This is a genomic window from Providencia sp. SP181 (assembly GCF_050446505.1).
Classification (GTDB): domain Bacteria; phylum Pseudomonadota; class Gammaproteobacteria; order Enterobacterales; family Enterobacteriaceae; genus Providencia; species Providencia vermicola.
Genome location: NZ_JBBPXM010000009.1, coordinates 1 through 57671 on the forward strand (window position 1 = coordinate 1; position 57671 = coordinate 57671).

Consider the following 57671-nt stretch of genomic DNA (forward strand, 5'->3'; position numbering starts at 1 on the left):
TACAACGGCTAAAGGGCAGTTGGACAAAGCTAATGCAGACTTGCTAAAACTGCAAAAAGACGTTGAAAAACAAACTGCATTAATGGAGCAAGCGAACGATAAACAAATCAAAGCATTAACGCTTGATCTTAATAAGCAAGTTGCGCGACTTCAAGAGAAAGAAGCCGATTTGAAAAAAGCCCAAGTAGAAAGCCAATCAACCCGTGATGCGCTCGCCAAACAGCAAGCTGCAGCCAAAGAGCTTGAGCAAAAAAACCAACAATTAGCCGCACAATTGAGTGAAAAAGCTCAGCAAGCAGATAAAATTCAAGCATTATTGTCTGCTCAAACAGTTAAAGCGGAAGGCAAAGTTAGCTTGGCAAGTGAGTTAGCATTGGCGCAAAAACAATTGGTTGAACACCAAAATGCACAGAATGCGTTAGCTAAACAAGTGGCTGATAGTGAAAAACAGCAGGCTGAGTTGCAAGCCAAATTAAGCCAAAATGAACAAAATTATGTTGCTGCGCAAGAGCAATTAAACAAAGCTAACTTAGAGCTTAAAACGTTAAAAGCGAATATAGAAACCAAAACTGCATTAATGAACCAAGCTACGGATCAGCAAATTAAAGCATTAACTGTCGATTTAAATAAACAAATTGCATTGTTAAAGCAAAAAGAAGATGGCTTGAAGAAAGCGGAGACAGATAGCCGTTTAGCGAAAGAGGCATTGACGAAGCAACAAGTAACATCGAAAGAATTAGAGCAAAAAAATCAGCAACTTTCGGCTCAATTGAAAGACAAAACACAGCAGGCAGATAAAATCCAAGCGTCACTCGTTGAGCAATCGGCTAAAGTTGCTCAAAAAATTACGCTAGAATCTGAGCTTACACTGGCTAAACAGCAATTAGAAGAGCATCAAGCAGCTCAAAATACGCTTTCTAAACAATATACAGAAAGCCAGAAACAGCTGCAGAAACTTCAGGCCACATTGACTGAAAATGAGCAAAATTATGCGTCGGCTCAGAAGCAGCTGGTTCAGGCTAATGATAACTTGCAAAAACTGCAAAAAGACGTTGAAAAACAAACGGCATTAATTGGTCAAGCAAGTGACCAGCAAGTAAAAGAATTAACGGCAGATTTGAATAAGCAGTTAGCGTTGTTGAAGCAAAAAGAAGATGCTTTGGGTAAACTTGATTCAGAGAAAAAAGCGATTCAAGATGCACTTATGGCACAAGAAAGTGAAAGAAAAAAACTCGAATTACAAAATTCACAATTTGCAAAACAAACAAAAGAACAAGAATCGCAAATTAGCAAGCTTGAAAATGAAATAGCGGCTAAGGCTAAAAAACAAGCAGAGGTTGAGTCACAACTGGCTGATGCAAATAAACAAATTAGTGCTTTGAAATTAGATACTCAAAAATTGGATTCTGCAACCAAAGCACAAAAAGAATTAGCTTCTGCGCAAGAGCAATTGAAAAAACTACAGGCTGAGTTAGAGAAGCAAAAATCATTCTCAAGTGATGAGGTACTTAAATCACAAATTATGGATTTAAATCGTCGTATAACTTTGTTGCAAGACGAAAATAATGCATTAAAAGCGAAAGGTAACACTGGCTCGAACGCAGGTCTAGCAGGACGCGTGCCACCAAGTAAAGATATCAAGGTCGTTGCCGCAGAAAATGCTAAGAAAAATCAGAAGATAATTCAAGATATTACGGCACAAAAATACAGTAAGCTGGATAATAATACATACTATAAAATTATTCAGCGTGGTACCCCGATTAACGATGTTAAAAAGAAAGACATCACATTTATTATGAGAGAGCAGTTAACGGATGGAACGGTTACTGTCATGTATACGGATAAAAACCCTGTGACGCTGCCTTATAATGAATTACCGACGCCATTAAATTCGTTTGTTGAACGTGCAGGGGAAGGCGGGATGGTGAAAGTTTATATTAAGCCAGAAGGTGGTTATGGGGTAGAGGGAGTTCCAGGTGAAATACCACCAAACTCTATGTCTATCATTGACTTGAAGATCATGAAAGTCAAATAACCAAAGAATTCGTTTAGGTTTTTGAAAGGGTGATTTGTCATTCAGGCAAATTGCCTTTTTTTATGGTGAGTAATTGGAGATGAAAAATAGTTAAAAGTGAAATAAAGGAAGGGACTTTGGGTTGCCTTTCTGCCAGATTATAGTTAAATCATAAATTTCTATAACTGACAGGGCATGTGTCTATGTTCGGTTTTATTGAGTAATTAAGCAGTTATTCTTGATTTACTCGGGGTGTAACCAAATCGCTTTCGATAACTCTGTGTGAAATAAGATTGGCTAGAGAAGCCTGCTTCCATTGAAATTTCAACAATGCTCATTGATGTATTTACCAATAATTGGTGTGCATACATAATTCGTTTTTCACTGATCCATGAACGGGGCGATGTTGCATAAACGGTATTAAATAGTTCCTTAAATGTTGTTAAACCCATTCCAAATGTACGAGCGAATTCACTTAACTTCCATTCCTTCAAATAATTATTTTCCATGAATAATTGCAATCGTTGGGCTTGACGGTTACTTAATTGCTTAAAGTTAGAAAGTAAAATAGCACCTTGCTCACTGTAGGATAATAACAGCAATAATTCGCTTATTCGTAATGATACGATAGCTTCAGGATAATCGTGGTCAATGATTGCATTTAAGCTATTTTTAATGTCTTTAATTAATGGAAATGAGGTAAACTTGATGACATCAGATGATGTATCTTCAAATCGCTCGATCTCACTCAGTTGTGAACCGTGTAGAGTAATAAACTCACGTAGAAAGTCATCGTTTAAACCTACCCAGAGTAACTGACAATCTGTTGTTAAATCAGCAGACTGAAATGAGTAAGAGCCTTGTTTATGGTATAAAATATCACCTTCATTTAAAGTTTGTACATTGGCAGGGGTTTCCAGTAATAGTGTTCCTTTTTCTACAATAATGACGCCTTTGGATGTTAAATCGATAATGGTATGTGCTACCTCGTTATCAATAGTCATTTTTTTTATAAGGGTCTGATTTAAATTGCTTTTAACTTGCATTATAGCCACCTAAGTAATCGTATTCATACTATTTAAATATCACTATCAAAATTAAATATCAAAAAAATAAATCACTTTAATATAAAAAATCGACATTACCTGTATGGTTGAAATTATATAAATCGATTATTTATGTGTCATTTTGTTATTTTAAATATAAATAAATGTTTCAAAATATAGTTTTTCCGAATTAATTGGCATTATAGATCGGATTTACAAATGCTATTAAGATTGTTGTTTTATAATATTTTACTGTTACAGGTAACATGCAGTTTATTATTCCGCTCTTGACATTCTGTCTGGTTGTAAATTTTTTGTTGTTTTTTACCCTTTAATCGTGTTTTTTTTCTATTTTTGTATAGGATCATCATTTTTCGTGTAGTAATCGGTTTTATTGCCATGACAATAATTGATTAAACACTCGTAAAAAATATAAGTTATAAATAATTTTTATGTATTTATTAATTATTTACTTGAGTTATTTATTTAATTTATCGTCATGATTGGCGTTTTTTATTAAACTGACATTTAATTGCATGATAGTGAGACATATGTCTCTATTTTCAATTGATAGGTAGTGTTAATTGTTTTAATAGGTAATATAAATATAGATTTTATTAATTAGTTATTTTGGGTTACTATTTTTTATAAGGGCATATTTCAGTCATAAATAGTCAGTGTTAAGGTGATGGATTCCAGTGTTTCTCATTTTTATGTTTACGCATAAAAGGTGTTTTATGGAAAAACATAAATATATCAGTTGGATATTGATAATTTCTTAATGGTGAGAGTATATTGAAAGAATAAGACTACCTTATGTCAATAAGCATAAAAAATGTAGCTTACGCTTATGTGGATTATGCTGTAATGTTTCTGCCCTTAAGTTAATTCTACTTATTTATGTCTTGGTTCTGCGCTGCGCGCTTATTAACTTTAGCTGGAAGTTTGGGCACTGGCTTACGGTCATCAAGTAGGTGTCGAATTGCGAGTATTGGATGGTGTAACAGCATTTTAGGGCCAGCCCAGCGCATCACTGCCTTCATTTGTTCTCGCATTTTCGGTTGGTAGCAATGAATAGGGCATTGTTTGCAGGCAGGCTTTGCTTCCCCATAACGACATTTCTCTAAGCGATTAACGGCATAAGTGAAAAGCTTTTGATAATAATCTGGTATGTCATTGGGGGTTGAGTGCGCTTTCTCATAGATGTTGATCATTTTTTCAATCGTTTGAATTTCCCGATTTATTCGTTTACCAACCATGATTGTCTCTGCTTAAAATAAAACATGCATTTAATATACATTTTAATAGTTTCAATAGAAAGCTTATGAGAGCTTAACGATGGATTCTTTGATAGAGTTCAATAAATTTGGGGATAATGAAAAAGAGGGCTAACCAGTGGGCCACCCTCTTTTACTGAAACCACTTGGATATTCAATAAAAAGATAAACTCATCGAGCCTATCTTTAATAGGTTACAGACTAGATTGCATTATTTTTTGCATTTCATCTTTAAGATGTAATTTTTCTTTTTTTAGTTTGGCTACGTGCTCGTTATAACCAGCGCCAGATGGGCCTTCGAGTTTACTGATTTCTTTATCGAGTCGATGATGCTTTTCATATAACGTTTGAAAACGGGGATGTGTGGATACTAATTTTGAAACTAAATCTTGATCTGCTGATAACATACTACCTCCTCAGAATGTATTAAGCCTCAAATTTAGTATAATCAGTGCGCATATTTTGTGCATTAAATTAGCGGGTAATTTACATAATTTTTATCATTTTTATGATCCTTATACTAAAATTAAGTACTATTACGTCTATCTACTGTGAAAAACCTATATTTTTGTAATTAAGAATCATCTATAGTGATAATTACAGTGTAATTGACTTACTATGTAGTGGAACTTAGAGTTTTTAATTGATTTTCTCTTTTGAAATAGGAATAAATGATGAAAAAAGCGATTTTATCTGTAATGGCAGCGGCACTTGTCTCATCTTGTGCAGTAGCAACGGAGGACTTGGAAAAGATCGCACCATATCCAAAAGCAGAATCAGGTATGACTCGTCATGTGATTCAACTTGCAAACCAGCAAAATGAAAATAACTTTATGGTTGAGCTGGTCATTGGTAAAACAATTAAAGCAGATTGTAACCATCAGTGGTTTATGGGGGATCTTGATAAGAAAACCTTAGAGGGTTGGGGTTACGACTACTATAAATTGGATGAAATTAAAGGGCCTGCATCAACAATGATGGCCTGTACTAAGCCAGCTGAAGATCGTTTTATCACAACTCAATTAGGTGATGATGCGTTTGTTCGTTATAACAGCAAGCTCCCTATTGTTGTTTATGCGCCTGCAGATATGGATGTTAAATATCGTATTTGGTCAACAGACGATAAGCTAATTGATTCCACCAAAAAATAAATAAAAAATGCCGCTAATTGAAGGTGACCCCCATTAATTTGCGGCATTTTTTTATCTATTATTTTAGCGGATCACAAAGACCGATGTTTTTGCATGACGAACAATAGCTGACGCTGTTGAACCTAATAAATAAGTTGAGGTACTTGGATGGTGTGAGCCCACCATGATTAAATCCGCATCAATCTCTTGTGCGTAATCTAAGATTTCATCTTTCGCTGAGCCAATGCTGACTTTGCAATTAATCTGAGCATCTGGCACTTTTATGTCTTTAATTATTTCTTCCAGTGCACGCATCGCTAAAACAGAGCGTTCCGCAGAGTTTTTTTGACTCTCGGGCAATGCGGCGATTTCAATACCAAAAAATAATTCAACACTCGGAATGACGGATAAAAAATGAATTTCAGGTGCCCCCAATATGGCTAAGGCTTCAACGTGTTTTATGATGTCCTGATTCAGCTCATCTTCTAGTAAATCAATAGGAACTAGAATTTTTTTATACATAGCCACCTCATTCATATGTTATTTGAAATCGATTATAGCAATTCACTATTTATATACTATAAGTTAAATAAGATAGAAGAAATGCTATTAAGTGCGCATTTATCGCTATTTTAAATAATGAACGCATTTGTAATCAAAAATAAAGAATAACCATTTTCATCCAAGCTAACTGGTTACAAATTATCATGAGACATTTAACATTTAATGTGCGAGTATTGGCAGAGTATTTATTTAACTTATTGATTTAAAAAGTTTATTTAAATGATAATTATTTTGTTTTTCATTAAAGAAATGATGGTATGAATAAAAATGAAGCGGTAGGGCAGCCAAGCAAGGAATTTGTCGTTCAGCAGGCTAAATTTAAGGCGGCGAAAAAAAGCACATTGATTAGTGTGTTGGTCAATACGCTGCTATCTATTTGGCAGATCATTATTGGTATTTTTTCTCACTCGTCAGGTTTAATCGCTGATGGGATCCACACATTATCCGATTTAATCGCGGATTTTGTTGTTCTGATCGCCAATAAAAAGAGCCACAAAAAACCAGATGAAGACCACCCTTATGGACATTTTCGTTATGAAAATGGGGCATCATTGATTTTGGGGATTATTTTATTGATTGTTGGAGTGGGAATGGTGTGGTCTGCCATTGAAAAGCTACTTAATCCTGATTTGATCCCTGAAGTTCATATGATTGCATTAGTGGCAGCGTTGGTTGCATTAGTCGCAAAAGAGGGATTATTCCGTTATATGTTGTATGTAGCAAAGAAAGTGAATTCCAGCATGTTAGTTGCAAATGCATGGCACGCACGTTCTGATGCGGCATCTTCTTTGGTTGTGGCTATTGGTATTGTGGGGAATTTATGTGGACTGCGTATTTTTGATCCACTTGCTGCAATGATTGTGGGGACATTTGTTTTCAGAATGGGTTTTAAATTTACCAATCAATCTATGCAAGATTTAATGGATAAAGGCGCTGATGAGGAGACACTACAAGAAATCCGCGATGTACTAGATAGCATCGACGAATTATCGGGTTATCATGATTTAAAAACCCGCAAATCAGGGGATTTTTTATTAGTTGATGTGCATTTAGAGCTTGATGGAAATATGAGTATTACACAAGGGCATGATATTGCTGTTAATACACGTAAAAAACTCATGGAAAACCCACAAATTTTAGATGTGATGACTCACTTAGACCCTTACGACAAACACATCAAGCATTAATAAAATGGTTACCAATATGTTTTCAAAATAACCGAATTTTGTGTCTTATTCGGTTATTTTTTTGTCACATTAAAACAATATCAGCCAATAAGTTATTGCACTCAATAGGCAACCAGTGGAAAATCAACTTGTTGTTGCAGGATGGAACAATTTTTTTGTTCACGCGGAAGGGGCGGTTGAGCAAATGTTAATATTTTACCCCTTCAGCTGAATAGATTACTGTCGAATATTGAGGGAAAAATGCGGTTTACTCAAGAACAGCGTCACGCTATCCGATCGCCAAAAGTTATTGCACTGACTAATCAAAATGGAATGAAAGTTTTACTCACAAGTTTAGGCGCCAGCTGGGTTAGCTGTATATTGCCTTTACCAAGTGGGAAGCGAGATGTGGTTTTAGGGTCACCCAACATGGCGAAGCAGATGGAGCAGGGTGTTTATCTCGGTGCGACCATCGGGCGAGTTGCAAACCGCATTTGTGGCTCACGATTTACGTTAAATGGCCATCAATATACCGTTTCCAATAATCAAGATATCCACTGTTTACATGGTGGAAAAAGCAATTTTAGCTATCGAATTTGGGGGATCATTCAGCCTAGTCCATCCAAAGCGGTTTTTTCTTTAGTTTCGCCTGCGGGGGATCAAGGCTTTCCAGGGACATTATTGGTTGAGGTTAGCTATGAACTAACTGAAGATAATCAAGTGGTTATTGATTATAAATACCAATCAACAGAAGATTGTCCAGTGAACCTGACGAATCACACCTATTTTAACCTTGCGGGGGAAGATTCAGCTCGAACCGTATTTGAGCATGACTTGCAGATAGCGGCTGATACATTTTTACCGACAACCGCGGAAGGGCTGCCAACAGGGGAGTGGCGGGATGTCACAGATACGAACTTTGATTTTCGAGCGAGCAAACGCATTGGCCGAGATTTTTTACAAGATGATGTACAAGCGGCGGTTGGTGGGTATGACCATACGTTCATCTTTAATAGCGGTATGGCGGATGGGCTGCAAACGGTGGCAACATTAGGTGCGCCTGATGGTGATGTACAGATGAAAATTAGCACAACAATGCCTGCGATGCAGCTTTATAGTGGTAATCAGTTGTTTGCTATTGCAGGAAAAAGCCAAATTTATACCGCATATTCAGGGGTGGCTTTAGAAACACAGTTTCCACCTGATGCGGTCAATCACCCTGAATGGGGGGATCTATATACGGGTATTGCTGAATCACAGCGGATTTATTCCAGTCAAACCCGCTATCAATTTATTTTTTAATTTATTGATGCTAAAAAATAGCAACGCCGCAATATCGCAATATATAGCGGCGTTTTGTCATTATTAAAGGCGGAACGAGCTTAAATCACAAATAAATCCATATATTCATTTACGGACATTTTTTCTAACATGGGTTTATCGAGTGATGCTTGAAGAATACGCAGCTGCTGCGCTTCAGGAAACTGCCTTGCCAAGTTAATTCTAAATTTCTTCAATAACAACGGCATCCCTTCTTTACGGCGGCGTTTATGGCCTACAGGGTATTCAATCACCACTTCATCCAACACGTGACCATCATTTAGGGTAATGGTTAATCCATTAGAAATTGAACGTTTATCTGGGTCATGGTAGTCGGCGGTAAATTGCGTGTCTTCATGGCAATGTATTTTGGCACGAAGCGCATCAATACGGCTATCTTGCGCAATGTTATCTTCATAGTCAGCGGCGGTGAGTCGACCAAAAATTAGTGGCACAGCCACCATGTATTGTATGCAATGGTCACGGTCAGCAGGGTTATTGAGTGGGCCTTTCTTATCAATAATGCGAATACAGGCTTCATGGGTGCGAATTGTAATTGATGCAATATCATCGGCACTTTTACCCATTGCGGCTAATGTTCTATGTAATTGTAATGCAGCTTCGACGGCGGTTTGAGAGTGAAACTCAGCGGGGAAAGCGATTTTAAACAATACGTTTTCCATAACATAGGAACCATAAGGGCGTTGGAAGCGAAGCGGCTGCCCCTTAAATAAAACGTCATAAAACCCCCATGTTTTGGCAGTCAATGCCGTTGGGTAGCCCATTTCGCCTTTTTGCGCCATCAATGCGAGCCTAACTGCACGGGAGGTTGCATCTCCTGCTGCCCATGATTTTCTTGAACCTGTATTCGGCGCATGGCGGTAAGTACGTAAGCTGTGGCCATCAATCCACGCTAGGGAAATAGCATTGAGGATCTGTTCGCGGTTTAAACCTAACATTTGTGAGACAACAGCTGTTGAGGCGACTTTGACTAAAATAACATGGTCGAGCCCGACTTTGTTAAAGGCATTTTCAAGGGCGATGCACCCTTGAATTTCGTGTGCTTTAATCATAGCCGTTAATACATCTTTAATGATTAACGGTTTTTTGCCTTTAGCTAGATTTTCCCTCGATAACCAATCGGCGGTAGCAAGGATGCCACCTAAGTTATCTGAAGGGTGGCCCCATTCAGCGGCGAGCCAAGTATCATTAAAATCAAGCCAGCGGCACATTGTGCCAATATTAAAAGCACCTTGAACAGGGTCTAATTGAAATTGGGTGCCAGGAATTTTAGTACCATTGGGAACAATTGTTCCTGGTACTATTGGGCCTAACAGTTTTTTACAGGCCGGGTATTCTAACGATTCCATGCCGCAGCCTAGCGTATCGAGCAGGCAATGATAGGCGGTATCGTAAGCTAGTTCAGAAACAATTGGGTAATCCATTACATAATCAACAATGTCACTGATAACTTTATCAAATTCAATTTTTTGAGAACTCACGGTTTGTGTTGTCATTATTTTACCTTTATTAACGCTGTTCTATTGGAGTGAATAATTGATTTTCTGGCCCAATATAATTGGCCGATGGACGAATAATTTTATTGTCTTGTCTTTGTTCGAGAATATGGGCAGACCAACCTGCAGTCCGCGCCATGACAAATAGCGGGGTAAACATGGCGGTTGGTACCCCCATTAAGTGATAGGCCACTGCAGAGAACCAATCCAAATTTGGAAACATGCCTTTTTCACGTTTCATTACCGTTTCGATACGGTCAGCAACGCTGTATAAATGGCGATTCAAATTTTGTTCTGAAAGCTGCAATGCCACGGATTTAATGATGGGATGGCGTGGGTCAGCAAGGGTGTACACTGGGTGGCCAAAGCCAATAATGACTTCTTTATTATGAATACGAGCCGTGATATCTCGTTCGGCTTCATCCATTGAGGCATAGCGCTGCTGGATTTCTAATGAAACCTCATTTGCGCCGCCATGTTTTGGCCCTCGTAAGGCGGCTATTGCGCCTGTTATTGCTGAATAAAAATCGGTACCTGTGCCTGCAATGACGCGAGCGGCAAATGTTGAGGCATTAAACTCATGTTCTGCATATAAAATTGCGGCAATATGCATGAATTTTTCCCATTGAGCTGGCGGTTTTTTGCCATGCAACAAATGCAAAAAATGGGCACCTATTGAGTCGTCATCGGTTTGCGTTTCGATACGACGACCATGGTGACTAAAGTGATACCAGTACAGTAACATTGAGCCTAATGAGGCTAACAATCGGTCAGCAATGTCTCTGGCACCTGAAAATGGGTGTGAATCTTTTTCGGGGAGTACACAGCCCATCATCGAAACCCCTGTTCGTAAGACATCCATAGGGTGTGCATTTGCGGGAACAGATTCTAAAGTTTGTTTCACACTTGCAGGTAGCCCGCGATAGGTTTGTAGTTTTGCTTTATAGGCGATGAGCTCAGTTTGTGTGGGGAGCTTATCGTGTATCAGTAAGTGTGCAACCTCTTCGAATTCGCATTGAGTGGCTAAGTCATGAATATCAAAACCACGATAGTGCAGATCATTCCCGTTACGTCCTACGGTACAAAGTGCAGTATTTCCCGCTGGAACACCTGAAAGTGCCACCGATTTTTTGGGCTTAAATTGTGGTGATACGGTGTTACTAAGTTGTTCATTCATCGTAATTTCCTTGTAAGGGATAGAGGAGACTCAACTTGGTGCCGCCTGTGTGTCTATGGTTTTTTTTGCGAAAATAGGGCATCCAGTTTTTGTTCGTAATCGTAGTAATGAATGCTTTGGTAAAGTTCATCACGTGTTTGCATCAAAGGAATAACGTTTTTCTGTGTGCCTTCATGGCGTATTGCAGTGTAGACCTGTTCTGCGGCTTTATTCATCGCACGAAAAGCTGACAGTGGATAGAGTGCGATAGCGATACCGACACTACGAAGCTCATCTAACGTAAACAATGGGGTTTGGCCAAATTCTGTAAGATTAGCAAGAACAGGTGCGGGGGTGTTTTGGGTAAATTGTTGGTACATAGACAGTTCAGTAATAGCCTCAGGGAATAACATGTCTGCACCTGCATCGAGATAGGCTTGAGCTCGTTCAAGTGCAGCATCTAGGCCTTCGACGGCGAGTGCATCTGTGCGAGCCATAATCACAAAACTATCATCAGTACGGGCATCTACCGCGGCTTTGATTCTATCTACCATTTCTTGTGTTGAGACAATCTCTTTATTAGGTCGGTGACCACAGCGTTTCGCACCGACTTGGTCTTCAAGGTGTAATCCCGCCGCACCTGCTTTGCAAAATGACTTGACGGTGCGAGCGACATTAAAAGCTGAAGGGCCAAAGCCAATATCGGCATCAACCATCAGGGGTAAATCACAGACATCAGTAATGCGACGAATATCAATTAACACATCCTCTAGAGTGGAGATCCCTAAGTCAGGCATACCTAATGATCCTGCCGCGACGCCACCACCAGATAAATAAATCGCTTTATAGCCTGCTTGTTGGGCAAGAAGGGCATGATTGGCATTAATCGTCCCAACTAACTGAAGGGGGGATTCTTGAGCGACAGCATCGCGGAATTTTTGTCCAGCAGGAATAGATGTCATAGAAGCCTCTTAATTGTTAATAAATTGTTTTTATTTAAGGTCACTATAATCATATAGCAATTGGCATGCCAACTAGCCTAAAGGTGGGTTATTTGAAATAAATCTTTATAAATTAATTGGTTGGGTGTTTTTTGGGTTTGTGATAAAGAAAACAAATTTCTAATCTGTGATTAGCATGTTTCATTGAAACGCGCTATTGTTAATTGAAACATTTTTTGAAACATAACTGTGAGGGAGTGAAATAGATGGAAAAACCGATTATTTGGACAGTGTCTGTTTCACGGCTATATACACTTTTTCGCGATATAAGCCCCGAATTTAGTGAACAAGCAGACATTACACCGTTAAATCTGGGATTTGAACAGGCGGCGGAAGAGGTACGAGAGAGGCTAAAGCAAGGGCATTGTGATGCTATCATTAGTGCTGGCTCAAACGGTGCTTACCTCAAAAGTCATGTTTCTGTGCCTGTTATCATCGTTAATATCAACGGATTTGACGTAATGCAAGCACTTGCGAAGGGGCGAGAAATCAGTGATAAGATCGGTATTATTAATTATAAAAATACCATTCCATCATTAACCGATTTTCAGCAACGTTTTGCATTGCAAATTGAACAACGTAGCTATGTTACCGCCGAAGATGCACGAGAACAACTTAAAGCTTTGAAATCGATGGGGATTTCAGTGGTTGTCGGCGCTGGGTTGATTATGGACTTAGCGGATGAAATGGGAATGACAGGCATTTTTGTCTATTCAACTCAAACCATACGGCAGGCATTTTCCGATGCTATTGAGTTAAGCCGAATGTCTCACCGTAATCGCCATTCATCAGATAAATATCTACCAGTTACCCCGCCAAAAGTCCGCCATACAATCAATGATTTAATTGGTTCATCATTGTCAATGGAACGGGTAAGACAGACGATTATGTTATATGCACGCTCAGAGGCTACTGTACTGATCCAAGGCGAAAGTGGAACAGGGAAAGAAATGGTGGCACAAGCGATTCACCATGAATTTACATTATTTAATCAGCACAAACGCAGTAAGCAGCAAATGCCTTTTGTCGCGGTTAATTGTGGCGCGATCCCTGAAACATTATTAGAAGCTGAATTATTTGGTTATGAAGAGGGGGCATTTACAGGGTCACGGCGTGGGGGAAGAGCAGGGTTGTTTGAACTAGCTCATGGTGGCACGTTATTTTTAGATGAAATTGGCGAAATGCCATTAGCGTTGCAAACGCGACTTTTGCGGGTGCTGGAAGAGCGCTCTGTGGTACGGATTGGTGGTTATAAACCTTTGCAAGTCAATGTGCGTGTGATTTGTGCGACCCATTGCCATTTAGATGATTGGGTGAAAAATGGGCATTTTCGTGCTGACCTATTCTACCGTTTAGGGGTACTTCGGATGCAAGTACCTGCGCTTAATGAGCGAGGTGAAGACATTCTTTTTCTCGCACAGAGGCTTTTAAAATTGGCTTTTGCTGGTTTGGTTTTACCGCTCCCTGCGTTTCGGGTACAGCAGCTTTTAAGCTGTCGTCATTTTTTTCTAAATTATGCATGGCCAGGAAATGTGCGTGAGCTGCGAAACTTAATGGAGCGGGTTGCGCTTTATTGTAGTGCATACCCTGAAAAGGCCATTACTGAAGAGATGCTGATCAGTTTATCTCCCGAACGCCAGTGGATAGTAAATGACAATGATGTTGTTATTGATAGAGGTAAGGAATCACTTACTGACATAATGGCAAGGTTTAATGGTGATCGTAAAGCGGTAGCTCAGTACCTAGGGATTAGCAGAACAACACTTTGGCGCCGCCTTTGTGCATTAGAAAAATGCTAGTTGGTAAACTATGCGGAAAGAAATTATTAAATCGTATGTCCTATTAAGTATTTTTGACTAAAAACGAAATGAATTAAATAGGGCATTATAGAAGTATAAATTAAGTTACTTTCATTTCTCTTGCCAGCAAAAAAGGTATTTTGCATTGGGCGTGATAGCAAGATTAAATAATAAATAAATTATTTTACCATTGAGTACTTTTATGGCCTTTTCCATTTGGCTTAAGTTGTGTCAATCTGTAACAAAAAAAGAAAAGTGATTGTTTTTTTATCGGTATGAATTTAAAGGGTTTTGTTTGTTTTAATGGTCGATATTGATTTAAATTCTCTTTCGGAAAAAACGTGATTTTTCTCACATAAATTATTTTACTAGTCACCATTAGATTTTCTCATTTTAACTTACCGATTTAACGTTCTATATTGCGCTCAAATCAGTCTTATTTTTATATTTTACTCCTGCACTAATCGCCGAAATGTGTTCCTTTTTTGAGATCACAGCCTTGTCGTATTCTACGATGTAGTTGCAGCGCATATTATTTATTTTTATTTGTTGGAGAGTGGGGCGTGAATCAGTCCACTACTATCATGCGCAAACGCGATAATGCATTCGTTCCTGTTGCAGGGTTAACGATTTTTGCTATTGCATCGGGTTATTTAATGAGCTTAATCCCATTATCAATGGGGAGCTTCGGAATTGATACGCAGTACGCAGGTTGGTTAGCAAGTGCCTACTACATTGGCTTATTAATTGGTTCAATGCTAATTGAGCCCGTGATTGCCAAAATTGGTCATCGCCTCGCTTTTATTGGTTTTTTATTAATGCTAGCCGCAACGGTTGTGGTTTTGCCGTGGGCACCTTCGATTGAAGCTTGGCTTCCAAACCGTTTAATTGCAGGTATCGCGGTTGCGGGTATCTTTGTGGTGGTTGAATCCTGGCTGCTGATTGGTGACAGCCCGAAAGAGCGAGCTAAGCGATTAAGCTTTTATATGACGTCATTATATGGCGGGACAACGTTAGGGCAACTCGCGATTGGCGTTATCGGAACCCAAGGTGCTTATCCTTTTATGGTTGTATTGGGTTTATTGTTATTAGCTGTAATGCCCCCATTATTCGTTCGCCAAGGGCAGCCAGATAGCGGGTCACACCAAAAATTATCGCTGAAAAAAATTGCACGATTAAGTAAACCTGCAATTATTGGGTGTATGGTTTCGGGTATCACCATGGGTACGATTTATGGGTTGATGCCACTATCACTGAAGAAAGAACAATTCACGACTGACCAAGTTGGGGTTTTGATGGCTTCAATTATTTTGGGTGGTATGTTGATCCAGCCTGTTGTCAGTAAGTTGTCAATTTTGATGAGCAAAACCTTGTTATTAGCGATGGTTTCCTTATTAGGGGTATTCGCGATGGGGGTTATTTATATTTCTAGCGACTACTTAGTGATGATTGTTGCATTAGCGTTGTTAGGAATGTCTTCATTTGCGTTATACCCAGTTGCGATTACTTTAGCGTGTGATAACTTGGATTCATCCTATATTGTTGCTGCAACACAAGTGATGTTATTTAGTTATAGCATTGGTTCAGCAATGGGCCCAATCGCGGCGGGCGCATTATTAAGTCAGCATAATGGGTTAGTGGATTTCTTCTTTATTGTGTTGCTCGTGACGGCAATTTATATGTTAATAGCCAGCTTGCGTCGTAAAGCGAGTGTGCTGGCGAATTAACTGTTTAAGTTAATATGGTTTATAAAGGCTCTGTGAATTCACAGGGCCTTTTTTCTATTCGTTACTTTTTCTTATTCACGGAGATAGTTGATAAGGCACCTTCGAGAGGCACATAGCCCGCAGATTGGGTAATGCGTTGTTCCCAATGCTCCCCTAATTTAAAGTCCCACGACAATGGTGATATTTCTGTTCTACCTGCATTAGGGGCAAACGTGAGTTCACTAAAATACAAGGTGTTTTCATCAGACATCAAAAAGTCTGCACGGCAATAATCGAATGGTGTGACGAGAATTTCAGCCAAGCGTAGCATTTCTTTAAAGAGAGGTGGCTCAGATACTGGCTCTAACATATTTGGGTAGCCAAAAGTGACGGGTTGCAATTGCCAGTTAATATCATAGATATTGATAAACTCTTCACCTGACTCATCAGTATAATCGATTTCTGCATAGACAGGCTTACCTGAAAAACAATGTATACGGCAAGTTTCAGGAACGAGTTTTCTATTTTTATTGGCGAATAAGTCAATATATTTTTCACAAATAATTTGTGGTGAAATATTTTTATAATGACGTTCGCGAGTAATGTAATAAAGATTTTTGAATAAATGAAATGACAATTTATCTTTGGCATGTTGCCAATCAAATTTTTCTTTGTTTCGGCAAATTACACTGCTGCCGCTATCATGATTACATTTAAGAACAAATTGTTCAGGAAGTGTATCGATATTAATTTCATTTACATGACGATAGGTGGCTAAGATAGGAACTAAATACTCATCGCCAATGGTTCGACTGATGTAGCTCCTGACGGCTAGTTTATCAGCAAGCTGTGTATACAGTGGGTTTTTATCACGCAGCATTCTAAAATTCACCTTTTCATTGAAGCTTTTAGGTGTTTTAAAATCAGGGCGATAATTTAGTTTTTTTGCAAATTTATTAGTAAGATAAAGCTTATCACTAATAATAAATGTGCGTAGTTTTTTTATAATGTACTCTGCTTTTTTCATGCGAGTGTCAACCATTCTATAAAATGTAGTGTGTAAATTAGAAATATTATTTTTTATGAAGTATATTTTGGATAACTTAAATGAAGTATCAATGAATGCAATAGTGAATTTAATAATTCCTTAATAAATGAAAATTAAACAAGTGATAAATGAATGTTAAAATAATTAATATTATGGTTTTTTGATTGAATTTATATCAATAATTAAATCAATTGTTTTAATTATTCACCAAAAATAATATGGGTATAGGTTATTTAGTAGGATACCATATGGTTGGTTAATGAACCTTAAGCATTTATTTTAAGGTCTAATAAATGCTTAAATAATTAGTTTGTTGAGTAACTGTTTAAATAGAAAAATGACCTCACTGTATTAATAGAATATGCATACAGTGAGACGAAATTTAGTGTGGTTTTTCACCCATTTTTTTTAAGAAGCGAATTTGTGCTGCGACCAATTCATTATAACGAATGCAGCGGTAAGGCATGTTGTGTTGCGTCGCTAACTCACCCAAAATCTTTGCCAAGGCAGGGTAGTGGCGATGGTGCCAATTGGGGAAAAGGTGATGGGTGAGATGATAATTAAGTCCGCCAGTTAAACGCCATAGACAATGTGGTGTTGGTATCCAATCACAGGCAGTAACAAAATTATGATGGTACCAACCATGCTTAATTTGTTTGTCTTCTGGTGCAGTAAAAAATTCAGTTTCAGCCCAATGCGTCCCCAAAAGCAAATAAATGACAAAAATAGATGCAATCATTTGGCTTAAAATATAAGTGACAAAAATAGCGGTTAAACTTATTCCATGTTCATGGGCAAAAAGTAAAGGGAAGCCTAGCATCAGTAGTAAATGACCAATTTTGCTAGTAATAAAAAGTGCCCAACCTTTTTTTCCCGCTAAAACCTTTTTATCTTTCAGGCGTGTTTTCCCTGTTCTATCCGACCAGTCAAAAACCAGTGCTATCCATGTTAAAGAAAAAGACGCAATAAATGGCCAGTAGATGTGTTGATACTTCATGAAAGGTCGCCATTTTTGAAAAGGCGTTTGGCGAAAGATGCCATTTTCTTCTGTGTCTAAGTCATAATCTTCAATATTGGCAAAATGGTGGTGGTAGTGAACATGGCGGGTTCGCCAAAATTCAGGCTCTAACCCTAAAGGTAAGGTGACTAAACGTCCAAATACCCGGTTTTTCCAACTATTTTTAAATAACGTATTATGGCAAGCATCGTGTTGCCCAATGACATTGAGGAACATGATGAGCAGAACAAAAATAAAATAGGATAAACTGTAAGTTAATACGGATGAGGTAAACAGCGTAGGTAGGTAGCATAATATTGCGATACTGAATAAGATGATGACTACTGCAATATCGGTTTTACTCGCATATACGTGATCGTGTTTGCTTTGTAGATAATCTTGGCTGGCTTGTTTTAAGGCTGTATGAAAATGTTGTTCGTCAGCGCTGGCAAATGTGAGCTCGAATTTAGTTGAGTGCATGGTTACTCTCTTTAGTATTACCTTTGGCTAGAGTATATCTTTGCCCATAAAGAGACTGCAAAAAATATATGAAAATAAGGGGGGATTTAAACTTATTCCTATAGGTTTAAGTAAATACAAATTAAATGAATTTTTTTATTTTTAGATAAAAATAATTTTGTGCTATTTGTGCTTAATAAATATTTTAAAAAATTAAGCTAAAAGACAGGGTTTAATTGAATAAATTGAAGTATCTGTTTGAAAAGCAGCCTAGCGCTTATGACCGTTCGAAGTAAGAAGTGTCTACATCCGTGTAGAGAAAAGTCCATGAGAGTAAGGTAACAAGGAAAATTATGTCTGTCTGTAATAAATTATCATAAAAAGTGATCAGACCTGTTTGACGTCTTAACTATAAATATATGTTATCATTTATCCTGCTTTATAATGTGACTATTTTAGATTTAATTGTTATCTTAAGCTAAATTAGGAGCTTGCTTATATTAATAAAATATAAAAGTGATGAAATAGGTAAAATTTAATTTATTTTTTATATTTGGAGAATTAAATGAAAAAGATAATGCTAATTATTTTATCAACACTATTTATTCCATTATCTTCCCAAGCGGGTTCTAATTACTCTGGTTGTGATAATAAAATTTACCAACTTGAAAAACAGCTAAAATACGCAAAAGCACATGGGAACCGTCATCGAGTCGCTGGGTTACAACGTGCTATTTCTAATGTACAAAACCGTTGTTATGATCATTACTCTGGGGCTACAGGGCCAACAAAACTGAACAGTAAATATTATTCAGATGAAAGTCGTCAGTTAGAACGCGAAATTGATGCATTACGTGATGAAATTAAACGGTTAGAATCGTTAAAAAGCTAGTGTTTTAATTCAAGCTAAGTAGAGAACCGAATAGGCGGTTTTCTACTGTATCTCGACCTTTCTCTTATGTGCAATCTCCTTTCTTATTCAACATAACAGTATGTCAAGTTAATAAAATTAAAAATGTCGGTAATGATTGCGCTATTTTCATGTTTATTTCTTTTCGTATTGCGGTAATATGATGCATATTGCAGTATTTTGCGAGATTTTGCGGTTATGCATAAACAAGCGAGACAGAATTATATTATTGAAATAATAGCAAAAAATGGTCAGGTGAGTGTTGCAGACTTATCTAATCAGTTGCATGTTTCTGCTGATACTATCCGGCGTGATTTAACTGAACTAGAAAACCAAGGTTTGGCACAAAAAAACCATGGCGGCGCTGTGGGGTTCAATGTGCCAGTTATGAGCCGTCGCGGGCGAAATATTTTATTGCCTGAGGTTAAAAAACAATTAGGGCAACAGGTTGCTAAATTGATTCCGAAGAGCTCAACACTTTTCCTTGATTCTGGCAGTACGGTAATGGCTGTTGCTAGCTTTATCCAAGGCCCGATGAAAATCATTACCACATCCTTGGACATCGCGACCCACTTCAGTGACCGCACCGATATCCAGTTAATTTTGCTCGGTGGTGAGTGGGATCCTCAGCAAAGGTTATTTTCTGGAAGTGCCACATTATCTATGCTGGCGAGGTACAGAGCGGATATTGCCATTTTAGGCGCTTGTGCACTGCACCCCACGCTGGGGCTAAGTGCCTCAGAGGAAGCGGATTGTGATGTAAAGCGCGCCATGATTGCCAATAGTCAAATGCATTGGGTGGTTGCAGACAGCACGAAATTAAACCTATGTCAGCCTTATTTAGTTGCTAATTTAGACGAAATTGACCAATTATTTTTAGATTGTGGTTGGGATGAACTCAGTCCTAATAGCAAGGTGACTGTAAATTCTCTTAGTATTTAATGAACAGGTAAGATTATGAGCAAAGAAATTAATGTTGCACTGATTGGCTATGGGTTTGTGGGTAAAACATTCCATGCACCTTTAATTAGGTCTGTTGATGGGTTGAATCTTGCTGTCGTCGCTTCAAGTGATGAAGAAAAAGTAAAACGTGATATTCCAAACATCACGGTGATAGCATCACCCGAGGAGGCTATTCTTCGTTCTGATATTGACTTAGTGGTGATAGCAAGCCCAAATGCGACTCATGCACCATTGGCAAAGTTAGCAATTGAAGCGGGTAAAAATGTGGTGGTTGATAAGCCATTTACGTTGGATATGCAAGAAGCAAGAGAGTTGATTGAACTTGCGAAAGCCCACAATATTTTATTATCTGTATTTCATAATCGCCGCTGGGACAGCGATTACCTTGCCATTAAAAATGTGATTGAACAAAAACAGATAGGTGAAATAAAGCACTTTGAATCTCACATCGACCGCTTTCGCCCTGAAGTAAGAGTACGTTGGCGTGAACAAAACTTACCAGGTAGTGGCTTATGGTTTGATTTAGGCCCACATTTAATTGACCAAGCACTACAACTGTTTGGTCTGCCGCAGTCTGTGCAAGGTAATATTGCGACGTTAAGGAATAATGGTCAAATTAATGATTGGGCACATGTGTTATTAAACTACCCAACCCATAAAGTGATTTTACATTGCAGCATGTTAGCCGCGGGTGGATTTACGCGTTTCACTGTGCATGGTGATAAAGGCAGTGCTGTAAAATCTCAGCCAGATCAACAAGAAAAACAATTACTGCAAGGGATCACTCCTCAAGATAAAGAATGGGGATTGGATAATGATTCCATTATTTTAATCGATGAGACGTTGGTACCTAAGCAGCAGCAAACACCAAAAGGTGACCAAAGCCAGTATTATGTGGGCATCCGTAATGCATTGAATGGCCATGCATCTAATCCCGTAACACCATTGCAAGCGCTGGCGGTTATGGCAGTTCTGGAAGCTGCGGTAAAATCGGCTGAGACTGGCAGTACGCAACCCTTAATGCTAACTGAAAACGAAATAGCACAATGGAATAAATAATGTAGAAAAAATAGCTGCTCTGGAGAGTGTCCATCAGCTATTTTTTATCTTTAGATGAAATTAATAGGAAACTGTTAATCAATTATGGCCTATAGATTATCAGTTTGATAAATGAAATAATAAGTTTTATGTCGTTTTGCTAAATTATTATTGATTACATTATGGTCATTCGCCCGCATCAACACTGGTTTTTTCGGTTGTTCGATTGGCACGGTTCCGTGCTGTCAAAAATCACCTTTCGCTTATCTCTTAATATCATGATTTCGATTGTTGCCGTATTGAGTTACCAATGGTACGAACAATTAGGTATTCATTTAACTATTGCGCCTTTTAGTTTATTAGGGATAGCCATCGCTATCTTTTTAGGTTTTCGTAATAACGCGTGTTATAGCCGTTTAATTGAAGCGAGAACACTTTGGGCTAATTTGTTGATTAATCAACGCAATATATTAAGAAATATTAAAGGATTATTACCAAATGACAAAGCTGCGCAAAAAGAATTCGCTCACTTATTGATTGCATTTGGTTGGAGCTTAAAACATGAGCTAAGAAAAACCAGCCCCATTGTTGATTTATATCGACTGCTGCCGCGCGCTATTTTTGATGAAGTCATTCATAGTCCATTTCCAAGTAGCCGTATTTTAATGCAGATTGGCCTGAAGGTCGGGGAATTGCGTGATAATAAAGTGATTAGCGATGTATTATTCCAAGCAATCAATAAAGATATTAATGCGTTATCTGACGTTTTAGGTGGTTGTGAACGTATTTCGAATACCCCTATTCCTTTTGCTTATACCTTGATTTTGCAGCGCACTGTGTATTTATTTTGTACGTTATTGCCGTTTGCGTTAGTGGTTGATTTACACTATATGACCCCATTTGTTTCGGTATTTATTTCATATACCTTTTTAGCGTGGGACTCATTAGCGGAAGAATTGGAAGATCCTTTTGGGACTTCTGCGAATGACCTGCCATTAAATGCGATTTGCAATAGTATCGAGCGAAATGCAATGGACATGCTGGATCTCAAACCGCTTCCCCCTGTCAATAAACCTGATAAATACTTTAATTTGTTGTAATTCCTATTGTTATATCTCCATAACTGGCAAAGTGAAACAGAGCTCACTTTGCCATTTTTTCTTTTTTTGTGCTTTAAATAAGTAAATTAAATAGTGTCATTCTGTACTGATAGCAATATAGATACTATACTCCCCCTATGTATATGAAAGGGGCTCAAAGATGCCACATTCACCAAAAGAAAAAAAAGCGGTACTGACTCGGGTTCGTAAACTTAAAGGGCAACTTTTAGCTCTTGAATCCGCCCTAGAGGATGAAGTGGAGTGTGCTGCAGTTTTACAGCAAATTGCTGCCATTCGTGGTGCTGTTAATGGATTAATGGCGGGGGTACTAGAAAGTCATTTACGCGAGGGGCTCCAAGAGTCTGCCACCACACAGCATCAAAAAGAGTCCGTTGATGATGCTATTTCACTTATTCGCACTTATTTGCGTTAAATAAAAAAGGAACAACGATGAAATCACGTGCAGCAGTTGCATTTGCTCCTGGGGAGCCACTGAAAATTGTTGAGCTCGACGTTATGCCGCCAAAAGCGGGTGAAGTTTTGGTTAAAATCAGCCATACAGGTGTTTGCCACACGGATGCATTCACACTTTCAGGGGATGACCCAGAAGGGCTATTTCCAGTTGTGTTAGGCCATGAAGGCGCAGGTATTGTGGTTGAGGTCGGTGAGGGTGTGACGAGTGTCAGCGTAGGTGACCACGTTATTCCATTATATACCGCTGAATGTGGGAAGTGTGTTTTCTGCGAATCAGGCAAAACGAACTTATGTGTGTCTGTTCGTGCGACGCAAGGCAAAGGTGTGATGCCTGATGGTACAACGCGTTTTTCTTATAATGGTGAGCCTGTTTATCACTATATGGGCTGCTCAACATTTAGTGAGTATACCGTCGTCGCTGAAGTTTCCCTCGCTAAAATTAATCCTGAAGCGAACCATGAAGAAGTATGCTTATTAGGTTGTGGTGTGACAACGGGTATTGGTGCAGTACATAATACAGCGAAAGTACAAGAAGGGGACTCAGTTGCGGTCTTCGGGTTAGGCGGTATTGGGTTGGCGGTTATTCAAGGTGCTAGACAAGCCAAAGCGGGTCGTATTATTGCTATTGATACGAATCCCTCAAAATTCGAATTAGCCCGCCAATTCGGTGCAACAGAGTGCTTAAATCCAAAGGACTTTGATAAGCCGATTCAACAAGTATTGATTGAAATGACCGAATGGGGTGTCGATCACACCTTTGAATGTATTGGTAACGTGAATGTCATGCGTGCGGCATTGGAAAGCGCACATCGTGGCTGGGGGCAGTCGATCATTATTGGTGTTGCAGGTGCGGGACAGGAAATTTCAACTCGCCCATTCCAATTGGTGACAGGTCGCTCATGGCGTGGAACCGCATTTGGCGGTGTGAAAGGGCGCAGCCAACTGCCAAAAATGGTTGAAGATGCAATGAAAGGTGATATAGAACTCGCGCCGTTTGTGACTCACACATTACCCCTTGATAGCATCAATGAAGCCTTTGATTTAATGCATGAAGGCAAGTCTATCCGCACCGTCATTCACTACGAATAAGGAGTCTTTGATGGAGAGAATTGAGCGCCATGCTTGCTTTGGTGGCTGGCAGGATGTTTATCAACATCAATCAACGGTGCTAGGTTGTGAAATGAAATTTGCAGCTTATTTGCCGCCGCAGGCACAAACGCAGCCTTGCCCTGTGATTTATTGGTTGTCAGGGCTGACATGTAACGAGCAAAACTTCATCACTAAAGCAGCGGCGCAACAATTTGCCGCAGAACAGGGCGTGGTCCTGATTGCACCAGATACCAGCCCAAGGGGCGAAGGCGTGGCAGATGATGCAGCCTATGACCTGGGGCAAGGGGCTGGTTTTTACGTCAATGCATCACAAGAACCGTGGAAACGTCATTATCAAATGTATGATTATATCGTTTCAGAGTTACCCGCTTTAGTCGAAAATTATTTACCCGTAACTGACAAACGAGCAATTTCAGGGCATTCTATGGGAGGACACGGGGCGTTAATGATTGGTTTGCGTAATACTGAGCGTTATTGCAGTTTATCTGCTTTTGCGCCGATTATTGCACCGACACAAGTACCATGGGGGCAAAAAGCCTTTACCGCGTATTTGGGGGGCAATACAGCACAATGGCGACAATATGACACGCTTGAGCTACTGGGCAAAGCCGAAAAAACGCCACCAATGTTAGTGGATGTAGGCACGGCAGATCCCTTTTATTATGAGCAATTAAAGCCTGAGTTACTCGCAAAAATAAGTGAGCAAAAACAGTTTGATTGCACACTGCATTTACGTGATGGCTATGACCATAGCTACTATTTTATTAGCAGCTTTATTGGTGAACATATTGCTTTTCACGCACGTCATTTAAAGCAGGCGTAATAAATAGAGAAGGGTAGGATTATAATTAATGTTACCCTTCTATTTCCTTCTAGTTATCACAATTGTGAATAAGTTATTTGTCTTATTCATTATCATGATTTAAAAGCTTACTCACAGCTTTAATCGCGCTGATAGCCACATCTCGATTCGGATCATTACAAAGTTCTAGCAGCCGGCTCATGGTATTCATTTGGTTTATTGGCAACTTGCAATCACCAAGCGCTGAAATTGCCGCTATTTTGACATCGTCATTTTTTCTATTGGTTAAATCGAGCAGTGTATTGATGACTTGTGTATCCATTATCTATCCTACGAAATCATGTTATAAATATTAAGGTAGTTAAATATACTGATATTTAATATATATCAGCATTTAAATCCAATGATACTAATATTATCAAAATTATTTATTTAAAAATATAAAAAAAAGTGGATGAAATGAGATGAGATGTAATTTATTGGTTTTGATGATAAAAATGACAGGACGGCAGAGAGTGTACCGTACCTACCTGAGTTTTTGATTTAGTAAGAAAAAGTGTGGGGAGGAGGCTAAAAAACGAGCGAAAATATCAGTGGATTCGTTAACGAATTAACTTAATCGAAGGGCAAAGGTTTTTATTCAAAATGTTCAGATAACTTACTTAGTGCTTTAATCGCGGATACAGCCACATCTTTATTTGGGTCTTTACATAAATCGAGTAGACGATGAACTGCGGTCTGTTGTTCGACTGTCGCTCGATAATCCCCTAACGCAGAAATTGCGGCAATTTTCACATCATCATTGCCACGATGCGTCAATTCAATCAATGTTTGGATAATATTGTTTTCCATTTTCTGCCTTGTTAGTCCATTTGTGTATTTAGGCGTATTCTAGGGGAAAATTCTTAATATTTATCTTCAAATTTCAAATGACTATCAATAGATTGTACCAACTTCACGCCTTTTTAGAGATGTAAGTGAATGATTGATTTATCGCGAAAGTTTAGGTGCTATAAGATAATTGTGAAATGAATAGCTCAAAGAAAACAAATGAGTAGAATGTTTTAGTCGATATGAAGAAAGAGCACGATGTTTGTGTGCTCTTATGAGGTATGAATTGAACTTAACGATTAATGGCGCAAATAGATATGAGGTGTATCATTTTCAGGGTGTTTGCTCACCCCTAAGTCTGCTTGGTACCAGCGAGTGAGATTTTCTGCTGTTAACACGTCCGCAGGAGTACCGCTAGCGGCTAATTTCCCTTCGTGAATTAAAAAAACGCGATCGGCATATAATGCAGTTAGGTTTAAATCATGAAGTACGCAGCACACGCCAATTGGGCGTTCACGGGTGAGCTGGTGAAGTAAGCGCAAGCTATGTTGCTGGTGGTATAAATCCAGAGCCGACGTGGGTTCATCTAAAAATAGACAAGCGCTTTGAGGTGTGGGTTGCCATAACTGCGCTAACACACGTGCTAATTGAACACGTTGTTGTTCACCGCCAGAAAGTTGCCGATAATCACGGTGGCGCAACATTTGGCAATGGGTCAGGGATAATGCTTCTTCAATAGCAACTTGCTTGTGTTCCGAACCATAAGGGGTACGTCCCATGGCTACAACGTCTTCAACAGTAAAAGCAAATTGCAAATGACTATGTTGCTTCATTACTGCTCGTTTACGTGCTAACTCATTACCTTGCCACTCTTTTAAAGAGCGCCCCTCTAACAAGCAGGTACCTTGTGTGGGGGAATTATAGCCCGTTAACAGTTTTAGTAGACTGGATTTTCCTGCACCATTAGGGCCAATAATGACCACCATTTCATGTTGTTTAATCGAGAGACTGACATTGTTAATCAATACTTTATCATCTATTTGATAAATGAGATTTTGTGCCTCTAATAAAATAGATTTATCTTGCATTGCTTACATTCTCCCCGCAGGCTGGCGTAAAATAAGCCATAAGAAGTATGGCCCACCAATTAGCCCTGTAAGCAGACCCACAGGGATTTCAGCAGGGGCGACCGCGGTACGGGCAATGGTGTCGGCGATTAATAACAGGGCAGCGCCCACAATGGCTGCCCCTGGTATTAACCAACGATGGTCGGGGCCTAATGTCATGCGGATTAAGTGTGGAACCACTAACCCAACAAAGCCAATTACGCCACTCATCGCCACCGCACACCCGACTAATAAGGCACTGAGAAACAGCAAGGTAAATTTAGCCCGTTCAACATTCAAACCAAGGTAATGAGCATCTTCATCTCCTAATTGGAGGATATTTAGCTTGTTTCCCTGCCATAAGCACACTAGGGTGACAGGTAAAATGACCGTAGCGGCAATGGCTAGAGACATCCAATCCACATTTCCCAGTGTACCCATCATCCAGAGACTAAAGGTTCTGAGTTGTTGGTCATTACTGATATAACTGAGTACGCCGATAAATGACATACACAGTGCATTTATCGCGATACCAGCCAGGAGTAGACGCGCCAAATTACCGTTGGATGAACGATTTAAGCTAAAAATAATTAAGGAGACAACTAAGCTACCAATAAAAGCTGCTGCGATATGGCCATAGTTTTGCATTACTGCTGGTAATGAAAATGATAAAACGATAAAAGCGGCAACGGCTAATGCTGCACCACTACTAATGCCCAGTAAACTAGGGTCAGCGAGTGGATTACGAAAAAGCCCCTGCATAATGGCGCCAGACACAGCTAATGCTAGCCCCACTAAAATGGCAATTAAGACGCGTGGCAAACGAATATTTAGCCAAATTTGCCAGTCAGGGTCAGTGGCAGAAGCCTGCCACAGTGTATTGAACGAAAAATTTATCGGCCCTGCGTTGGATGCAATAAACGTCAAGCCACAAAGCACGAATAATAAAATAAGAATAACGAAAAAAGGGCGTTTAAAACGGATCATTGGGACTTCTCTAATGCCTCTCGTAGCTGCTGCATAACTTTTGGCGTGCCTAAACTGAATGTCAGCATGCCCACATCATCAACGACGGCGAGTGCTTTATTTTTCCCCGCAGGGGTCATAGCGATACCAGGCAAGTTCCACACGCGATCAACGCCACCTAATGATTTAATGCCTTCTTCAGTGAAAACAATTAAGTCTGGTTGGCTGGACAATAAACCTTCTGAGGAAAGCGGGCGATAGCTATCAAAATTGGCCATTGCATTTTTTGCGCCAATTGCGGTTATCATGCTATCAACCGCGGTTTTTTTCCCCGCAGCAAGGGGAAGTACGCCACCGTGGCTCATGATAAATAAAACTTTTTTATCAATTGGCGCGGTGTTGACTTGGCTAAGTGATTGATTAAATTTATCCACCAATTGCTTGCCTTGCTCAGGTTTGTTAACCGCAGTGGCAATGGTGGTGATTTTTTCTGGAATGGCTTCTAAACTCGGCTTTCCCGTGACTTTGATGATTTTAACGCCGCTTTTTTCTATTTGCGTTAACGCCATGGATGGTTTTGCTAATTCACTGGCAAGAACCAATGTTGGGCGCATTGAAAGCACGCCTTCTGCATTAAGCATTCGCATGTAGCCCACATCAGGAAGCTTAGTTGCTTGCTCTGGGTGCAAGCTGGTGCTATCACGGGCCACAAGTTGGTCTTGAGCGCCAAGTTCATAAACTATTTCTGTCACATCGCCACCGAGGGTGACAATGCGCTGGGTAGCATAAGAACTGAATGAGACAAACAGGACCGATAAGGTTAGAAGCCATTGTTTCATAATAAATTTACCTAAATTTTAAATGCGGGGTAACGCAGTGACTTGCTGGCGCCATTGTTCTTGCTCTGGCGTACCTTCAGTGCGTTGACCGTACATTTGTGCGATTTGATTCCCTTCAATATCGAAAACTTCAAGGCTAGTCACAAAGCCATCTTGCGTTGGTTTGCGTGTTACCCAGCACTCATGAATACCATTTTCAATCATGTGTAAGGTAAAATCAGGATTGAAAATGTTAAGCCATTTCAAGTCTGAACCTTCACTCTGATATGGCATGATTTTTTTGATTTCACCAGTGAAAATTTGCACACATCCGCGGTTGCCCACAAAAATCATGATTTCGTTCTGATCATTGAACGCAGTGTTAATCAGCTGATTGAAGGAATCATTCGGCACTTTCCAGGCTAAATCATCACTTACAGCGGCGAAAACTTGCTGGCGGCTCAAATTATTCTTTTTCAATAACACAAAAAATTGGTGCACATCGGTCATGTTGCGCCATTCTTGTTCTAATTGCTGTTTTAGTTCATCACTAACAGGTTGGTTAGTGAATGGCGTAGCGGGTACATGGGCTAATTCACGGTTATTTTCGGTAGTATATTTTTCAATCAGTGCTTGCCAAGCCGTCATGTCAGTTTCATCTGTGGTGTAGACTTTATGCAGCGCATCACCTTGTTTATCAAAGAACTGGATACTGTGGCGTTCACCGTGTTTGGTGTCTTCTGTCAGTGCGAAAATCGCATCCCAATGGGAAAAAAACATGCGCAAATCAAGCGCGCGAGGGTTTAAAATCAAACCACCGTGAGGGCTGAATGTTGCATTGTCATAACGACCCACTTGTTCATGCACCACATATTCATTGCGGGTAATGGCTTTGACTTGCCCAACTGCCGCTAATTCAGTCAACAAGGTTGGCGCGTCAACTTCTAAACGCGCGGCTTTATCATGCCCCACACGGCTGTGCAGTAGCTGTGCTTCAGAAATATTCAGGTAAGCGGCAAGATCACGAGCGTATTTGGCTTTGTTATCTGCTTTGGCTTGTTGGTAACGCTCGAAAATGGTTGGATTCACGTCTATCTCCTTAGTATTGTATGAATTACCACTGGAAGCTGACCAGTAGCTTGGCATTACGTCCATCTTGAGGAATGCCTTGTGATGAGTAATATTCTTTGTCGAAGGCATTGCCTAACACCACGCTCGTGCCTAAACCTTTGAGTTCACCGTCGCCTTGGTAGCTAACGTAGAAATCATGGACGGCATAGCCAGCTTGTTGCTTAGCTTTAGAGGCCTTATTAAAGTCGGTGTGGCGGGTAAATTCCCCTAACCAGCCCACAGAGAAACCGCTATTAGCAACAGGAACCGACAGGTTACTGGTTAATGACTCTGGCTTGATTGACGTAATTGATTTGCCGTCATATTCGTTCTTACCTGTTGTACGGTTGTAGGCTAGGTTCCACGTGAAATAGTCTGTTGTATAATCCAGTGATGCATCTACACCCCAAATTTTGGCGCGTTTATCATTGATTGACATTGTGTAATTATTATCTGGATTGATAAAATCAGGCTCAGGTGTGACATAAGTATTGATATAATCTTTGGCTTTTGTATCAAAATAGCTGGCTTTAAATCGCAAGTTATCCCTTTCCATCAATAAGTCGTCAAAACGTAATCCGAAACCATATTCAGCGGTGCTTGTCGATTCGGGTTTTAGATTTGGATTTGGTCGCCATTTATTTGCAATTGGCCCAATACGAAAATGTGTTTCATCGTTATACATTTCCATCATTGTCGGCGCACGAAAGGCTTCAGAGTAGGATGCAAATAGCATGGACCAATCTGTTGGCGTAATGCTTACCGCACCTTTTGATGACCATTTATCTGCTTTAACGTCCTCATTGCCTTTTGCTTTTGCTTTATAGTGGTCATAACGTGTCCCCACAATAAATGACACGGGTAAGTCTTTTAGGGCAATTTCGTCTTGCAAGAAGCCAGAAGCAAAGGTGATATCCGCATCAGGGAATTGGGTTGTGTTTGCGTAAGGGGTTTGCTTTTGCTTATAAGCTTCGCTGCCATAGGTGAGGTTATGAGCCGCCAGCGGTAAATCATAAACGTTAGAACGGTTATCTGCTTTTAAGCCGTAGGTTTTTTGTGTGCGGCCTTCATAAGGGGTTCCAATCCCTTTTGCTGTAATATTGACCTCTGAATAGTAAGGGGTAACTTTTAGGTTTAACCAATCTTGTGATGCAGGGTTGAGCTGGTAAGTTGCCTGTGCATCACGTTGGCGTGTGGTGCGGTTAACTTGTAGGTTATCTTTACCGACATTCAATGCCTGTGGATTTTTAGGCTCATGGGCGTCGTTATTATAGTAACGAACCTGACCTGCAAGCTTCTGTTCGTCATTAATTTGCCATGTGCCTTTGGCTAGCAGGTTGGCAATAGTTTCTTTGTTATCCATATCATCGCCATTACTGAGGCGAATATCACCCACTTCTTTTGTTACAAAGCTAAAAACACCATCGAGGTTATCGGTACGCCCGAACGTTGTACCACCAAAACCAAAGCTATGGTCACCTGTTGCAGCTTGGGAAAATACGCGAAAGCCGTGATTTTGCCCATCGCGTAGTAGGTCTTTAGCATCAACGGTTTCCCATGCGATGACTCCCCCCATTGCACTGCTACCATAGAGCAGGGCGGATGGGCCTCGAATGATTTCAACTTGTTTAATCAGAGCAGGGTCAATAAATGTGCCATTCACATGGCCTGTGTCGGTGCCTTGGCGAACGCCATCTACTAGGGTCAAGATCCCTTGGCGGTCAAAGCCACGCATAGAGACATCTTGCCCATTTGAACGGCCTGTGCCTGCCACGTTAATGCCGGGAACTTTGCGTAGGATGTCATTAACCGTGCTTGCCGTTTGGGTTTCAGGTGAGTCATTTTTAATCACGCTTACCATCATGGGCGCATCAAAGCTATCACGTTCAGTCCCTGTTGCATAAACAGTCATGACGTCATTGCTTTTTTTAGTCGTTGAGGGTTCAGCCGCTTGTGCATGAGCGCTGGCGATGACACTTAGGATCGCACTGGTCAACACGGATATCCGTAAAACATGAGACATAATGGTGATACTCCGTAAAAATTTCATTTTTTGCTAGGCTAACTAGCGAAAATAAAAGGCTATTTATGTAATGGTGAAAATGCATATAGACAGGCGGATTGCCCATCAGGAGGATAGGAAATAGGCATTACATGGGGAGCTTCGAATGTAAGATGCGCAGGAATATCGCAAAGTGTGCGAGTGATGATTGCGAATTTTACGCGGTCGGAGTATGACCTTTTTGCTTGCTTTTTGGATGAAAAATCAGCAAATACAGACGACAGTTTAAACTCCATAGAAACCGATTCCTATGTTTTAGATTAAGCTGGCTGCCTGGATGAGTGACCTAGGTGGCTTGCGAATAAAATTTTTGTTGGAACGTTACTTCGTTAAAATCAATTTACCTGTACGTGTTTGCCTTAACTGGTAAAGCTCGCCATTGTGCTGTATGGAAACCTTTCCTGTCGGCCCCAAGAGCTGTTGGCTCTCTACGACGTCAGTTTTGATTGTTTGCTTGGCCGTTTCGGCGATATTTTCTGCAACTGGCGCTGTCATATTATTTACCATGCTAACTATACTGATAACAGAAATGATATTGAGAATGATTATCTTTATAATTATGGCCAATATCAAGTGATTTTCACAATCAAACAACAAAAGAGCTACAAGCTGCAAATTTTGAATTAAAAACAACTTAGTTATTGTATTAAAGCTACAATACAACTCTTTTGTTGTAATTTTTAATTTAAACAATCTGCAGGTTGTTTTTTTGGTTTGTACAATATTTAAGTTGTATTTTGAAGTTTTACAATGTTAAAGTTGTATTATTGAGTAATAAACATCACTTAAGTTGTAATTTGAGGTGGGTATGGACGAGATTAAAAAAATAGCGAGCACATTGATTAAACAACGCAAAAATTTAGGTCTTGAGCAAAAAGATATGTACATGCGTATTGGTATGAAGCAGCAACAATACCAACGTGTTGAAGCAGGTAACGATATTAAATTATCAACATTTCTTCGTGTGCTTGAAGGGTTAGACTTAGCGCTTTCAATTGTACAGAAAGATTCGCATAAAACATCATTACAATTTAATGCTGAAAAAACACACCTGCCAGATGACCAGGAAGATTTACAAACCTCACAGAGTGATGATTTAGATTTTTGGACAAATATCACGAGGACGAAATGAGTAAACAAACTGAAAATGTTGAAGGACTCAGGATCCAGTTATATGGTTTAGAGGTTGCCATTGTTGTTCATTATGTAGGGGGAAGGAATATACTCGTTTTTCATCCTGACTTTGTGGGTATGTCAGTGCTAGAGCGTCCAGTGTTCACATTGCGGCAGTTAATGGACACAGATTATCTTGATAGCCCATTAATGAGTCGAATAAAGCTCCCTCCTATTTTATCCAATTTGTTACCTGAAGGGGCTTTAAGGGAACACACTGCTAAAATGATTAAATGTCAGATAGACAATGAATTTGCGCTCTTGGCATATTTAGGACGTAATTTATCTGGGGCATTATATGTAGAACCAATTCGTGCTGGAAAAGTGCCTGATTGGGCTTTGCAATATCGAACTTCGACTGAACCACAACAAATTGATGTTAAGCATTCAGATAACAAATTTTCATTAGCGGGCGTTCAAATAAAATTTTCGTCTTCTTATTTAGATGGACGCTACTATATTAATCAAGAAATTTCAGAGGATATGTGGATTGTTAAAACGCCTTCCACATTGCACCAGGGTGTTCCAGTCAATGAATATACCTGCATGAGATTAGCTGAAAGTGCAGGGGCAGACATCCCCGAAATACGGTTAATTAAGTTAGCAGAGCTTGAGGATCTTCCAGATATAAAGTTGGCTGATGAGGAATATGCTTATGGGATTAAACGGTTTGATCGTAGCCCAGAAGGCCGAATTCATACGGAGGATTTTGCTCAAATATTTGGTTTATATCCCACTGATAAGTATCAAAAAGCAAATTATGAAATTTTAGGAAGCACGCTTTATTATTCAAGTTCAGAAAAATATAAAGATATTCAACAAATGGCGAGGAGATTGTTAATTAATATTTTATTAGGTAATGGAGATGCTCATTTAAAAAATTGGTCACTAATCTACCGAGATAAAATATCCCCTTGCCTATCACCATTATATGATGTGGTTTTCACGAGTCCTTACATTGCGAACGATAAACTTGCATTAAAATTTGTTGGTACAAAACAATGGAATGAGATTACGTTGGCGCATTTTGAACAGTGGGCACAAAAAGTTGGTGTTCCTTGGCTTGTCATCAAGCCTCATTTATTAGATGTTATGCAACATGCGAGAGCGTATTGGCCCTTGATGCTAAAGGAGTTGCCTATGTTCCAAGAACAGAAAGAACAATTAATTAGACACTGGGCTCAGTTAAGTGATGATTTTCGGATTGGTTAAAATAACTTTCTATATTCAGTGCATTGATACGGATATTTTTTTGAGTCCGCATTATTGGCCTTATTTCTAATTTATGAGGATTATCCATGAAAATATTACTAATAGGTGCAACAGGGTTAGTGGGTAGTCATGTGTTAGAGCAAGCGCTTGCAGACTCTCGAATTAGCCAAATTGTTGCCCCTGTACGCCATGCATTACCTGAGCATCCCAAATTATTCGCACCGATTGTTAATTTTGAACAGCTTCCCGATGATGCGATGATATGGGAAGTGGATGCAGTGATTTGCACTTTAGGGTCAACAATGAAAGTGGCGGGTTCAAAATCTGCGTTTCGCCAAGTTGATTACACTTATCCCTTAGAGTGCGCAAAACTTGCCAAAAAATGGGGGTGTCCAACTTATGCGTTAACCTCTGCATTAGGTGCTAATGCAAACTCACCATTTTTCTACAGCCGAATAAAAGGGGAGCTTGAGCGAAGCTTAATCGCCTTGAATTTTGAGTCATTGACATTAGTGCGTCCTAATGTCATTAGTGGTCATCGCAATCAAGAGCGCCTTGGTGAAGTTATTGTTATTCGTCTTATTTCTTGTTTATCCCGAATATTACCTGCGAGTTGCCAAATTAGCCCTGCAAAAAATATTGCTAGCGCTTTGCTAAATTCAGCTATTCATTCAGAAAAAGGGGTGAGAATTATTTCATCGAAACAACTTGCATAACAATTTACTGAGCACTTTTATTTTAGTGTTATAGATAAAATAAGAAAAAATGCATTATTTGACGCACACAACATTTTGAAACAAAAACGTAACAAAAATATAATATTTAAGTGTATTCACTTATTGTTGCTGCATGTTTATTGTCATATTTTTGCCTGCTTGTACTTTTAGACGGGGTTAAATATGTCAATATTTAAGGAACAACCAGATATACCAGTCACAATGTCGAAATCTGAAATCGACGCTAAATACAAATACTGGCGATTACATTTAATGATTGTGAGCTACATTGGCTACGCAGTTTTTTATTTCACACGCAAAAGCTTTAACTTCGTGATGCCAGAGATGCTCACTGACTTAGGGATCACTAAGGCTGACATCGGTATGGTAGGTACCGCGTTCTACCTAACTTATGGCGCATCTAAATTCCTTTCTGGTATTATCGGTGATAGGTCGAATCCGCGCTATTTTATGGGAATTGGTTTAATCGCAACGGGCGTTGTGAATATTCTATTCGGTTTAACCTCTTCAATATCGATGTTTATTTTCTTATGGATGGTGAATGCGTTCTTCCAAGGTTGGGGGTGGCCGCCTTGTGCCAAAATTCTCAATACGTGGTATTCGCGTAATGAGCGTGGTCTTTGGTGGGCGATTTGGAATACTTCCCATAATATTGGTGGGGCAATAATTCCCATCTTATCAGGGGGAGTTGCACTTGCGTTAGGTTGGCGCTATGGGATGATCATTCCTGGTATCATTGCCATTGTGATTGGTATTGGGTTATGTATTCTTTTGCGTGATAGGCCTCGTACCATGGGGTTACCCACTGTGGGTGAGTGGCGTAATGACCTTGAGGAATTAAAGTATGAAGCTAAAGGGGCTGGTTTGCCTTTAGGTAAAATTCTGAACGAATACATCTTCAAAAATAAAGTCCTTTGGGTTCTCGCGATTTCCTATGCGGTTATTTATATCGTCAGAACAGGTATTAATGACTGGGCTAATTTATATTTAATCGAAGAACATGGCTTTAATTTGCTTTCGGCTAATGCTGTTGTCATGATGTTTGAGATTGGCGGTTTCTTCGGTGCAATTGTTGCAGGATGGGGTTCTGATTTAATCTTTAAAGGTAACCGTGCGCAAATGAACGTAATTTACGCATTGGGTATTATTATCACATCATTCTGTTTATGGATTGTACCTGTTGATAATGAATATGTCTTTTCGTTCTTATTTTTTATGACGGGTTTCTTTATTTTTGGCCCACAGTTCTTAATTGCTATGGCTGCTGCTGAAAACTCCCATAAAAATGCTGCTGGTGCATCGACAGGTTTTGTGAGCTTATTTGCCTATATAGGTGCGTCAATTGCAGGTTATCCATTATCCATTGTGATTGAAAAATACCAGTGGAACGGTTTCTATTCTTTACTATTAACTTTATCTATTTTCTTAATTTTATTGTTGATCATTGCAATGGTAATGACCAAAAAGAAAGTGATAATAGAAGATTAATATGTTTAACATATTGAAAAGCCCACTATTGTGGGCTTTTTTCGGTAAAGTGATTAACCTTGGATTTGGGCTAATGAGCCATATAAATTATAAAGCTCTTCATATTCATCTTGTTGATAAAACTGAATGCGGCCCCAACAAAATTGCTTAGCGACTTCCACCGTAAAACGCGTTGCATCAATGAGTTCACTTTCATAACTTGCACCAGTATCACTCCCTGGAACGATGGTTTTAGCGGTAATGGCTAAACCAACAACAGGGGCAGGGCTGGCGACATGCGGTTGCATGATTGAATTAAAGTGATAAACCCCGTTGTCATAAGGGGAAATATCTTGCGTTGTAATTGGGAATGTTTTGGCCACATCGCCTGTTGCGTGCTCCAACAAACGCACTAAGTCAGGGGATACGCGTAAAATATACCCCTGTTTTGCGGTTGGTGAAATAGCAATACCTCGGTGCTTAATGATGCTATTTCCTTTCGATGTGTCGATTGACAAAATCGCATCCATTTGTTCATCAACCTCATAGGTATTCATTGTTGATGAAGAAACAGGCATCCCCATAAAGTCGACAGGGTCATGGGGGGTGATTGATACATGAGTGGCGATATGTGAGGAAATAATTACATCACCTTTTAAGCGGTTACCTTTAGTTGCCATATCCAGTAGTTTCATGGCGCTGGCAAACGCAACAATCGAGCCATCCGCATCTGATACTAACCCCATTCTATTGGGTTGTGCTTGTTGAGCACCTAAACGGCCGATGATGCCTAATGTGGGGTAGCTGCCACCCGAAAGCTTACCTTCAGTACCCTTAAGTGTTACTTTAATAAAATGACACAGTTGGCTAGGATCTTCAGGTGCTTCATAGGGAATAGACGTGACTTGAATATTGGCGTGTTCTACCCCCACTGAACGCAGCAATTCTGCCATTTTGGCACCATCAACTTGGGGGGTATCAAGTAAGTCATACACTTGACTGATATAATTAAGTGACATTAGTTGGCTCCTTTAATCATATCTAAGCGAAATGGATGATTTGCCGAAATCTCTTCAATCTCATTTGGCCCTCTCAACCAAAGTGCATTCTGGTCACCTAAAATAGTACCTTGTTCATTTTCAATGAATAGAGCTGTACCTTCATATAAGGCAATTAATTCTTCACTCGGATTAATCGTTAAAAATTCATTTAAGCGCTCTTCGCGGCTTTCACCATTATGGCCGACAGGTTTGCCAGAAATAAAATGTGGATTGATTTGAAAAGGGGCGATATTCAGGGCATGAAAAGACGGAGGCTGAACAATCGGCATGTCATTGGTTGTTCGTATGCTTGGTGTTGCGACATTACTACCTGCGCTCCACCCCATATAAGGTGTTGCTTCGTGTTTGACGCGTTGTGAAATTAGCTCAACAATTTTGGCATCGTATAAGCGTTTTAGGAGTGCGAATGTGTTTCCACCCCCAATAGCAATGGCTTGTGCATGTTTAACAGCTGAAACTGGGTCATTAAAACGATGAATTGATTTTAAATTGTACCCTAAAGCGTTAAAGACAGGTTGAACAATAGCTTCAAAATCATCAAAGCTAAATGTCACAGCAGCGTAAGGGATAAATAAAATTTCTTGTTCTTTATGTTGTAATAAACGGTGAATTTGTTCATCTGCATGTTCTAAATAATTCATATTTCCCATACGTGAACTGCTCATTAATAGTGCCTTTGTCATTTTTTATATTCCTTAATTATTTCTTGAAGAGCGGTTATTAATCTGTCAATTTCATTTTCGTTATTAAAATAATGCAGGGAGATACGTGCCATTTTTTCTATGTGATAAAATTCTAAAATAGCAGTTGCCATAAAATGGCCTGACTCAATGATGATATTTTTGGTTTCTAATTTCTGCATTAATAAATCAGAGTGAATCTCGCGAATATTAAATGGAATAATACCTATTCGCTGGTGGCTATTATCAGGGCCGTAAATTTCAATACCAGATAATAAGGCAAGTTTTTTCATCGCATAGGTAGTTAATTCGCGATTTCGTTCCTCTATCTGCAAGATGCCTAACTGATTTGCATAGTCTAATGCGGTATTTAAACTGATAATCGCAGGCACATTAGGGCAGCCAGCTTCGAACCGTTTGGCTGTGTTAGGCAGAACAATATGGCCTGTATTACTATCAATGCTGCTATTCCACCACCCCGCTAACATCGGTATCATCGACGTAATCTTATCTTCTTTAACAAAAAGAATGCCACTGCCTTCGATGGCTCTTAATCCTTTGCGCCCACAAGAGGACATAAAATCACATTGCCAATCATTAACATTAACTTGATACATACCAAGTGCTTGTGAAGCACTGACGTGACTGAGCACGTTGTGCTGTTTTGCGATTTCACAAATAGCTTTAACAGGTTGCATAACGCCTGTGATATTCGAAAGTGCGACAAAGCTTAGCAGTTTGGTTTTGTGTGTAATGGCTTCTTTGATTGATATCGGGTCGATAACGCCTTGGTTATCTGCCTGAACAGTAACAACCTTTATGCCTTTTTCGTCAGCCAATAATTGCCAAATAGCGATATTGCTGAGCATTTCAGTATCTGGGATGATTACTTCATCTCCAGGCTGCCATGTGATCCCGCGGGCAATTAAACTGATGGATTCTGTCCCATTTTTGGTAAAAGCAATTTCGGTTTCTTTCGCACCGATAAAGGCCGCCATTTTCTGACGGCAGATTTCAACTTGTTGGTATGTTTCTTTTCGAAAACTGGGTAGATAGATACCTAGCTCTGCAGTTTTATCAAGGTAATTTTTTACAGCATCAATGACCTGTTTTGGTGGAGGCGCCGCTGCTCCAGTGTCAAAATACGCAAAATGTTGTGAAACCAAAGTATCGTTTGCGACGTGAGACCATTTGTTCGTCATTATTTATTTCCTCTCATCAAATTAGCGAGTCCATAAAGCGAGCAGCTTGGCTTTTATGGTGGGTAAGAAGGCTTTTGCTGTTGAATACAGCGCATCGCCTGCAATCAAACCGCCTGCAAAGGTTGATATTTTGTCGGAGCTAACATGAAAGAAGCGCTCAATGATTATCCGCACGGCTAACGCGACGAGGACTGTCCAGCCCGCGATGGGGTAGTTGATCATCAAGCCTGTGGAAAATAGAACGCCAATTTGGTGTTTTGCACCGCCAATTAATTGGATCACTGCACCAGGGATGGCCCATAGGAGCAGCATCATGGCGACATCAGACGAGCTTCCCGCTTGAATAGTGGCAGCGTATAAACGAGAGGCAGGGACAATTTTGTCTTGTTGAAAATAGAAATCATAAGTGAGCGCAACCACAATCAATGCGCAGGTAAAACCAATAATGGAGGCAAAGTATTGTTGTTTACGGCCAAAACGTTCCGCACTTTGGTTTTTGCCATACCCGCGGATCATAAAGCCCGTTTTTAGGTCGAACCCCATATCGGCAAAGGCGGGGCCTGTGGCGACACAAAAACCGACAAGCACAGCAAGCGCTTCTGGCGGAAAGCCAAGTAAAATACCAATCATGAGTGAGATAAGTGCAGCTGCGGTGGCGGGAAACCAGCCAGAGTGCATGGCGGCCATGCCGACTATCATTTCTTGAATTAAGGCAGCTAGCGTGGCAAAAATCAGAAAGCCAATTAACTGCGGTAATGTCATAGTGACAAATATTTGGCTAATGAATGTTAGTGCTAATGCCGTTAAGAAATAAAAGATGGCACCTTTCATTAACGTTGACTTAATGCGGCGGCTACTTTGAGCGAGTTCTTCGCTTTCTTCTTGTATTGGGTCGTCATTTTTTTTCTGACGAAAAACAATCGCACCAATTTGAATTAACGCAACAATGCCTGCACCAATCATCACCCCATGAGGGACATAGTTTTCATATAAATTATAAGTAATTAAGCCTGACTCAGAAAACCCTCGAATGAGTAAACCAATTGCAAACATGAATAAGGCAAAGATACTGCCAATTAGGGCAATCCCCGCAGATGCCATCGGGATGCCGAATCCTGCACCAACTGCACCCGCAGTAAATCCAGCAAGTAATGCGCCTAGCCGTTTTCCACCTTTATTCCCTGCCCATAGCGTTTCTGCCGTAGCAACACCCGCTGGCCATGATGCACTTGCTGGGTAAGCTTTAGTATTAAATAGACCGTATAACATTGTGCCATCAATGATAATGGCAAAAAAAGCCCCTGCCATCATAGGGTAAATCAGTTCTGGAAGGCCGAGTACCCAAGGTACACCGATAGCAACCATCAGGCCATTAGCGGCGGCGAAGGTGGCAGCAGAAATACTGGTTTGAATTAAATTTTGTGCATCTATAAACTTAAATGAAGCAAATATACCAATAGGTAACCGAGATAATAAAATAGCTAATACGGCACCTATAATGGATGTATTTGCAGATATTCCGAGTGTGACAATAATTTGAATGCCAATAATGGCACCCACAAAAGATAATATAACAATAGCAATTAATATTGCTGGTGAGAAAATAGATACACGTACCTCAGTATCATTTTTATCATGAGATAGATTCATAGAGTTACCTATTTTAATTAATTATTATTTGATTTTTATAATTTATATTTCCATATTTAGAATATGGCGGATAACTTACTGGCTGTAGATTTTAATAATGGGTAATATTCAGTTAAATTTTTACTTTGGCTTGATGCAGCAATGCAAAGTGAACCTAAAACGCCTTTTTCAAATGAAAAAATGGGAACGGATAATCCTTGTGTGCCCACTAAATAAGCTTCTTTGGAATAAGCGTAGCCTTCATCAGAATACAGTTTTAATTGTTTCTTCAATGTTTCATTGTCTTGTAAATCATGTTTTTCAAGATACTCATCAATATAGGAGACATCCATCGAGCTGAGAATAATTTGGGTAAAAGGTGCTTCATGCAATGATAATGCTTCACCTTCTTTTGAAGTAAAACGAATAAGGTGCTCACTTTCTAAAATAAAATTGCAAATAGCAATGTCATTATAACGACGATAGATAAAAATAGTCTCATGGGTTTTATCCGCAAGGGGACGTAAGTAGTCATTTGCTAATTGCGAAAATTGTCGTGTGTTATTCGCAAGGTGACCAATTTCAATACAGCGCAAACCTAATAAATACTCTTTATTTTTATTTTTTTGGAGAAAGCCTTGTTCTTCTAAAATATTAAAGCCACGTTGGACAACAGAAGGGCTCTTATCAATATGGCGTGCGAGTTCTCGCACTCCCCATATTGGTTTGCTAATTGAGAAATAATCAAGCAGAGCGAGGACAAAACCCGCAGATTGTAGTCGATTATTCATAAATTTCCCCTATGCGTTAACGTGAGAATGCGATTTTATTGTTATCTCTATCGTTCCTTTTTGAGGAACAGTGTTCCTATATCTAGTAAAGATATAATTAGATTAAATGGCTGGTGAAGTAAATGGATTGTTGCTGCAGTGTTAATTGGATCACTTAATTAATCAGTTTTTTATATTTGAAATTTCAATATCTATTATAATGAATTGAATTTTAATGATTTTATTTTTTTTAGTGTGTTCCTACTAGCGACACAATCCAAACGAGAGAATGCTTTCATTGAGCTAAATAAATAGTGTGGTTTTCCTTCACTCTTATTTTTTGGTTATTTTCAGGGAGCCTTTATATTTTTTGTGTAAACGTTTACACTAAGTCGAGGTTGATCACAGAAGCGGGCAATGACTCATTGTTATACTCCGCAGTAATGGCAAGTTTAAAGATTAAAAAACGTGTAGAGGTGAAAAATGCAACTGACTGAAGTGTTGGTCACAGGTGGGTTAGGGTATATCGGCAGCCATACTTGTATTCAACTAATAAAAGCAGGGTTTTCACCTGTTATCGTTGATAATTTGTATAACGCAAAGCGGGAAGTCCTTAATCGCATTGAAAAATTAACGGGGGTTCGGCCTGTATTTTACCCATGTGATGTTCGTGATGAGCAAGCACTCAATGAGATCTTTGCCTCCCACCAATTTTATTCAGTGATCCATTTTGCAGGGTTAAAGGCAGTCGGTGAGTCAGTCGAAAAACCGATTGAATATTATGATGTTAACCTCAATGGAACCTTAGTATTAGTGCGCTGCATGCAAAAAGTGAACGTAAAGCGTTTGATTTTTAGTTCTTCCGCAACAGTATACGGACAGCCTCATACATTACCTATTACAGAAGATTTCCCGACAGGGAATACTCAGAGCCCCTATGGCACAAGTAAATACATGGTTGAACGTTGTCTTGGGGATCTCTATCAAGCAGATAACACTTGGTCGATATCGGTGTTGCGCTATTTTAACCCCGTTGGCGCACACTCTTCAGGATTACTTGGTGAAGACCCTCAGGGTATCCCAAATAACTTAACACCTTATATTACACAGGTCGCTGTTGGAAAAAGGGAAAAACTGGCTATTTATGGAAACGATTACCCAACCATTGATGGAACAGGGGTTCGTGATTATATCCATGTGATGGATTTGGCGGATGGACATGTCGCTGCATTACAGGGTGTCGGCCATAAAGCGGGGCTGCACACCTATAATTTAGGATCGGGTTGCGGTGTCAGTGTGCTGCAAGTATTGCAGGCTTTTGAAAAAGCCGTAGGAAAACCCATCCCTTATGTGTTTGAACCACGTCGTGCGGGGGATATTGCCGAATATTGGTCAACCCCTGAAAAAGCGTATCGCGAACTTGGTTGGAAAACGTGCCGTACCATTGATGATATGGCGGTAGATAGCTGGCGTTGGCAATCAAATAATCCCAATGGTTACGGTGAATAGGAGAGTAATTGGATGAACACAATGAAATTTAACCCCTCAGACTGCCCTCATCGCCGTTATAACCCACTCACTGGGCAATGGGTGTTAGTTTCCCCTCACAGAGCTAAACGCCCTTGGAGTGGTAGGGATGAAAAGCCTGCGGTAGAAAACTTACCCCATTATGATGCTGATTGTTTTCTTTGCCCAACCAATACACGGGTTTCAGGGGAAGTGAACCCTAACTATCAAGGAACGTATGTTTTTCAAAATGACCATGGTGCTTTATTGGCAGATGCCTGTGCGCAACCGAAAAACCAGTCTGAATTATTTCAAACTCAATCAGTGAGCGGCGTTAGCCGAGTGATCTGTTTTTCGCCAGATCACAGTAAAACCTTACCTGAACTTTCATTGTCTGAAATTGGCGGCGTGATAGACACATGGCAGCAGCAGATTAGTGAACTAAGTAAGTGTTATACATGGGTTCAGGTATTTGAAAACAAAGGTGAAATTATGGGGTGTTCACAGCCACATCCCCATGGGCAAATTTGGGCGAGTGACTTTTTGCCTAATGAAATTGAGCGTAAAAACCATTTTTTATCTGAATATTATCAACGCAATGGCACTAACTTACTGATGGATTATGTTAACGCAGAGCGACTGGATGGCTCTCGCATAGTGGTTGAAACTGAGCACTGGGTAGCACTGGTGCCATATTGGGCTGCTTGGCCATTTGAAACCTTATTATTGCCAAAACAACACATTAAACGCATGGATGAGATGAGCGATGCCATTCGTTTGGACTTGAGTGTTGCGCTGAAAAAACTGACCTGTCGTTACGACAACCTATTTGAATGTTCTTTTCCTTATTCAATGGGATGGCACTTCGCCCCTTATTTTAAAGAACCTAAAAACATTGAACATTGGCAGTTACATGCGCTGTTCTACCCGCCATTACTGCGTTCTGCAACCGTGAAAAAATTTATGGTGGGCTATGAAATGCTGGCAGAAACACAGCGTGATTTAACGCCTGAGCAGGCGGCTCAACGACTAAGAGATGTGAGTGAACAGCACTATAAACAGTGCTAATCCTACAGAAACACACCTAATTAATATTTGTTTGGTTTTTATTTTCCGAGCAAATCAATTTTATGATTAAGGAACACGATAATGGAATTACTAAAACAGACGGTTGCTAGTTCGTTTGAAAAAACATTTGGTTACCCCGCTGATATCTATGTTCAAGCGCCTGGACGGGTCAATTTAATTGGTGAACATACCGATTATAACGACGGCTTTGTTTTACCTTGTGCCATTGATTACCAAACCATGACAGCGGCATCAAAACGCGGAGATCGTGTTATTCGTGTTGTTGCTGCTGATTATGATAATGACAGTGATGAATTCAGCTTAGACGACGAAATTACATTTTTACCTGAAAAAATGTGGGCGAACTATATTCGTGGTGTGATTAAGTTCTTATTAGAACGCGGTTTTTCATTTAATGGTTGTGATATAGCAGTTAGTGGAAATGTCCCTCAAGGCGCAGGTTTGAGCTCTTCGGCCTCATTAGAAGTGGTGATAGGTCAGACTCTTAAGAGTTTGTATCAATTAGATATTAGCCAACAAGAGATTGCGCTTAATGGTCAACAGGCGGAAAACCAATTTGTTGGCTGTAATTGCGGCATTATGGACCAGCTTATTTCTGCGTGTGGGGACGAAGGGCACGCCTTATTGATTGATTGCCGTAGCTTAGAACTGTTCCCTATTTCCATCCCTGATGATTTAGTTGTGATGATAATCAACTCAAATAAACAACGAGGGCTGGTTGGGAGTGAGTACAACACGCGTCGCCAGCAATGTGAGGAAGCCGCGAAAACCTTTGGCGTTAAAGCATTGCGTGACGTGAGCTATGAAGACTTTTTACAGAAACAACACTTGTTGTCCCCCCTTGTTGCTCAGCGTGCAAAGCATGTCATTAGCGAAAATGAGCGCACATTATCAGCGGCCAAAGCGCTGACAGAAAATGATTTATTGTTACTTGGCCAGTTAATGGAACAATCGCATATTTCTATGCGTGATGATTTTGAAATCACAGTTAAAGAAATTGATACGTTAGTGGACATCGTGAAATCGGTTCTAGGCTCTCAAGGTGGTGTCCGCATGACGGGGGGCGGTTTTGGCGGCTGTGTGGTCGCACTAATGCAACAGCAGTTTGTTCAGCCTGTCATCAATGCGGTTGAAGCTCAATATGCGAATAAAACAGGTTTACATGCGGATATTTATGTGTGCCAACCAAGCCAAGGTGCAGGCGTTATATAATTCAGGGCAAAGGATTGTTTATGCAAGAGAGAGACTCCGTTTCATCTGAACCCACGGTGGTGACCTTAACCAATCGACGAGGAATGACAATTATCCTGACAAACCTAGGTGCGAGCTGGTTAAGTTGTATTTTACCCCTCGCAAATGGGCAACGTGATGTTGTTTTAGGCTCCCCTAATATGACCAAACAAAAGGAGCAGGAGGTATATTTAGGGGCAACGGTCGGTAGAGTGGCAAACCGCATTAAAAATGCACAATTTTCAGTTAATGGAATACAGTACAACGTGACAAATAACCAAGGTGTTCATTGCTTGCATGGTGGAAAAGATAATTTCAGTTATCGAATATGGAATATTTCCCAGCAAAATGCACATCAAGTCACTTTTTCGCTAATTTCACCTGATGGCGACCAAGGCTTTCCTGGGGAGCTAAAGGTTGAGGTGAATTATGAATTAACGGAAGAAAACCAAGTGGTTATTCGTTATCAACACCAAACAACACAGATATGCCCAGTCAACCTAACAAACCATACGTATTTTAATCTTGCAGGGGAAGGGGCGGGAGAAACCGTATTAGGCCATGAGTTAGAAATCCAGAGCGGCTATTACCTACCGACTGATTTAGACGGTATTCCGACGGGAGAATGGAAAAACGTAGCGAATACACATTTTGACTTTCGCTGTGTAAAAACAATTGGCCGCGACTTTTTACAAGATGCAGACCAAAAAGCGGCTCGAGGTTACGACCACACATTTATTCTTGATGATACATTGAATAATGCTCGGCAACCCATTGCATCACTGCGTTCTCCTAACGGGGATGTACAAATGAATGTTTTAACGACAATGCCATCAATGCAATTATATACAGGAAATTATTTAATCTCAGTTGCAGGAAAGACAGGGGAATATGCCCCCTATTCAGGCGTCGCATTTGAAACGCAATTTCCCCCTAATGCAGTAAACCACCCTGAGTGGGGGGCGCAGTTTAGCCCGATTTCACAGCCTGAACAGATTTACATCAGTGAAACGTGCTACCAATTTATTTTCTAGACTTATTGTTTTGCATGTTCAACACCGCGATTTAGCGGTGTTTTCTTTTGATTTAAACAATTTTATTATGCGTAATGCCATTGTTTTTAATCCTAGCACATTGTTTAATAAGCCATCCTAATTGTAGAGGTGCACGATGGCGACAATCAAAGATGTAGCGAAAGAAGCAGGCGTTTCCGTTGCAACTGTTTCACGGGTGATAAATAAGTCACCAAAGGCGAGCCTAGCCTCGATTGAATCCGTAAAAAAAGCCATGAATAAACTTGGCTATCGCCCAAATGCTGCTGCACGTGCCCTTGTTAATCAGAGCTCAAATACTATTGGCGTACTAGTCAACGATGTTTCAGACCCCTTCTTTGGCGTCATGGTCAAAGCTGTTGATGCAGTAGCCCACAAAAATGGTAAACATATTTTAATTTGTAATGGTTACCACAATGCGAAAGAAGAACGGCAATCAATAGAGTTGCTGATCAATAACCGATGTGATGCGTTGATTATCCATTCTAAAGCGCTGTCTGATGATGAACTGATTGAATATGCGAAAGAAGTTCCCAGTATGGTACTGATAAATCGCCATATTGAAGCAATTGGTAATCGCTGTATTTCACTGAATAATTACAAAGGCGCGTATTTAGCGACGGAACATCTTATTCGCCATGGCCATACGAAAATTGCTTACATTTCGTCAAACCATCAAATTGAGGATGCGGTACAGCGTCTGTTAGGCTACCGTGATGCCTTAAAAAACAACGGGATAACGCTTTCGGATAGCTATATTGAATATGGGGTGCCTTATGGTGAAGGTGGTGAACAAGCGATGACAAACTTGCTTACCAAATCTTTGGCGATAACGGCGGTTGTAGGCTACAACGATTTTATGGCAGCAGGTGCTATTGCTGTACTTGATGAAAATGAAATTAATGCCCCTGACCAAGTTTCTGTGATTGGGTTTGATGATGTATTAATCGCACGTTATATTCATCCTCGTTTAACCACTATTCGCTATCCTATTCAAATGATGGCAGAAAAAGCCACGCAATTGGCACTCTCTTTAGCTCGAGGTGAAACTATCGCTGGCGATAATTTAATCTATTCTCCCACTTTAGTTCAACGAAACTCTGTTCGTCCACTGCATTCTTAATCGTTCTATCTCAATAAAAACCACAAAGCATAATGTTAAATGATAACGTTTACATTTTGTTTTTGAGGTTTGTCACGTATTTAACATGTATTCTTATTTTTTTAGTCAAAATCTTGCTTTTACTTATTTTTAATACGTTGAATTTGCATTGTTAGTGCAATTTCTGTGGGATTAATAGGCATAAGTAAAAAAATGGTGAAAATATGTGATTCAAGTAACGGAGTTATTTTGTGGTAACGTTTACACTTGCTTCGTTATCACTTGGCGAAGGAAATTTATTATGCAGACAGAAGGTGTTGGATTAAGCACTTTAGACTACGGGATATTTATCTTGTATGTGCTAATCATTATTACCGTCGGGCTTTGGGTATCTCGAGATAAAAATGGGCAAAAAAAAGGAACAAAAGACTACTTCTTAGCAGGAAAAACACTGCCTTGGTGGGCAATCGGTTCATCTTTAATTGCAGCAAATATCTCCGCAGAACAGTTTATTGGTATGTCAGGCTCCGGCTTTTCTATCGGACTAGCCATTGCTTCTTATGAGTGGATGGCCGCATTGACGCTAATTATCGTTGCTAAGTATTTTATGCCTGTATTTATAGATAAAGGCATATTCACCATTCCTGAGTTTGTTGAAAAACGCTTTAATAAAACATTAAAAACGATCTTAGCTGTATTTTGGCTGGCTTTATTTATCTTTGTTAACTTAACCTCAGTACTCTATCTAGGTGCATTGGCATTACAAACCATCCTTGGTATTCCAATGCATTACGCTATTTTTGGTTTAGCACTGTTTGCTGTTATTTACTCCCTTTATGGTGGTTTATCGGCAGTTGCATGGACCGATGTTGTGCAAGTTTTCTTCCTAATCCTCGGTGGCTTCTTAACCACGATTATGGCTGTGAATTATATTGGCGGCGATGCGGGTTTGTTTGCAGGTATGAGCAGAATGGCGAGCGAGGCTCCAGCTCACTTTGAGATGATATTGAGCCAAGATAACCCGCAATTCAGTAACTTACCTGGTATCGCAGTACTGATTGGTGGCCTATGGGTTGCAAACTTATATTATTGGGGCTTTAACCAATACATTATTCAGCGTGCACTGGCCGCTAAATCCATTGGCGAAGCACAAAAAGGTCTAGTGTTTGCGGCATTCTTAAAACTCATTGTCCCTATTCTTGTTGTCGTCCCTGGGATTGCTGCATTTGTGATTGTCTCTGACCCTGCATTACTGGCTGGCTTAGGGACAATGGCTTCTGAACATATGCCAACCTTGGCGCAAGCTGATAAAGCCTATCCATGGTTAACTCAGTTCTTACCTGTTGGTGCGAAAGGTGTCGTGTTTGCTGCATTGGCCGCTGCGATTGTTTCTTCTTTAGCCTCCATGTTGAACTCTGTGGCAACCATTTTCACTATGGATATTTATAAAGAATATATTGCTCCAGCAACTGCCGATCATAAATTAGTGAATGTTGGGCGGGTTAGTGCAGTTATTGCGTTAATTATTGCTTGCTTTATTGCGCCACTGCTGGGGAATATTGGCCAAGCATTCCAGTATATTCAAGAATATACTGGCTTAGTGAGCCCTGGTATTTTAGCGGTATTCCTGCTTGGTCTGTTCTGGAAAAAAACCAATGCGAAAGGTGCTATTATCGGTGTGCTGCTTTCCATTCCATTTGCATTATTTTTAAAGTTAATGCCTCTTGGAATGCCATTCCTCGACCAAATGATGTACACCTTCTTCTTCACTGCGGTAGTGATTGGCTTAATTAGCCTGACAACAGCAAAAGAGGATGATAGCAATGGTGCGATTATCTTGACGTCTGAAACGTTTAAAACATCAACAGGGTTCAATATTGCGTCCTATGCAATTATGGTTATCTTGTGTGTGTTGTATGCTTTGTTTTGGTAATCAGCAAGTGTGTTGATATAAATAAAATGACAAAACCCACAAAAGTGGGTTTTGTCATTTATTGCTAGATTTTATTTTGGGTCAGATATCAGCTTACTTCGATAACGATTTTTCCAAATGCCCCTTGATTGAGTAGTGCCAGTACCTCTGGCAGTTGGTCAAAGCGGAATAATTTATCGATTACTGGTTTTAACTTGACTGAGTCGACAGCCCTGACAAAATCTTCAAGTGCTCGGCGATGACCAACACCAATTCCTTGAATCGTGGGTGTCCATCATACCAATCATAGCTGTTTCAATATGAGGTATAACAATATCACTTTTAGTGAACTTAGATGCAAAGCGGTAACATATTTCAGAGTATGCGTTTATTGATAGGGTTGATTTATATAGGCGATCGTATGGACATGAGCCCAGTGAGAGCTTTTTGCTGAAACCGTGGCGTTGATAAATAATTAATCATAGATGTTGAATTTTAAAAAAATTCAACTGTCTAACGTAGATTGCATACCGCAAAGATGAAGTGTTGATAAATATCATGTACACCAAAAATTTATTTTCTATAAAGTTGCTCCATCCTAAATATGCTATGACATGGTTAGGAATTGTATTTTTATTTTTATTGGTTAAATTTCCTTATAAATGGCAAGTTAAGCTTGGTGCTTTTTTGGGCGAAAACTCGAAGTATTTTATTAGAAGAAGAGTTTCAATTATAAAAAGAAATTTAGAGTTATGTTTCCCAAATAAAAGTACCAAAGAGATAGATGACCTCGTTACTGAAAACTTAAGGTCGTTAGGTATTGCATTATTTGAAACAGGGATTGCGTGGTTTTGGAGTGATAATAAAATAAAAAAATTATTTCAAGTCAAAGGAATGTCTAACTATCAAGATGTTATCAGCAAAAATAAAGGGGTCATCATAGTTGGTGTTCACTTTATGTCTTTAGAGCTGGGCGGTAGGATAATGGGGCTTTGTTTTCCTGTTAATGCGATGTATAGGCCACATAACAATAAAGCGATGGAGTATATTCAAACAAAAGGACGATGCCGATCAGGAAAAGGGATGATAAACCGAAAAAACTTACGATTCATGGTACAAGAATTGAAGAGCGGTAAAGCCATCTGGTTTGCACCAGACCAAGATTTTGGCAGAAAAGGGACTGTATTTGCCCCATTTTTTTCAGTTAAAAATACGTCTACCTCAAAAGGCACATCAACGCTTGCTCAACTGTCTCAATCACCAACACTGACGGTGACATTGTTACGTAATAGTAATGGTATTAATTATGATTTAGTACTAGGAAAAGAAATTATTAATTATCCGACTAATGATGCTTTACAAGACGCCACTATTATTAATTCCATATTAGAAAAGGAAATAATAAAAGCACCTGAACAGTATTTATGGGCTCATAGACGATTTAAAACTAGGCCAGATGGAGAGGCTTCCTTATATATTTAGCGACAATAAAATATGCGTGTTTTTCTGATTATAGGGCTAATAAGGGTCTTTAAGACAAGAAGTGCAAGCAAGAGAATACTAAAAAAATAAATATTCTAGGCAATGTTATTGTTGTAATTAAAAAACGTTTTATCAAACTATTTCTACAATAGCGCCTCTCGAGTCGTTATGTTTTGCATGTGGTACTGATACACAAAGCAATCAGCTCCCCAGCCATAGATAGCAGGGGAGCTGATAAAAGCGATAATATTTCTAAGCAGCCTCAATCATGTACAATCGTCATACACATAGATCTCTTGGTGTTTTTATAATCAATTTTATTATTTTTACTGTTCTATGAATAGAAAAGAGGACTATTATTTTAGCTTTAGCTGCCCAAACCTACCTGATTTTATGAGATAATCTTTTCCAAATCTATTTTGTATATATTATCGGCAGTTAGCGTAAAAATAATCAACACTAACTCAGCCCTACCCGCGCTTTCCGATAATAACTGATAAGAAAAGAGAATCTATCGACATGGCTAAATCACCCGCGAAAAAACCAACCAAAGGCTTTGAAGAAACCCTTTGGGATACCGCTAATCAACTGCGTGGTAGCGTTGAATCCTCCGAGTATAAGCACGTGGTGCTTAGTTTGGTGTTTCTGAAATTTATCAGTGACAAATTCGAAGCCAAACGTAGCCAATTAATCAAGAATGGTCAGGAAGCCTTTGTTGATATGGATGTTTTCTATCAACAAGATAACGTTTTCTTTTTGCCACAACAGTCCCGTTGGTCTTATGTGCAAGAGCGTGCGAAACAAGATGATATCGCGGTGATTATTGATACTGCACTATCCACCATCGAAAAAAGCAACGCATCCTTGACGGGCGCATTACCCGATAACTATTTTTCTCGCCAAGGGCTTGAGCCGAAAAGGCTCGCATCACTTATCGACAGCATTGAAAATATCAATACCCTTGCGACCGAATGTGGAGTAGGGGAAGAAGATCTGGTTGGTCGTGTTTACGAGTACTTTTTAGGGCGCTTTGCCGCCAGCGAAGGTAAGGGCGGGGGGGAGTTCTATACCCCAAAATCGGTCGTGACATTGCTGGCTGAAATGCTCGAACCTTACCAAGGCAAAGTGTATGACCCGTGCTGCGGCTCGGGCGGTATGTTTGTGCAGTCACTAAAGTTTGTGGAAAGCCACCAAGGGAAAAGCAAAGATATTGCGATTTATGGGCAGGAACTGACCAGCACCACCTATAAATTGGCGAAAATGAACTTGGCGGTGAGAGGGCTTACGGGCAACTTAGGCGAACGCCCAGCGGATACTTTTTTTGCCGACCAACACCCTGATCTAAAAGCCGACTTCATTATGGCGAATCCGCCATTTAACTTAAAAGATTGGCGTAATGAAGCGGAGTTAACCAACGACCCGCGTTTTGCTGGTTTCCGTACTCCACCGACAGGCAACGCTAACTATGCGTGGATTTTGCATATGTTGTCTAAACTCAGCGAAGACGGGGTTGCGGGGTTTGTATTAGCCAATGGTTCGATGAGCTCGAATACCAGCGGGGAAGGGGAAATTCGCCAAAAACTCATCGAAGATGACCGTATTGAGTGCATGATAGCTTTGCCCGGTCAGCTATTTTTTACTACGCAAATCCCAGTTTGCCTGTGGTTTATCAGTAAAAGTAAACACGCTAGCGCCAAATATGGCTATCGGAATCGTCAAGGAGAAACCTTGTTTATCGACGCCCGCAATCTTGGCACGATGATCAGCCGTACCCAAAAAGAGTTAACGGCGGATGACATTGCCACTATCGCCGATACTTTCCACGCATGGCGCAGTAGCGAAAGCGAATTGAAACGCCGTATTACCGCCAAAGAAATCAGTGTTGAGCAGTATCAAGATAGGGCGGGCTTTTGCAAAGTAGCCTCCCTTGAAGATATCAAGGCCAATGATTTTGTATTAACGCCGGGGCGTTATGTGGGCGCTGCTGAGGTCGAAGATGACGGTGTGGCGTTTGAAACCAAGATGCAGGAATTGACCCAAACCCTTTATCGCCAGATGGATGAAGCGGCTGAATTAGATAAAGCGATCCGTAAAAATATGGAGGCGTTGGGTTATGGGGAGTGAGTGGATTACGTATAGTATCAGTGAGGTAGGGACGATAATAACAGGTAATACTCCACCTGCTAGAGTTAAAAATTCATACTCAGTGAATAATGGTATTCCATTCGTAACTCCCAAAGATATGGATGGTAGGCGGTTGATTGAACAAACGGAGCGATATCTTACTTTAGATGGTATTGCTGCGGTAAAACGAAATATTGTTCCTGCAATGAGTGTCGCTGTATCTTGTATCGGTTCAGATATGGGTAAAACTATATTATTACAAAAGGAGTCTGTTACCAATCAGCAAATAAACACTATAGTTATCGATGAAGTAAACTTTAATCCAAAATATATTTATTATGTATTGTCAACAAAAAAACAATATTTAAAAGATATAGCTGGCGGAAGTGCTACTCCGATACTTAATAAAAGTGATTTTGGGAAAATTACGATTAAAGCGCCTGCAAAATGTTATCAAGATTTTATTGTCAAATATTTGGACTGTTTGGATTCAAAACTGGAATTAAATCGCAAAATAAACCAAACCCTAGAGCAAATGGCTCAAACCCTATTTAAATCATGGTTTGTAGATTTTGATCCTGTGGTTGATAATGCACTAGATGCGGGTTTTTTTGAGCAGGATTTAGCCTTCTCTGATGAATTACTGCGTCGGGTTGAAATACGTAAAGCAGCGCGTGAAAGTGATAATTTCAAACCGTTATCAGAGGATATTCGTCAGTTATTTCCTGATGCGTTTGAAGAATGCACAGGGCCTGCGTTAGGGCTTGGCGGTTGGGTGCCGGAGGGGTGGGAAATATCAACAGTAGATGATGAACTTACTGTAAAAGGTGGTTCTACCCCAAGCACTGCAAATCCAGATTTTTGGGAGGATGGGAATATTCACTGGACATCTCCAAAAGACCTTTCCGGTAGCCAAGAGAAAATAATGCTCGATACAGAGCGAAAAATCACTGAACTTGGACTAAAAAAAATCACATCTGGATTACTTCCCATCAATACAGTATTAATGTCTTCACGAGCACCTATTGGCTACCTTGCTATGGCAAAAATTCCAGTTGCGATTAATCAGGGATATATTGCAATTACTACAACAAAAAGGCTTTCACAGGAGTATGTCCTTTATTGGTTGAATTCTTCGATGGATGAAATTAAAGGGATCGCTGGTGGTACAACCTTTGCTGAAATCAGTAAGAAAACGTTTAAGAGTATCTCAATGGTTATACCTGATTCTCAAGTGATTGAGAAATATACAGTTACAATTAAAAGTTATCTTAATAAAGTAACGTTAAATGCGAAAGAGAGGGAGGGGTTAGAAAAACTCCGCGACACGCTCCTCCCCAAACTGATCTCTGGCGAGCTGTCTTTGAGTGATATAAAAATAGACATTCCAGAAGAAATACTCATCTAATTTATTCGACCGCTTCACATTTTTCTTATTGTGAGGCGGTTTTTGTTATCTAATCAATTAAACTATCTTAATTAAAACAACCCGATAAAAACTAATAAATAAATAGAAGCCACTGATATGAGCCATATCTTCACTGAAGCTAAACTGGAACAGGCAATTATTGAACTGCTAGGACAACATGCAAACAATGCTGGGCAAACCTGCTATCCGCATTATCTCGGCATTACTATCCCGCGCAAAGACAACAGTGAAGTATTGATAGTGGATGATTTGCGTCAGTATCTCGCCAAACAGTATCAAGCAGATGGTATCACCGACGGTGAGATCACCACGATTGTACAGCAGTTGCAATCTCTCCCTGCCAGTGACCTCTACCAAAGCAACAAAACCTTCTGCCATTGGCTCAGTAACGGCTTTTTACTCAAGCGCGAAGATCGTAAGCAAAAAGACCTGTATATCGAACTTATCGATACCCAAACACTGCCAAATCAGTTGGCGAGGTTATTTGCAGGGGAAGACATGCTATCCATAGCAGATAATAATCGCTATCGGCTAGTTAACCAGTTAGAAATAGAAGGGCAAGCGCGGGACGGTGGCGTACAACTGCGCATCCCTGATGCCATTTTATACGTCAATGGGTTACCGCTGGTAGTGTTTGAATTTAAATCGGCGGTGCGTGGGGAAGAGGCAACGCTATTTGATGCATGGACACAGCTTTGCGTGCGTTATCGTCGCGATATTCCCAAGCTGTTTGTTTATAACGCCCTGTGTATTCTCAGCGATGGCGTGAATAACAAAATGGGTAACCTATTTGCCCCTTATGAATTCTATTATGCATGGCGTAAAATCAACGGCAATGAGTCAACGGAAAAACAGGGTATCAATGGCCTGTACACAATGCTCGAAGGGTTATTTCACCCCATTCGTTTACTGGATGTACTGAAAAACTATATTTTCTTCCCAGATACTAGTAAGCATGAAGTGAAAGTGTGCTGCCGTTATCCCCAGTATTACGCGGCTCGTAAGCTGTATTACAACATCGAGAAAGAGCGTAAACAGATTAACACGGATGGTGAAAATATTGGTGGTAGTGGTAAAGGGGGCACCTACTTTGGCGCAACAGGTTGCGGTAAAAGCTACACCATGCAGTTTTTAGCGCGTCTATTGATGAAAAGCGTTGATTTTGCCAGCCCGACCATTATTTTAATCACTGACCGTACCGATCTTGATGAACAACTCGCAAAACAGTTTTGCAATGCAAAAGCTTTTATTGGCGATGAAATTATTGTGCCAGTCACCAGTCGCCAAGACTTGCGCGACAAGCTAGCAGGGCGTGCTAGTGGTGGGGTATTCCTCACCACTATTCATAAATTTACCGAAGATATTCAACTACTTTCTGAGCGCAGTAATATTATCTGTATCTCAGATGAAGCTCACCGCAGTCAAATCAACCTAGACCAAAAAATCAGTATCAGCCAAGAAGACGGTACGGTTAAAAAGACCTATGGCTTTGCCAAATACCTGCATGATTCACTGCCGAATGCCACCTATGTAGGCTTTACGGGGACGCCTATCGACGCCACCTTAGATGTATTCGGTGAAACAATCGATAGCTACACCATGACCGAATCGGTGAATGATGAAATCACAGTGCGCATTGTGTACGAAGGGCGTGCGGCTAAAATCGCGCTTGATAACAGCAAATTAGAAGAAATCGAACGCTACTATCAAGAGTGTGAAGCCCAAGGCACCAGTGAGTATCAGATAGAAGAAAGTAAGAAAGCCACGGCTAACATGAACTCCATTTTAGGTGATCCTGACCGTATCGATGCCCTAGCGAAAGATTTTGCGCAGCATTATGAAAAGCGGGTGGAAGAAGGTTCAACCATTAAAGGCAAAGCGATGGTGGTTTGCGCCAGCCGTGAAATTGCCTATGCCTTTTATCAGAGCCTGAAATTACAACGGCCTGAGTGGTTTGAAGCGAAGCTGGCAATTGATGGTGTGGAACTCACCGAGCAAGAGAAAAGTGAATTGATGCATTTGCCGATGGTCAATATGGTGATGACCCGCGGGAAAGATGACCATGAGGCGATGTACAATTTGCTGGGAACGAAAGATTACCGCAGGGAGTTAGATAAGCAATTTAAGAACCCGAAATCTAACTTCAAGATAGCCATCGTGGTGGATATGTGGCTAACGGGTTTTGACGTGCCAGAGTTGGATACCATCTATATCGATAAGCCATTGCAAAAGCATAATCTTATTCAAACCATTTCCCGCGTGAATCGCCGTTTTGAAGGGAAAGAAAAAGGGGTAGTTGTTGACTACATTGGTATTAAGAGCCGCATGAATATGGCGCTCGCCATGTATTCAAAAGCCGATAAGTCTAATTTTGAAGATGTTCAGCAATCCATTGTTGAGGTACGTAATCACCTCAATTTGCTTTCACAAGTATTCCATAAATTTGATAGCCGTGATTACTTTTCAGGTTCGCCAACGCTACAACTAGATTGCCTCAATCGGGCGGCTGAATTTATTCTGCAAACCAAGAAAGTTGAACTGCGCTTTATGGGCTTAGTGAAGCGATTGAAAGCCGCTTATGATGTGTGTGTGGGCAGCGAAGATATCACCCAAGATGAACGTGAGCACATTCATTTTTACCTCGCAGTACGTTCTATCGTCTACAAATTAACCAAAGGCGATGCACCCGACACGGCGCAGATGAACCAAAAAGTACGCGAGATGATAGCCGAAGCGCTTAAAGCGGAAGGCGTGGAAGAGATTTTCACATTAGGCGATGACAAAGCGGAAACCATCGATATTTTTGATGATGAATATATGGCGCGCATCAATAAGATCAAGCTGCCGAATACCAAAATGCAACTGCTGCAAAAGATGCTCCAAAAAGCCATTAGTGATTTCCAAAAGGTCAACCAACTCCAAGGGATCAACTTCTCCAAGCGTTTTCAAGCCTTAGTCGAACAATATAATCAACGCAAAGAGAATGATGTGCTCAATGGCGAAGAATTCGACGATTTCACTGCGCAAATGGCGGATATGATTTACAACATCAAAACTGAAATGATGTCGTTTAAGGATATCGGTATCGATATGGAAGAAAAAGCCTTCCTCGATATTTTGCAGCATATGTGCCAGAAATACGATTTCACCTACGATGATGACAAAATGCTGGCGCTTGCTAAGGATATGAAGCTAATTGTCGATGACAGCACACAGTACCCTGACTGGAGCAACCGAGAGGATATTAAAGCGAAGCTGAAGGTAGATCTTATTTTATTATTACACCGCTATGGTTTCCCTCCAGTGGCAAATGACGAGGTGTAT

General features: G+C 40.1%; 50 protein-coding genes and 1 pseudogene (1 of these 51 running past the window's edge). 27 read left to right on the top strand and 24 right to left on the bottom strand.

Translation table 11 applies throughout. The features are described from left to right. A partial coding sequence (locus AABS66_RS15320) for a hypothetical protein (RefSeq protein ID WP_430225134.1) occupies positions 1 to 2035 on the top strand: 2035 nt, incomplete at its 5' end. Positions 2036 to 2238: 203 nt separating this feature from the next. On the opposite strand, the gene AABS66_RS15325 is transcribed toward AABS66_RS15320, so the two are convergent. The 3 genes from AABS66_RS15325 to AABS66_RS15335 form a co-directional block, all read right to left on the bottom strand. Further along, positions 2239 to 3060, bottom strand: coding sequence for a helix-turn-helix transcriptional regulator (locus AABS66_RS15325; RefSeq protein ID WP_206082638.1), 822 nt, complete (start codon positions 3058 to 3060; stop codon positions 2239 to 2241). An 890-nt stretch (positions 3061 to 3950) separates the two neighbouring features. Next, entirely contained in the window at positions 3951 to 4319 is a 369-nt protein-coding gene (locus AABS66_RS15330) for a nitrous oxide-stimulated promoter family protein (RefSeq protein WP_430225135.1), read from the bottom strand. Positions 4320 to 4531: 212 nt separating this feature from the next. Next, positions 4532 to 4744 carry a DUF465 domain-containing protein gene (locus AABS66_RS15335; protein WP_206082636.1) on the bottom strand — a complete coding sequence of 71 codons (213 nt, stop codon included), beginning with the start codon at positions 4742 to 4744 and terminating at the stop codon, positions 4532 to 4534. A 267-nt stretch (positions 4745 to 5011) separates the two neighbouring features. Between AABS66_RS15335 and eco the strand changes: the two genes are divergently transcribed. Continuing rightward, complete coding sequence (eco, locus tag AABS66_RS15340) at positions 5012 to 5488, top strand: serine protease inhibitor ecotin (protein ID WP_206082635.1); 477 nt, start codon at positions 5012 to 5014, stop codon at positions 5486 to 5488. A gap of 63 nt (positions 5489 to 5551) precedes the next feature. On the opposite strand, the gene AABS66_RS15345 is transcribed toward eco, so the two are convergent. Next, a complete protein-coding gene (locus AABS66_RS15345; protein ID WP_430225136.1) occupies positions 5552 to 5989 on the bottom strand; it encodes a universal stress protein in 438 nt (145 codons plus the stop codon). 299 nt (positions 5990 to 6288) lie between these two features. Here AABS66_RS15345 and AABS66_RS15350 point away from each other — a divergent pair, with 299 nt between their 5' ends. Next, positions 6289 to 7218, top strand: a complete 930-nt coding sequence (locus AABS66_RS15350) for a cation diffusion facilitator family transporter (protein WP_206082633.1) — start codon at positions 6289 to 6291, stop codon at positions 7216 to 7218. A 240-nt stretch (positions 7219 to 7458) separates the two neighbouring features. Beyond that, positions 7459 to 8499: a galactose-1-epimerase gene (locus AABS66_RS15355; RefSeq protein WP_206082632.1), complete on the top strand. Its 1041-nt coding sequence runs from the start codon at positions 7459 to 7461 to the stop codon at positions 8497 to 8499. An 80-nt stretch (positions 8500 to 8579) separates the two neighbouring features. Here the strand turns inward: AABS66_RS15355 and AABS66_RS15360 are convergent, their stop codons facing one another. The 3 genes from AABS66_RS15360 to prpB are packed head-to-tail and all read right to left on the bottom strand — an operon-like array spanning position 8580 to position 12152. After that, positions 8580 to 10034 (bottom strand): bifunctional 2-methylcitrate dehydratase/aconitate hydratase, encoded by a 1455-nt coding sequence (locus tag AABS66_RS15360; protein ID WP_206082631.1) that lies wholly within the window; start codon positions 10032 to 10034, stop codon positions 8580 to 8582. A 13-nt stretch (positions 10035 to 10047) separates the two neighbouring features. Next, on the bottom strand, positions 10048 to 11211 hold the full coding sequence (gene prpC, locus AABS66_RS15365; RefSeq protein ID WP_206082630.1) for a bifunctional 2-methylcitrate synthase/citrate synthase: 1164 nt from the start codon (positions 11209 to 11211) through the stop codon (positions 10048 to 10050). A gap of 53 nt (positions 11212 to 11264) precedes the next feature. Then, positions 11265 to 12152, bottom strand: a complete 888-nt coding sequence (gene prpB, locus AABS66_RS15370) for a methylisocitrate lyase (protein ID WP_206082629.1) — start codon at positions 12150 to 12152, stop codon at positions 11265 to 11267. A gap of 245 nt (positions 12153 to 12397) precedes the next feature. Here prpB and prpR point away from each other — a divergent pair, with 245 nt between their 5' ends. Together prpR and AABS66_RS15380 are read left to right on the top strand one after the other, a co-directional pair. Next, positions 12398 to 13990: a propionate catabolism operon regulatory protein PrpR gene (gene prpR / locus AABS66_RS15375; RefSeq protein WP_353167139.1), complete on the top strand. Its 1593-nt coding sequence runs from the start codon at positions 12398 to 12400 to the stop codon at positions 13988 to 13990. Between the two features lie 584 nt (positions 13991 to 14574). Next, positions 14575 to 15717, top strand: a complete 1143-nt coding sequence (locus tag AABS66_RS15380; protein WP_206083018.1) for an MFS transporter — start codon at positions 14575 to 14577, stop codon at positions 15715 to 15717. Positions 15718 to 15778: 61 nt separating this feature from the next. Here AABS66_RS15380 and AABS66_RS15385 read toward each other — a convergent pair whose 3' ends face one another. Then, on the bottom strand, positions 15779 to 16723 hold the full coding sequence (locus AABS66_RS15385) for an ATP-grasp fold amidoligase family protein (RefSeq protein ID WP_430225137.1): 945 nt from the start codon (positions 16721 to 16723) through the stop codon (positions 15779 to 15781). A gap of 403 nt (positions 16724 to 17126) precedes the next feature. Next, on the bottom strand, positions 17127 to 18221 hold the full coding sequence (locus tag AABS66_RS15390; RefSeq protein WP_272681095.1) for a fatty acid desaturase family protein: 1095 nt from the start codon (positions 18219 to 18221) through the stop codon (positions 17127 to 17129). Positions 18222 to 18765: 544 nt separating this feature from the next. Between AABS66_RS15390 and AABS66_RS15395 the strand changes: the two genes are divergently transcribed. The 7 genes from AABS66_RS15395 to fghA all read left to right on the top strand — a co-directional run bounded on the left by AABS66_RS15395 (position 18766) and on the right by fghA (position 24618). Then, positions 18766 to 19092 carry a DUF1090 family protein gene (locus AABS66_RS15395; RefSeq protein WP_206082625.1) on the top strand — a complete coding sequence of 109 codons (327 nt, stop codon included), beginning with the start codon at positions 18766 to 18768 and terminating at the stop codon, positions 19090 to 19092. 216 nt (positions 19093 to 19308) lie between these two features. After that, complete coding sequence (locus AABS66_RS15400) at positions 19309 to 20052, top strand: DeoR/GlpR family DNA-binding transcription regulator (protein WP_430225138.1); 744 nt, start codon at positions 19309 to 19311, stop codon at positions 20050 to 20052. Positions 20053 to 20067: 15 nt separating this feature from the next. Beyond that, positions 20068 to 21132 carry an oxidoreductase gene (locus AABS66_RS15405; RefSeq protein WP_430225139.1) on the top strand — a complete coding sequence of 355 codons (1065 nt, stop codon included), beginning with the start codon at positions 20068 to 20070 and terminating at the stop codon, positions 21130 to 21132. A 161-nt stretch (positions 21133 to 21293) separates the two neighbouring features. Next, positions 21294 to 22211, top strand: coding sequence for a bestrophin family protein (locus tag AABS66_RS15410; protein ID WP_206082622.1), 918 nt, complete (start codon positions 21294 to 21296; stop codon positions 22209 to 22211). A gap of 160 nt (positions 22212 to 22371) precedes the next feature. Beyond that, complete coding sequence (gene frmR / locus AABS66_RS15415; RefSeq protein ID WP_206082621.1) at positions 22372 to 22644, top strand: formaldehyde-responsive transcriptional repressor FrmR; 273 nt, start codon at positions 22372 to 22374, stop codon at positions 22642 to 22644. 17 nt (positions 22645 to 22661) lie between these two features. Then, positions 22662 to 23774, top strand: coding sequence for an S-(hydroxymethyl)glutathione dehydrogenase/class III alcohol dehydrogenase (locus tag AABS66_RS15420; protein ID WP_206082620.1), 1113 nt, complete (start codon positions 22662 to 22664; stop codon positions 23772 to 23774). 10 nt (positions 23775 to 23784) lie between these two features. After that, positions 23785 to 24618 carry an S-formylglutathione hydrolase gene (fghA, locus tag AABS66_RS15425; RefSeq protein WP_206082619.1) on the top strand — a complete coding sequence of 278 codons (834 nt, stop codon included), beginning with the start codon at positions 23785 to 23787 and terminating at the stop codon, positions 24616 to 24618. 82 nt (positions 24619 to 24700) lie between these two features. Here the strand turns inward: fghA and AABS66_RS15430 are convergent, their stop codons facing one another. From AABS66_RS15430 to hemP, 9 genes are all read right to left on the bottom strand, one after another. Beyond that, positions 24701 to 24919: a HEAT repeat domain-containing protein gene (locus tag AABS66_RS15430; protein WP_206082618.1), complete on the bottom strand. Its 219-nt coding sequence runs from the start codon at positions 24917 to 24919 to the stop codon at positions 24701 to 24703. Between the two features lie 314 nt (positions 24920 to 25233). After that, on the bottom strand, positions 25234 to 25449 hold the full coding sequence (locus AABS66_RS15435; protein WP_206082617.1) for a HEAT repeat domain-containing protein: 216 nt from the start codon (positions 25447 to 25449) through the stop codon (positions 25234 to 25236). 278 nt (positions 25450 to 25727) lie between these two features. Continuing rightward, positions 25728 to 26516 carry a heme ABC transporter ATP-binding protein gene (locus AABS66_RS15440; protein WP_206082616.1) on the bottom strand — a complete coding sequence of 263 codons (789 nt, stop codon included), beginning with the start codon at positions 26514 to 26516 and terminating at the stop codon, positions 25728 to 25730. 3 nt (positions 26517 to 26519) lie between these two features. Continuing rightward, entirely contained in the window at positions 26520 to 27521 is a 1002-nt protein-coding gene (locus AABS66_RS15445) for a FecCD family ABC transporter permease (RefSeq protein WP_206082615.1), read from the bottom strand. Further along, positions 27518 to 28339, bottom strand: coding sequence for a heme/hemin ABC transporter substrate-binding protein (locus tag AABS66_RS15450; RefSeq protein ID WP_206082614.1), 822 nt, complete (start codon positions 28337 to 28339; stop codon positions 27518 to 27520). The genes AABS66_RS15445 and AABS66_RS15450 overlap by 4 nt, the downstream gene beginning before the upstream one ends. A gap of 18 nt (positions 28340 to 28357) precedes the next feature. After that, positions 28358 to 29407: a hemin-degrading factor gene (locus AABS66_RS15455; RefSeq protein WP_272516308.1), complete on the bottom strand. Its 1050-nt coding sequence runs from the start codon at positions 29405 to 29407 to the stop codon at positions 28358 to 28360. 25 nt (positions 29408 to 29432) lie between these two features. Continuing rightward, the gene (locus tag AABS66_RS15460; protein ID WP_404462762.1) at positions 29433 to 31451 is read right to left on the bottom strand and encodes a TonB-dependent hemoglobin/transferrin/lactoferrin family receptor; all 2019 of its coding nucleotides are present in this window, start codon (positions 31449 to 31451) and stop codon (positions 29433 to 29435) included. A 59-nt stretch (positions 31452 to 31510) separates the two neighbouring features. Continuing rightward, complete coding sequence (locus AABS66_RS15465; RefSeq protein ID WP_206082611.1) at positions 31511 to 31726, bottom strand: hypothetical protein; 216 nt, start codon at positions 31724 to 31726, stop codon at positions 31511 to 31513. Positions 31727 to 31811: 85 nt separating this feature from the next. Then, a complete protein-coding gene (gene hemP / locus AABS66_RS15470) occupies positions 31812 to 31985 on the bottom strand; it encodes a hemin uptake protein HemP (RefSeq protein WP_225819117.1) in 174 nt (57 codons plus the stop codon). Between the two features lie 313 nt (positions 31986 to 32298). On the opposite strand from hemP, the gene AABS66_RS15475 reads away from it, so the two are divergent. The 4 genes from AABS66_RS15475 (at position 32299) to uhpC (ending at position 36100) form a co-directional block, all read left to right on the top strand. Then, positions 32299 to 32622 (top strand): helix-turn-helix domain-containing protein, encoded by a 324-nt coding sequence (locus tag AABS66_RS15475; RefSeq protein ID WP_206082609.1) that lies wholly within the window; start codon positions 32299 to 32301, stop codon positions 32620 to 32622. Further along, positions 32619 to 33875, top strand: a complete 1257-nt coding sequence (locus tag AABS66_RS15480; protein WP_206082608.1) for a type II toxin-antitoxin system HipA family toxin — start codon at positions 32619 to 32621, stop codon at positions 33873 to 33875. The genes AABS66_RS15475 and AABS66_RS15480 overlap by 4 nt, the downstream gene beginning before the upstream one ends. Positions 33876 to 33961: 86 nt before the next feature. After that, positions 33962 to 34591 (top strand): NAD-dependent dehydratase, encoded by a 630-nt coding sequence (locus AABS66_RS15485; protein ID WP_272539148.1) that lies wholly within the window; start codon positions 33962 to 33964, stop codon positions 34589 to 34591. Positions 34592 to 34774: 183 nt separating this feature from the next. Next, the gene (gene uhpC, locus AABS66_RS15490) at positions 34775 to 36100 is read left to right on the top strand and encodes an MFS transporter family glucose-6-phosphate receptor UhpC (protein ID WP_206082606.1); all 1326 of its coding nucleotides are present in this window, start codon (positions 34775 to 34777) and stop codon (positions 36098 to 36100) included. Positions 36101 to 36153: 53 nt separating this feature from the next. On the opposite strand, the gene AABS66_RS15495 is transcribed toward uhpC, so the two are convergent. From AABS66_RS15495 to AABS66_RS15515, 5 genes are read right to left on the bottom strand one after another with little or no spacing between them, the layout of a single operon-like run. Further along, positions 36154 to 37098, bottom strand: a complete 945-nt coding sequence (locus AABS66_RS15495; protein ID WP_206082605.1) for a DUF1177 domain-containing protein — start codon at positions 37096 to 37098, stop codon at positions 36154 to 36156. Continuing rightward, positions 37098 to 37823, bottom strand: a complete 726-nt coding sequence (gene pepE / locus AABS66_RS15500; RefSeq protein WP_206082604.1) for a dipeptidase PepE — start codon at positions 37821 to 37823, stop codon at positions 37098 to 37100. Before pepE ends, AABS66_RS15495 begins: the two co-directional genes overlap by 1 nt. After that, positions 37820 to 39022, bottom strand: coding sequence for an aminotransferase class V-fold PLP-dependent enzyme (locus AABS66_RS15505; RefSeq protein WP_272539151.1), 1203 nt, complete (start codon positions 39020 to 39022; stop codon positions 37820 to 37822). The genes pepE and AABS66_RS15505 overlap by 4 nt, the downstream gene beginning before the upstream one ends. Positions 39023 to 39043: 21 nt before the next feature. Further along, positions 39044 to 40672, bottom strand: coding sequence for an OPT/YSL family transporter (locus AABS66_RS15510; protein ID WP_206082602.1), 1629 nt, complete (start codon positions 40670 to 40672; stop codon positions 39044 to 39046). Positions 40673 to 40728: 56 nt separating this feature from the next. Next, entirely contained in the window at positions 40729 to 41442 is a 714-nt protein-coding gene (locus tag AABS66_RS15515) for an IclR family transcriptional regulator (protein ID WP_206082601.1), read from the bottom strand. A gap of 462 nt (positions 41443 to 41904) precedes the next feature. On the opposite strand from AABS66_RS15515, the gene galE reads away from it, so the two are divergent. The 6 genes from galE to AABS66_RS15545 all read left to right on the top strand — a co-directional run bounded on the left by galE (position 41905) and on the right by AABS66_RS15545 (position 49333). Next, positions 41905 to 42930, top strand: a complete 1026-nt coding sequence (gene galE / locus AABS66_RS15520; RefSeq protein ID WP_353167121.1) for a UDP-glucose 4-epimerase GalE — start codon at positions 41905 to 41907, stop codon at positions 42928 to 42930. A gap of 12 nt (positions 42931 to 42942) precedes the next feature. Further along, on the top strand, positions 42943 to 43995 hold the full coding sequence (locus AABS66_RS15525; RefSeq protein ID WP_272539153.1) for a UDP-glucose--hexose-1-phosphate uridylyltransferase: 1053 nt from the start codon (positions 42943 to 42945) through the stop codon (positions 43993 to 43995). A gap of 81 nt (positions 43996 to 44076) precedes the next feature. Beyond that, positions 44077 to 45228 (top strand): galactokinase, encoded by a 1152-nt coding sequence (gene galK / locus AABS66_RS15530; protein WP_206082598.1) that lies wholly within the window; start codon positions 44077 to 44079, stop codon positions 45226 to 45228. Positions 45229 to 45248: 20 nt separating this feature from the next. Further along, positions 45249 to 46280 carry a galactose-1-epimerase gene (gene galM / locus AABS66_RS15535; protein WP_206082597.1) on the top strand — a complete coding sequence of 344 codons (1032 nt, stop codon included), beginning with the start codon at positions 45249 to 45251 and terminating at the stop codon, positions 46278 to 46280. Between the two features lie 136 nt (positions 46281 to 46416). Continuing rightward, positions 46417 to 47421: a substrate-binding domain-containing protein gene (locus AABS66_RS15540; protein ID WP_206082596.1), complete on the top strand. Its 1005-nt coding sequence runs from the start codon at positions 46417 to 46419 to the stop codon at positions 47419 to 47421. A gap of 280 nt (positions 47422 to 47701) precedes the next feature. Beyond that, on the top strand, positions 47702 to 49333 hold the full coding sequence (locus tag AABS66_RS15545) for a sodium/sugar symporter (protein WP_206082595.1): 1632 nt from the start codon (positions 47702 to 47704) through the stop codon (positions 49331 to 49333). A gap of 88 nt (positions 49334 to 49421) precedes the next feature. On the opposite strand, the pseudogene AABS66_RS15550 reads toward AABS66_RS15545, so the two are convergent. Beyond that, a pseudogene (locus AABS66_RS15550) lies at positions 49422 to 49604 on the bottom strand (zinc-binding dehydrogenase); the annotation flags it as partial. Between the two features lie 266 nt (positions 49605 to 49870). On the opposite strand from AABS66_RS15550, the gene lpxL reads away from it, so the two are divergent. The 4 genes from lpxL to AABS66_RS15570 all read left to right on the top strand — a co-directional run. Beyond that, the gene (gene lpxL / locus AABS66_RS15555; RefSeq protein ID WP_206082594.1) at positions 49871 to 50794 is read left to right on the top strand and encodes an LpxL/LpxP family Kdo(2)-lipid IV(A) lauroyl/palmitoleoyl acyltransferase; all 924 of its coding nucleotides are present in this window, start codon (positions 49871 to 49873) and stop codon (positions 50792 to 50794) included. A 519-nt stretch (positions 50795 to 51313) separates the two neighbouring features. Continuing rightward, positions 51314 to 52918 carry an N-6 DNA methylase gene (locus tag AABS66_RS15560; RefSeq protein ID WP_430225140.1) on the top strand — a complete coding sequence of 535 codons (1605 nt, stop codon included), beginning with the start codon at positions 51314 to 51316 and terminating at the stop codon, positions 52916 to 52918. After that, positions 52908 to 54326 carry a restriction endonuclease subunit S gene (locus AABS66_RS15565; protein WP_430225141.1) on the top strand — a complete coding sequence of 473 codons (1419 nt, stop codon included), beginning with the start codon at positions 52908 to 52910 and terminating at the stop codon, positions 54324 to 54326. Before AABS66_RS15560 ends, AABS66_RS15565 begins: the two co-directional genes overlap by 11 nt. A gap of 117 nt (positions 54327 to 54443) precedes the next feature. Then, positions 54444 to 57671: the 5' portion of a type I restriction endonuclease subunit R gene (locus AABS66_RS15570; RefSeq protein WP_430225142.1), read on the top strand. It continues 51 nt past the right edge of the window; 3228 of the gene's 3279 nt are visible here — the first part of the coding sequence; its start codon is at positions 54444 to 54446; its stop codon lies beyond the right edge, outside the window.

What these genes read in the sequence shown, in the direction of transcription:
- prpB (WP_206082629.1), bottom strand. Translation starts at nt 12,152, where the DNA reads ATGACATCTATTCCTGCTGGACAAAAATTCCGCGATGCTGTCGCTCAA.
- AABS66_RS15430 (WP_206082618.1), bottom strand. Translation starts at nt 24,919, where the DNA reads ATGGATACACAAGTCATCAATACACTGCTCGATTTAACCAATAGAAAA.
- AABS66_RS15405 (WP_430225139.1), top strand. Translation starts at nt 20,068, where the DNA reads ATGAGCAAAGAAATTAATGTTGCACTGATTGGCTATGGGTTTGTGGGT.
- AABS66_RS15355 (WP_206082632.1), top strand. Translation starts at nt 7,459, where the DNA reads ATGCGGTTTACTCAAGAACAGCGTCACGCTATCCGATCGCCAAAAGTT.
- AABS66_RS15465 (WP_206082611.1), bottom strand. Translation starts at nt 31,726, where the DNA reads ATGGAGTTTAAACTGTCGTCTGTATTTGCTGATTTTTCATCCAAAAAG.
- AABS66_RS15380 (WP_206083018.1), top strand. Translation starts at nt 14,575, where the DNA reads ATGCGCAAACGCGATAATGCATTCGTTCCTGTTGCAGGGTTAACGATT.
- fghA (WP_206082619.1), top strand. Translation starts at nt 23,785, where the DNA reads ATGGAGAGAATTGAGCGCCATGCTTGCTTTGGTGGCTGGCAGGATGTT.
- AABS66_RS15390 (WP_272681095.1), bottom strand. Translation starts at nt 18,221, where the DNA reads ATGCACTCAACTAAATTCGAGCTCACATTTGCCAGCGCTGACGAACAA.
- AABS66_RS15505 (WP_272539151.1), bottom strand. Translation starts at nt 39,022, where the DNA reads ATGACGAACAAATGGTCTCACGTCGCAAACGATACTTTGGTTTCACAA.
- AABS66_RS15395 (WP_206082625.1), top strand. Translation starts at nt 18,766, where the DNA reads ATGAAAAAGATAATGCTAATTATTTTATCAACACTATTTATTCCATTA.
- AABS66_RS15560 (WP_430225140.1), top strand. Translation starts at nt 51,314, where the DNA reads ATGGCTAAATCACCCGCGAAAAAACCAACCAAAGGCTTTGAAGAAACC.
- AABS66_RS15515 (WP_206082601.1), bottom strand. Translation starts at nt 41,442, where the DNA reads ATGAATAATCGACTACAATCTGCGGGTTTTGTCCTCGCTCTGCTTGAT.
- AABS66_RS15525 (WP_272539153.1), top strand. Translation starts at nt 42,943, where the DNA reads ATGAACACAATGAAATTTAACCCCTCAGACTGCCCTCATCGCCGTTAT.
- AABS66_RS15335 (WP_206082636.1), bottom strand. Translation starts at nt 4,744, where the DNA reads ATGTTATCAGCAGATCAAGATTTAGTTTCAAAATTAGTATCCACACAT.
- AABS66_RS15565 (WP_430225141.1), top strand. Translation starts at nt 52,908, where the DNA reads ATGGGGAGTGAGTGGATTACGTATAGTATCAGTGAGGTAGGGACGATA.
- AABS66_RS15385 (WP_430225137.1), bottom strand. Translation starts at nt 16,723, where the DNA reads ATGAAAAAAGCAGAGTACATTATAAAAAAACTACGCACATTTATTATT.
- AABS66_RS15485 (WP_272539148.1), top strand. Translation starts at nt 33,962, where the DNA reads ATGAAAATATTACTAATAGGTGCAACAGGGTTAGTGGGTAGTCATGTG.
- lpxL (WP_206082594.1), top strand. Translation starts at nt 49,871, where the DNA reads ATGTACACCAAAAATTTATTTTCTATAAAGTTGCTCCATCCTAAATAT.
- prpR (WP_353167139.1), top strand. Translation starts at nt 12,398, where the DNA reads ATGGAAAAACCGATTATTTGGACAGTGTCTGTTTCACGGCTATATACA.
- AABS66_RS15460 (WP_404462762.1), bottom strand. Translation starts at nt 31,451, where the DNA reads ATGTCTCATGTTTTACGGATATCCGTGTTGACCAGTGCGATCCTAAGT.
- AABS66_RS15480 (WP_206082608.1), top strand. Translation starts at nt 32,619, where the DNA reads ATGAGTAAACAAACTGAAAATGTTGAAGGACTCAGGATCCAGTTATAT.
- AABS66_RS15360 (WP_206082631.1), bottom strand. Translation starts at nt 10,034, where the DNA reads ATGACAACACAAACCGTGAGTTCTCAAAAAATTGAATTTGATAAAGTT.
- AABS66_RS15445 (WP_206082615.1), bottom strand. Translation starts at nt 27,521, where the DNA reads ATGATCCGTTTTAAACGCCCTTTTTTCGTTATTCTTATTTTATTATTC.
- AABS66_RS15540 (WP_206082596.1), top strand. Translation starts at nt 46,417, where the DNA reads ATGGCGACAATCAAAGATGTAGCGAAAGAAGCAGGCGTTTCCGTTGCA.
- eco (WP_206082635.1), top strand. Translation starts at nt 5,012, where the DNA reads ATGAAAAAAGCGATTTTATCTGTAATGGCAGCGGCACTTGTCTCATCT.
- galM (WP_206082597.1), top strand. Translation starts at nt 45,249, where the DNA reads ATGCAAGAGAGAGACTCCGTTTCATCTGAACCCACGGTGGTGACCTTA.
- AABS66_RS15400 (WP_430225138.1), top strand. Translation starts at nt 19,309, where the DNA reads ATGCATAAACAAGCGAGACAGAATTATATTATTGAAATAATAGCAAAA.
- AABS66_RS15325 (WP_206082638.1), bottom strand. Translation starts at nt 3,060, where the DNA reads ATGCAAGTTAAAAGCAATTTAAATCAGACCCTTATAAAAAAAATGACT.
- uhpC (WP_206082606.1), top strand. Translation starts at nt 34,775, where the DNA reads ATGTCAATATTTAAGGAACAACCAGATATACCAGTCACAATGTCGAAA.
- AABS66_RS15510 (WP_206082602.1), bottom strand. Translation starts at nt 40,672, where the DNA reads ATGAATCTATCTCATGATAAAAATGATACTGAGGTACGTGTATCTATT.
- frmR (WP_206082621.1), top strand. Translation starts at nt 22,372, where the DNA reads ATGCCACATTCACCAAAAGAAAAAAAAGCGGTACTGACTCGGGTTCGT.
- AABS66_RS15435 (WP_206082617.1), bottom strand. Translation starts at nt 25,449, where the DNA reads ATGGAAAACAATATTATCCAAACATTGATTGAATTGACGCATCGTGGC.
- galK (WP_206082598.1), top strand. Translation starts at nt 44,077, where the DNA reads ATGGAATTACTAAAACAGACGGTTGCTAGTTCGTTTGAAAAAACATTT.
- AABS66_RS15350 (WP_206082633.1), top strand. Translation starts at nt 6,289, where the DNA reads ATGAATAAAAATGAAGCGGTAGGGCAGCCAAGCAAGGAATTTGTCGTT.
- AABS66_RS15330 (WP_430225135.1), bottom strand. Translation starts at nt 4,319, where the DNA reads ATGGTTGGTAAACGAATAAATCGGGAAATTCAAACGATTGAAAAAATG.
- galE (WP_353167121.1), top strand. Translation starts at nt 41,905, where the DNA reads ATGCAACTGACTGAAGTGTTGGTCACAGGTGGGTTAGGGTATATCGGC.
- AABS66_RS15495 (WP_206082605.1), bottom strand. Translation starts at nt 37,098, where the DNA reads ATGTCACTTAATTATATCAGTCAAGTGTATGACTTACTTGATACCCCC.
- hemP (WP_225819117.1), bottom strand. Translation starts at nt 31,985, where the DNA reads ATGACAGCGCCAGTTGCAGAAAATATCGCCGAAACGGCCAAGCAAACA.
- AABS66_RS15420 (WP_206082620.1), top strand. Translation starts at nt 22,662, where the DNA reads ATGAAATCACGTGCAGCAGTTGCATTTGCTCCTGGGGAGCCACTGAAA.
- AABS66_RS15345 (WP_430225136.1), bottom strand. Translation starts at nt 5,989, where the DNA reads ATGTATAAAAAAATTCTAGTTCCTATTGATTTACTAGAAGATGAGCTG.
- AABS66_RS15545 (WP_206082595.1), top strand. Translation starts at nt 47,702, where the DNA reads ATGCAGACAGAAGGTGTTGGATTAAGCACTTTAGACTACGGGATATTT.
- AABS66_RS15440 (WP_206082616.1), bottom strand. Translation starts at nt 26,516, where the DNA reads ATGCAAGATAAATCTATTTTATTAGAGGCACAAAATCTCATTTATCAA.
- pepE (WP_206082604.1), bottom strand. Translation starts at nt 37,823, where the DNA reads ATGACAAAGGCACTATTAATGAGCAGTTCACGTATGGGAAATATGAAT.
- AABS66_RS15475 (WP_206082609.1), top strand. Translation starts at nt 32,299, where the DNA reads ATGGACGAGATTAAAAAAATAGCGAGCACATTGATTAAACAACGCAAA.
- prpC (WP_206082630.1), bottom strand. Translation starts at nt 11,211, where the DNA reads ATGAATGAACAACTTAGTAACACCGTATCACCACAATTTAAGCCCAAA.
- AABS66_RS15450 (WP_206082614.1), bottom strand. Translation starts at nt 28,339, where the DNA reads ATGAAACAATGGCTTCTAACCTTATCGGTCCTGTTTGTCTCATTCAGT.
- AABS66_RS15410 (WP_206082622.1), top strand. Translation starts at nt 21,294, where the DNA reads ATGGTCATTCGCCCGCATCAACACTGGTTTTTTCGGTTGTTCGATTGG.